Below are 56,129 nucleotides of genomic sequence, written 5' to 3' on the forward strand. Positions count from 1 at the left end.
GTCGGTCACGGGGAGGGAGGGGAAGGGCAGGGAAGGGAAGGGAGGGGGTGAGGTGGGGACCTCGTGCGCAGGCCCAGGACCGACTCGACGAGCGCGGCCTACTTCTTGTGCCACTCGGCGACCGGCAGACCGTCGGGGACCTTGAGCTCGAACGCGCCGCCGATGGCCGTGTCCAGAGCGGAAGCCGGGTCGTTGCCTGCACCGAAGGCGCTGATCGCCAGCAGTTCCTTGAGCTGTGCCCCGGTGCCGCGGAACGCCCTGGCCCCTTGCATCGCCGTTCGTGCCCCGTCCGCGTCCATCGGCTTGTTCATCCTCTCCAGCAGGTCCGGAGAGACCCAGCACTCCGGAATCTGTTCGAGGTCCCACTCGGCGTACCAGTGCGTGTTGTTGAGCCAGTTGCGCGGGGGAACCTGGCCGTCCACGGCCACCAGGTAGAAGGTGAACTTGATGTTGCCGAGGGAGCGCCAGTCCGCGACGTTCGTGTGTTCGCTCGCCCTGCCCGCGGCCGCGTTGTCGTAGGTCGACGCGATCTCCTGGAAGCCCGGCGGGGTGTTCGGGTCGCTGCCGGTGTAGTGGCGGATCGTCCACCGCTTGGCCAACAGCGGCGCGGCCATCCTCCGGCGAACGGCCTTGACCTTCTGCAGTGCCTCGGATGCGTCCTTGATGCTGCCGAGCATGTCGAAGTCGGCCTGTCCTTCGCCCGCCGGGAACTGCTGGGACGTCATGTACTTCATGAGCTCCCAGGCGTCGTCCTCCGAGTGCCCCGACTTCTTGAGGGCGGCGACGATCTGCTCGGGCGTCTTCGCCTCGCGCAGTTCCTCGTCCGCGGTCCGCTGGATGGGCGCGGCCCCGGAGCCGCGGTCCGGCCCGGCGGTCTGCGGGGCCGCCTGCCCGGCCTCTCCGTGCGCCTCCTGCCGCTCCCGGGCGATCGCGCGTGCGACGGCCGCGTTGCCCGCCGCCCGTGGCAGGTGGTGGTGCGGTCCGCCAAAGGGGTCGGTGTCCGCGAAGCCCGTCGTCCGCCCCTGCGGGGACCGCTGCTCGGCCTCTTCCTTCTCGCTGCTGTGTGCGCGCACGGGCGCTCACCCCCGGTCGTGGACTACACCTCGGACCACAGCGTGCGGCGGAACGTCGGTCCGGGGGAAGGGACAGGAGGGCAGACCGCGGGTAGCGCGAGTGCCCTCGGAGCCGTGATCCGTGTCCGCTCGGTCGGATCACGGGCCGGCTCGCTGAGCACGAACCGTACGCGTCGGCCGGGGCGGACCTCAGGCAGGTGCCGCACGGCGCGGTGCGCTGGGCCCACCGGGCGCACAGCAAGATGCCCCACCGTGCGCGGCACGGCGGGGCATCTTGCTGTGCTGTTCGTCAGACGGTGTCGAACGTCCCGCTCCGGACGCCGACGACGAACGCCGAGAACGCGGTGGCGGGGACCTCGACCACGGGCCCCTCCACGACCTTGGAGTCACGGACCGGGACGATGCCGCGCGCGGCGGCGAGGTTGGCGGCGACCTCGATGCAGTCGCCGCCGTTGGAGCTGTACGAGGACTTGAACCATCGGGGAGACTCAGGCATCACGGGTGTCCCTTCGCCGCAGGAAGCACCACCATGCACGACGGGACCGAACGGGCACCAGAGGGCCTCGACCCGGGCGACGTTACGCGTCGAAGTCGTACTCCAGGACGTACGCGGCGGCGTCGAGCACCATCTCGTTGACCTCCACCACACGCCCCTCTTCCGCGAAGGCAGTCCGACAGATGAGCATGACGGGCGTCCCGGCCGGAAGACTGAGCTTCGCCGCCTCCTCGGGCAACGGCATGCGTGAGCGGATCTCTTCCCGGAAGTGGACCGGGCCGTAACCAAGTTCGGCCAGCCGAGCGTAGATCCCGCCGGGCCCTGTGTCCGGCTGAGTGATCGCTGAGCCCTCTACCAGAGATGCCGGGAGGTACGAGGTCGAGAGCAGTACGGGTTTGCCGTCCAGCACGAACCGGCGGCTCCTCAGCCAGACCCGCTCACCTTCTTCGAGACCGAGCACGCGCGCCACGTTCTCCGAGGCGGCCCCGTCGCGGACTTCCACCTGGTCAACTGTCAGGTCCCGATCCCCGAGGTCGGCATCCCAAACGGAACGTCCAGATCCCCACTGCTCGCGCATCAATCGCGGAATCCCACGGCGCCTCAGCGGTTGGAAAGCCCGTACAAAGACTCCGACACCTTTCCGCGCTTCCGTCAGGCCTTCACTCTGGAGCACACCCAAGGCTTGCCGGGCCGTCATGCGTGCAACGCCGTACTGCGACATGAGGTCGTTCTCACCCGGGAGGCGCGCCCCAGGCTCCAATGCCCCTGACTGGATCTCTGCCTTCAAGGCTTTCGCGATCCGCTGGTACTTGGGCTCACGGCCAGTGGCGTCGGTAGCCATCTACGGGTTCCTCTCCTCTCCAGGCAGCCTAGTCGCGCAAGGTACTCGCGCGACATCCGGGAGGCCGCGCGAGTCGCTTCACTCGCCTGACCTGGGCATTGTGCGTGAAGCGTGAGTCGACTCGCGCGGCCTGCCTCACCCCGTCGGCGATGCAGAGCTGAGCCAGCTCCAACAGCCGCGTTGACATCTCTAGAGATCTAGAGTTCTCTAGAGATGTCAACGCGAGTGGTGACTTAGAAGCGCCACGCTCGGCAGCCGTGCTGCGCCGACACGAGGAGCGATCGATGTACGGCGAGAACTTATGCCCGAATAACCAGGAGCCCTCCGACCTCCCCGCCCTCGGAACCCTCCTGGTCGACACCAGCCGCGCCGACCGCGTGGGCGAGTTCCGGGGGCCCGCCGGCCCCTACTGGTCGCTGAGGCCCGTCGGGGGCGGTGCGGAGTGGGAGGCCGAGCCCCGCCACGTACGCCCCGCGCTCCTCATAGAGCAGCTCCGCGCCCGTACCGCACGGCTCAACGCCCGCAGCCGGGGTGAGGTCCTGTGAATCCGGACCGGCATCCGCATCCCGCCCACGACGGACCCGGGCCGTCCGCATGAGGCGCGTGACGGAATACGCCGCAGAGGTCACCGTCTCCAACGGGCAGCGGTGCGCCACCCTCGGCGGGGTCGTCGTACGCAACCGGCGGCTCGCCCTCCTCTGGCTCCGGCGGCAGGCGCTCCGCCTGGCCAACAGCCATGGGCTGCCCCTCACCCCCGAGCCCGTACGGCTGTCGGCCGGCGAGGACGTACGGCCGGTTCACTTCCACGGCTCAAACGCGCCCGAGGAGTTGCGCCACTGGGCCACCCACGGCCCGCACCAGGACCACGCGATACGGGCCCTGGAGGCCGGGTTCCCCGCGCTGTTCACCGTCTCCGATCCCGCCGTCGGGCTGAGCCTGACCCTCGCCGGGTGGCACAGCCACCCCGCCGACCGATAGCCCCCGACACGAACCGGAGGTGAACCCCGTGCTCCAGTGCACCGCCGTCACCCTTCTCCCTCCCGATGCCGTGCTGCGGCTCACCACCCCCGAAGCGGACAGCTCCGCAGACCCCGAGCCCTACGTCCTGTGCGAACTCGGCGAGCACCACGACCAACGAACCGAGCACGCCGCCTACCTCCGGCCCGGCCGAACGCCCGACTCACCGGCCCTCTGGTTCTACTGGACCGGCAGCGGCCCCCAGCGCACCCACCGGGCCGAGACCGCGCCCTGGTGCCCCGCCGTCCTGCGCCGGCTCGACTCCGGACTCGTACGGCGGTGCGCGCTCTTCGACCACCACACCGCAGCCCACTCCTGGGACGTGACCGACCCGCTCGGCGACCTGATCGCGGAGCAGTTCGTCTCCGGCGACTCTCCCGAAGGGTGACCCCGCAACCATGAACCAGTGCACCGCCGTCGCACTGCTGCCCCCGCCGGAGCACGTACTCGCCCTCTCCGCCCCCGAAGACCACCGCCCCGAGGCCGGGCACGTCCTGTGCGAACTCGGCGAGAACCACGACGGCGACCACTGCGCGATGCTGTGGGACGAGGGCGGACGCCCCGGAAGCGCCGTCTGGATCCGGTGGAACCGGGAGCGCGCCCGGCTCCTCCCGCTCCCCTGGTGCCCCGACCGCGACCCCCACAACACCGACGACGCCTGCGGACTCTTCGCCGGACACCCCTCCGGACACAGCTGGGAGATCACCGACCCCACCGACGAAGCCATCACCCGGCATCTGGCCCGACAGCACCCCCACCTGTTCCGATAGGCGGAGCCGGAGAACCTGAGCAGGACATCGCCAGGGTTCCGACTGACATCGTCCGGCGCAGGAAGGAATGGCGGGAGAATGGGGCCGGTGAACACCCAGGTGAGGAAACGTATTTCGGCGTATGCCATCGCCGTGCGGGATGGCCGGCTGTTGTTGGCCAGGTTGTCGGATGCCTCGCCCGTCTTCATGCCAGGGCTGTGGCACCTGCCCGGTGGGGGCATCGATCCGGGCGAACAGCCCGTCGAGGCGCTGGCCCGCGAACTCCTGGAAGAGACGGGCCTTGAACTGGTCGAGGCTCACCTGCTCGACGCGAGGACATACTCGGCCCGGAGAAACGGGGTGAGTTGGAGCCTGACCGCGTTGTTCTACGCGGTGGCTCTCGGGGAAGGGACACCCACGGTGACCGAGGTGGACGGTTCCACCGAGGCGGCGGTATGGGTGCCTCTCGCTGACGTACGGGACGACACGGTGCTTTCACCTGCCGCTGCCGACGCCACGCGCATGCTGGATCGCGCCAAGGCAGCCTTCACAGGCATACGTTGATGGCTTCGCGGCACCAGCGACCCACGCCACGGTCATAAGGGATCGAGGCCCTCGTAGGGGTGCCGGGCGTTCCAGCGCCGCTGTTCCAGGGTCCGCTCCACCGCCTCACGCAGCGGGCCTTCCCGCTTCGCGCGTTCCTCCTCCTGCCGGGCCTCCGCGCGCCGCCGCTCGACCAGATCCCGCCGGGCGCGGCGCACCGCCGCCTCCCTCCACCTGGCCATCGGCCACCACAGCAGTCCGGTGGGGCGCACGGTTCCGCCCGGATCGACTCCCAGGCCCACCCACACGTCACGTGCGTACCCCTTGACCTGACCTGATTCCTTCAACTCCCGCAGCCGGGCGAGCACCTCCTCCTCCGTGACACACTCCCCGGGGGCGTGGAACTCGGTCAACCGCGGCCGCGCACGTACGCGTACCGCCTCGACGGCGTCGGCGATCTCCTCCAGGGACGACGGACACGCCAACGACTCGACCACGGCCAGGACTTCCTGCCTGCATGTCTCCAACGCGCCACCCCCGCTTCGGTGTCCCAGCACATCACGCGCGCGCACTGTCCCACGGCCGTGAAGGAATCGTTTACGGAACCTTCCCCGTGGCCGGCATGGGCGTGCACGCGGGCGTGGCCTCCTGCACCACCACGCCCCCTGTGTCAGTGGCCACCCATACAGTCGGCACATGAACATAGATGATCTTGACTGGCAAATACGCACGAACGGCGGGGTCAATCCACGGCTGGTCAAGCTCCTGCTGGAGCGCGGCGAGTTGGACGTACTGATCAAGGCTGCGGGCGAAAGAGCCGAGTGGTTCTGTGCGGAGGCGGCGGCGCGGGAACTGTGCAAGGCCGGCGAGTTCGAACGGGCTCTGAACGTGCTGAAGCCGTTCGTCGAGGCCGGCTGGAGGCCAGCGCGTTGGGAGGCTGCCGACGTCCTGCTGCATCTGGGCCGGGTGGACGAGGCGCTGGACGTGGCCCGCCCTGACGACGTGACGCAGGCACCGGAGCATGTGTGCCGCAACTTCGCCGAGGTGCTGGTCAAGGCCGGAAAAGTGGACGAGGCGATCGAAGTTCTGGTTCCCCATCTGGATCGGGGGTGGTTGCTGTCGGCCCTGGTCGAGCTGACCGCAGGGCAGGGCCGCGACGAGCTCGTACTGGAACTGATCGCACCGAGAGCCGAGAAGGTCCGCACCGCTCGGGCGGAGGGCCGGTGGAACTGCGAGCCCAGCAACGCGCAAGAACTACAGGCACAGGTTCTGGAGAGGTCGGGCCGCGCCGAGGAGGCCGTACGGGTTCTGGGTGGTGATATCGCCGACGACCGCTACCTGACGCAGAACACCCTCGAAGCGTACGCCGAGCTCCTCCAACGACAGGGGCGCATGGAGGAGCTGCGCGTGCTGGGTACCGGGAAACACTCGCACACCGTCCTGCGGTACTACGCCAGAGCTCTCGAAGACCGCGGGCGGGCGGAGGAGGCCGAGACGGTCCTACGGCGGTTCATCGCCACCGCCGAACACCCGGGCCGCTTCCACTGGCCGCTGATCGAACTGCTGAGCCGCCGGGGCAGGCTGGACGAGGCGGTTGAGGTGGGACGCCCCACGTTCGACGCCGACGACGCCTGCCTTCTCGAGGGCGTCCTCCACCTCCTCCACGAGGCGGGGCGCAACGACGACGCCGTGACGATCCTCGACGAGCGCGACGCCGAGTTCGTCGAGGAACACCCGTCCTGGTTCCGCATGAACCGGCTGTGGCTGCTGGGCGAGGCCGGCAGGTACGAGGAGGCCCTCGCCTACGCCGCGACCGTACCGGCGGGCATGTACGGGCTGACAGCCACCACTGCGTGGATCCTGGAACAGTCCGGAAGCGTCGACGAAGCCCTCGCGCTGCTCCGGTCCGACGCCGAAGTCTCTGCGTGGGAGGTTGCGGAGGTGTTGATCAGGCAGGGACGCGCCGCCGAAGGAATCAGCGACATGCCCTCCCTGGCCGAGCTCCACGAGGCCGACCGCCGCCGCAAGGCCGCTGTCCGGGCCACCGCATAGCCACCGACCGTCATTCCCTGGGAGGGTGGCCGTGCGCGTCTTGAGCTGTGTACGTGCCCGATCGGCCGGGACGCTGATCGAACGCTCGGCCTTCTATATCACCGCCGACGGGCCGGGGCCGGCCCTCGACGACTTCCGCGAAGCCTTGAGCCACCTGGGCGAGGCCGCATGAGGTGTGGGCCCGGATCAGGGATGATCCGGGCCCACACCGTCGTACGGACATCTACCGCTCAGGCGTCAGCTCCGCGCGTCCCGCTCGGCAGGTGCGGCGGTGTCAGCCGGCTCGGCGGCGGGCGCGGGGTTCGCCGCCTGGGCCTCCGCCCGCTCGCGCATCTTGCGGACCAGTTCCTGCTTCTTGTCCTCGGCGACCTTGCGGTCGGCGACGCGCGCGGAGCCCGCGCCCTGCTGGTCGGCGCGGGACAGCTTCTTGCGCTGTCCGCCGACGCCGAGAAGGTTGTTACGGCTCTTGGCCATGGTGTTCTCCCCTACGGAAGGTGAAGTGAGTCAGGTGAAGGTGATCGGGGCCCGTCGCGCCGGGCCCCGGATCGCGGCGGGGTGTGCGCACCCGCCGCGCTCTCACTCGTAGATCTGGAAGAACGAAGACATGCGGAAACCGTACCCCGCCCCCCGAGCGCCCCGCACCACGTTTTCCGGCCGCCCGGGGGTCTCGGGCGGCCCGGGGAGGGCTCAGGCCGTCGGGTCGACCGTCGCCTGGTGCGCCTCCGCCAGGTGCTCCTCGGCCTTGAGCCAGGGCAGGAACTGCGCCGAGCGCCGCCAGGCGCAGGTGGAGCAGGACAACTGGCGGGTTACTCCCGACTTCCGTACCTGCACGACGTGTTCACGGCCGTGCTGGTCCCATCTGCTGACCTTGCTGGTGGTGATCGACGGCATGGCGTACCTCCCGGAACGGCGGCGGGGGCTCCGGTGGACCGTACGACGAAGCCCCCGGTTCCGTACCCGGAACCGGGGGCCTCACGCACGGACGCGGGTGTCAGCAGCCGAGCAGACGCGCACCCAGGTACGCCTGGATCTGGTCCAGCGAGACGCGCTCCTGCTTCATCGTGTCGCGCTCGCGCACGGTCACCGCGTTGTCGTCGAGGGTGTCGAAGTCGACGGTGACGCAGAACGGGGTGCCGATCTCGTCCTGGCGGCGGTAGCGGCGGCCGATGGCGCCGGCGTCGTCGAACTCGATGTTCCAGTTCTTGCGCAGGTCGGCCGCCAGGCCCTTGGCCTTCGGCGAGAGCTGCGCGTTGCGGGACAGCGGCAGGACGGCGACCTTGACCGGGGCCAGGCGGGGGTCGAGGCGCATCACGGTGCGCTTCTCCATGACGCCCTTGGCGTTGGGGGCCTCGTCCTCGACGTAGGCGTCGAGCAGGAACGCCAGCATCGCGCGGCCGACACCGGCCGCGGGCTCGATGACGTACGGCGTCCAGCGCTCCTGGGCCTCCTGGTCGTGGTAGCGCAGGTCGGTACCGGAAGCCTCGGAGTGCGCCTTGAGGTCGTAGTCGGTGCGGTTGGCCACACCCTCCAGCTCGCCCCACTCGCTACCGCCGAAGCGGAAGCGGTACTCGATGTCGGCGGTGCGCTTGGAGTAGTGGGAGAGCTTCTCCTTCGGGTGCTCGTACCAGCGCATGTTCTCCTCGCGCATGCCGAGGTCCGTGTACCAGTTCCAGCGCTGGTCCATCCAGTACTGCTGCCACTCCTCGTCCTCGCCCGGCTTGACGAAGAACTCCATCTCCATCTGCTCGAACTCACGGGTCCGGAAGATGAAGTTGCCCGGAGTGATCTCGTTCCGGAAGGACTTGCCCATCTGGGCGATGCCGAACGGCGGCTTCTTGCGCGAGGTCTGGAGCACCTGGCCGAAGTTGGTGAAGATGCCCTGGGCGGTCTCGGGGCGCAGGTAGGCGACCGAGCCGGAGTCCTGGGTCGGGCCGAGGTGGGTGGAGAGCAGACCCGAGAACTGCTTGGGCTCGGTGAAGGTGCCCTTGTTGCCGCAGTTGGGGCAGTTGAGGTCGGCGAGGCCGTTGACCGGCGGCTTGCCGTGCTTCTCCTCGTACGCCTCCTCCAGGTGGTCGGCGCGGTAGCGCTTGTGACAGGAGGTGCACTCGGTCAGCGGGTCCGAGAAGGTGGCGACGTGACCGGAGGCGACCCAGACCTCGGGGGCCAGGATGACCGACGAGTCGAGACCGACCACGTCCTCGCGCGCGGTGACCATGTAGCGCCACCACTGACGCTTCAGGTTCTCCTTCATCTCGACGCCCAGCGGCCCGTAGTCCCAGGCGGCCTTCTGGCCACCGTAGATCTCACTGCAGGGGTAGACGAAGCCACGGCGCTTGCTCAGGCTGACGATGGTGTCGATCTTGTCGGCGGCCACGGTGCTCTCTTCATACGACGATGACGAACGGCGAAGGGCTCAGGGTACCGGCGTGCGCACCCCCGGTATCAAATCGGTAGGGGGCGTGCGGGGTCCCGCGGAGCCGTCTCGTGATCTTCCGGGCATCTCATCAGCCTTGTTGACAATCGTTTCCACATTTGTTGAAAATGACTGTCATGAACGTACGCCGCCTCATACCCACCACCGCCGTCGCCGGAGCAGTCGTCCTCGGTCTGACCGCTCTCTCGGCCTGCTCCACCTCCGACGCGGCGGACGGGGGCAACGGCGACAAGCTGAAGGTGACCGCGTCGTTCTACCCGATGCAGTTCCTGGCCGAGAAGATCGGCGGCGAGCACGTCGCCGTCACCAGCCTCACCAAGCCGGGCGTCGAGCCGCACGACCTGGAGCTCACCCCCCGCCAGATCGGCTCCATCAGCGAGTCCGACTACGTGCTGTACCTCAAGGGCATCCAGCCCGTCGTGGACGAAGCCATCAAGCAGTCCGGTGTGAAGAACACCGTCGACGCCGCGACCCTCACCACGCTGGAGGACCACGGGTCCGAGGTCAGCGGCCACGACCACGGCCACGAAGGCGAAGAGCACGCGGACGAGCACGGCCACGAAGGCGAAGAGGGCCACGGCCACGAGGGCGAGGAAGCCCACGAGGAGCACTCCGAGGGCGACGGCCACAACCACGGCGAGGAGGGCGGCGCCGACCCGCACATCTGGCTGGACCCGGTGAAGTACGCCGAGGTCGCCAAGGGTGTCGGCAAGTCGCTGGAGAAGGCCGACCCCGACCACGCCGCCGACTACAGGAAGAACACCGACGCCCTCGTCGCCGAGCTGGGCGAGCTGAACACGGCGTACGAGACCGGGCTGAAGAACCCCGCCACCAAGACCTTCATCACCACCCACTCCGCCTTCGGCTACCTCGCCGAGCGCTACGGGCTCACCCAGCAGGGCATCGCGGGCATCGACCCCGAGGCCGAGCCGAGCCCTGCCCGGATCCAGGAGATCCACACCATCGCGGAGAAGGAGAAGGCCACCACGGTCTTCTTCGAGACGCTCGCCAGCGACAAAACCGCGAAGACCCTCGCGAAGGACACCGGGCTGAAGACCGCCGTCCTGGACCCGCTGGAGGGAATCACGGAGAAGTCCCGGGGCGCTGACTACATCGAGGTCATGAAGTCCAACCTCGCCGCGCTGCAGAAGGCCCTCGGCGCGAAGTGACCCGCACCACCCGCACCACTTGTGACGTTCGGATCGGAGGCGCTCATGCCGGAGCGTGAGAGCACCCCCCGCGAGGCCGCCCCCCGGCCCGCCCAGGAGGCCGTCATAGCCCTGCGCGGCGCCACGGCCAGCCTCGGGGCGCGCCCCGTGCTGCGCGGGGTCGACCTGACCGTGCGCCGCGGCGAGGTCGTCGCGCTGCTCGGCGCCAACGGTTCCGGCAAGTCCACCGCCGTACGGTCGGTCATCGGGCAGGTCCCGCTGACCGGCGGCAGCGTCGAGCTGTTCGGCACCGAGCTGCGCCGCTTCCGCCGGTGGGGCCGGATCGGGTACGTCCCGCAGCGCACCACGGCCGCGGGCGGTGTGCCCGCCACGATCCGCGAGGTCGTCGCCTCCGGCCGGCTGTCCCGTACGGGGCTGCGGTGGCCGGGGAAGGCGGACCGGGCGGCCGTGCAGCGCGCCATCGAGCTGGTGGGCCTGGCCGACCGTGCGAAGGACTCCGTGAGCGCCCTGTCGGGCGGCCAGCACCAGCGCGTGCTGATCGCCCGCGCCCTGGCCTCCGAGCCGGATCTTCTGATCATGGACGAGCCGATGGCGGGGGTGGACCTGGCCAGCCAGGAGATCCTGGCCTCGACCCTGCGCGAGCAGGTGGCGCTCGGCACCTCCGTGCTGCTGGTGCTGCACGAGCTGGGCCCGCTGGAGCCGCTGATCGACCGGGCCGTCGTCCTGCGCGACGGCTGCGTGACGCACGACGGGCCGCCGCCCGAGGCGCTCGGCCAGCACGCCCTGCCCGGCCACGACCACGTACACCCCCACGCGGCCGCCGAGCCCGTCCGGACGGGACTGCTGACCTGATGCTCTTCGAATTCCTCAACCCTCCTTTCATGCAGCGGGCGCTCATCGCGGCCGTGCTGGTCGGCATCACCGCGCCCGCCATCGGCATCTACCTGGTGCAGCGGCGGCAGGCCCTAATGGGCGACGGCATCGGGCACATCGCGATGACCGGCGTCGGCCTCGGCTTCCTGCTCTCCACCAGCCCCGTGTGGATGGCCACCGCCGTCGCCGTGGCCGGTGCGGTCACCATGGAGCTGATCCGCTGGTACGGACACACGCGCGGCGATCTCGCCCTGGCGATGCTCTTCTACGGGGGCATGGCGGGCGGCGTCATGCTGATCAACCTGTCCGACACCGGGTCCAACGCCAATCTGACCTCGTACCTCTTCGGCTCGCTCTCCACCGTCTCCGATTCCGACGTCATCGCCATCTCCGTGCTGGCCGCCTTCGTGGTGCTGGTCACGGTGGGGCTGCGGCGGCAGCTGTTCGCGGTCAGCCAGGACGAGGAGTTCGCCCGGGTCTGCGGACTTCCGGTGCGGGTGCTGAACCTGCTGGTCGCGGTCACGGCCGCGGTGACGGTGACCGTCGCGATGCGGGTCGTCGGGCTGCTGCTGGTCAGCGCGCTGATGGTGGTGCCGGTGGCGGCCGCCCAGCAGATCACCAAGTCGTTCAAGGTCACGTTCGTGCTCTCCGTGGTGATCGGCACGGCCGTCACCCTCACCGGCACCGTGACCTCGTACTACCAGGACGTCCCGCCCGGCGCGACGATCGTGCTGCTGGCCATCGCGGTGTTCGTCGCGCTGACCGTGCTCGCCGCTCCGCTCGCGCGAGGGCGGGCCCGGGCGAGCGGGACGAAGGGTGCCGAGTGCACCCTGGAAGTACCGCCCGCCCGGCGTGGCGCGGACGACGTGCACGTGTGACCGTCCGTCCGTGCGCATGACCGTCCGTACGTGACCGGACGACGTGCGCGTGTGAGTAGGGCGCCCGGTCGGGCTGGCACAATGGCCCGACACATGTACGGGCGACACGAGGAGGCACCTGTGGCCACGGCGCCGATCAGTGGCACGAACGCAGCGCCGGTACGCGGCCGGTCCACCCGGCAGCGGGCGGCGGTGGCGGCGGCGCTCGACGAGGTCGACGAGTTCCGCAGCGCCCAGGAGCTGCACGACGTCCTCAAGCACCGCGGCGACTCCGTGGGCCTCACGACGGTCTACCGGACCCTGCAGTCCCTCGCCGACGCCGGTGAGGTCGACGTCCTGCGCACCACCGAGGGCGAGGCCGTCTACCGCCGGTGCTCGACCGGCGACCATCACCACCACCTGGTCTGCCGGCTCTGCGGCAAGGCCGTGGAGGTCGAGGGCCCGGCCGTCGAGCAGTGGGCCGAGATGATCGCCGCCCAGCACGGCTATGTGAACGTCGCGCACACCGTCGAGATCTTCGGCACCTGCGCGGAGTGCGCCGAGAAGAAGGCGTAACGGACGTAACGGGAGAGGGGCGGGCCCGGTGCACACGCACCGGGCCCGCCCCTCTCTCCGTGCTCACTCGGCGGCTTCCGCCTCCTGCGCCCCGCCGAAGCGGCGGTCGCGCTGGGCGTACTCCAGGCAGGCCCGCCACAGGTCGCGGCGGTCGAAATCCGGCCAAAGAACGTCCTGGAAGACCATCTCGGCGTAGGCGCTCTGCCAGATCAGGTAGTTCGAGGTGCGCTGCTCGCCGCTGGGGCGCACGAAGAGGTCCACGTCCGGCATGTCCGGGTAGTAGATGTACTTCTGGAAGGTCTTCTCGTTGACCTTCGACGGGTCCAGCCTCCCGGCCGCCACGTCCTGGGCGATGCGCTGCGCGGCGTCCGCGATCTCGGCGCGGCCGCCGTAGTTCACGCAGAAGTACAGCGTCATCGCGTCGTTGTCCTTCGTCTGCTCCTGGGCGACCTGGAGCTCCTGGACGACGGACTTCCACAGCTTGGGCATGCGGCCCACCCAGCGGATGCGGATGCCGAGCTCGTCCATCTCGTCGCGGCGGCGGCGGATCACGTCCCGGTTGAAGTTCATCAGGAACTTCACCTCCTCCGGGGACCGCTTCCAGTTCTCCGTGGAGAAGGCGTAGAGCGAGAGGTTCTTCACGCCCATCTCGATGCAGCCCTTGAGCACGTCCATGACGACGCCCTCACCGACCTTGTGGCCCTCGGTGCGGGGCAGCCCCCGCTCCTTCGCCCAGCGGCCGTTGCCGTCCATCACGACGGCGACGTGCTGGGGCACCAGCTCGCCGGGGATCTTCGGCGGCGTCGCGCCCGTGGGGTGCGGCTCGGGGGTCTTGTACGTGCGCCGGTTACGGCCGCCGAGGATCCCGCGTACTGCCATGAGCTTCTCAGTCTCCCTGTGTCACTTCTCCACGCGCCGCGTCGTCCCGACGCACCGCGTCACTTCTCGACGTACCGCAGCGAGCGCAGGCCGCGCTCCAGATGCCAGTGCAGGTAGGCGGACACCAGCCCGCTCCCCTCCCTGACATGACGCGCCTCGCACGCGTCCGCCGTCGTCCAGTCGCCGCTGAGCAGCGCGCTCAGCAGTTCGATGGCCTGTGCCGAGGGTACGACGCTGCCGGGGACCCGGCAGTCACCGCATATGACGCCCCCCGCCGCGACGGAGAAGAACCGGTTGGGACCGGGCATTCCGCACTTGGCGCAGTCCTGGAAGCTGGGCGCGTACCCGTTGACGGCCAGCGAGCGCAGCAGGAACGCGTCCAGGATCAGATGGGGGGCGTGCTCGCCCCGGGCGAGGGTGCGCAGGCCGCCGACGAGCAGCAGGTACTGCTGGACGGCCGGTTCGCCCTCGTGGTCGGTGAACCGCTCGGCGGTCTCCAGCATCGCGGTGCCCGCGGTGTAGCGGGCGTAGTCGGCGACGATCCCGCCGCCGTACGGGGCGATCGTCTCGCTCTGGGTGCAGAGCGGCAGCCCGCGGCCGACCAGCTCGCTGCCGCGCGCGAAGAACTGCACGTCGACGTGGGAGAAGGGCTCCAGCCGGGCACCGAACTTGGACTTGGTGCGGCGCACCCCGCGGGCGACGGCGCGGACCCGGCCGTGGCCGCGGGTCAGGATCGTGATGATCCGGTCGGCCTCGCCCAGTTTCTGCGTACGCAGCACGATGCCGTCGTCCCGGAACAAGCTCATGGCCCCATTGTCGCCCACGGAGGACGGCCCGCGGGGGCCCTGGGGGCTTCTTCACGAACGCACGAGGGCATGACGAGCGCATGAGGGCTTGAGGGCTTGAGCGCTTGAGGGCTTGAGGGCTTGACGAGCGCGCGAGGGCTTACGGGCGGCGGTCCGGGACCCCGCGAACGCCCGCGCGGCTCTACGACGGCGTACGGGCCGCCTCGGCCAGCAGCCGGGCGGTCTCCTCGGCCGGGATGCCGAGGGCGCTGCCGACCGTCGTCAGGACCTGGCGCTCGGCGGCGCAGTAGGGACCGTCGGCCAGGGCGATCCGGGCGCCCTGGAGGAGGACGGACTCGCGGCCGGCGCCGGCCAGGTGCGGGGAGAGCGGGGCCAGCACCTCGTGCAGCTCGATGGCGAGGGTGGGGCCGCAGGCCTCGGCGGCCGGGTCGGTGCCGGAGCCGCGGCCGGTGTCGGCGGCGAGCACCTCGACGACGGTGAACAGCTGCTCCTGGGTGCAGTCGTCGAGCCCGGCGTCGCGCACCGTGGCGACGGCGGCCTCCAGGACCGTGCGGGAGGTGGTGCCCCCGGCGGCGAGGACGGCCAGGGTGACGGTGTGGACGGCCTCGCGGAGCATCGCGGAGAACCGGGTCGTGGTGGGGTGGTCCAGCGCCTCGGGGGCGTGGTGGGCCAGGCAGGCGGCGCACTCGACGACGGGCTCGGCCTCGCCCCGGCCGACCAGCGGGACGCCGAGGACAGTGAGCCGGCGGCGGCCGGTGAGCCGGCGGTAGTTGCGGTCTCCCCCGCAGCAGGGGCAGAAGAAGACGCCGTCGCCGACGGCGTCCCACACCGTGCGAACGCCGCAGAGGACCGGCCTCAGAGCGCGTTGTCCTTTGGCTGATCGCACGTCGCACACCTCCGTAACGCTCCGGCAACACTGCCGTGTGTTGGACGTGATGTTAGCCACATTCGCGAGGAGGCGTCAGCCTCTTGGACGTCACAACCCTCGGATATGGCCGAACCCCGACCTCCCGGAGCGGGCGGTCGGGGTTCGGGTCGGGCCCGTTCGGCGTCAGCGGGTCGCGCGGTTGACGGCGGAGACGACCGCCTTCAGGGAGGCGCGGGTGGTGTTGGCGTCGATGCCGATGCCCCACAGGACCTTGCCGTCGATCGCGCACTCGATGTACGAGGCGGCCTGGGCGCTGGCTCCCTCGCTCATCGTGTGCTCGGTGTAGTCCAGCAGCCGGGCGTCGATGCCGATGGTCTGCAGCGCTTCGAAGAACGCGGAGATCGGGCCGTTGCCGGAACCGGTCAGGACGGTGTCGGCTCCGTCCACGACGGCCTCGACGGTCAGGGTGTCGGTGCCGTCGGTGTCGGAGGTGGTCTGGCCGGAGCGCAGCTGGATGCGGCCCCAACGCGCTCCCGCGTTCTCCGCGTTCGGCAGGTACTCGTCCTGGAAGGTGGACCAGATCTGCGTCGGGGTGACCTCGCCGCCCTCGGCGTCGGTCTTGGCCTGAATGATCCGGGAGAACTCGATCTGCATCCGGCGCGGCAGGTCCAGCTTGTGGTCGTTCTTCAGGACGTAGGCGATACCGCCCTTGCCGGACTGCGAGTTGACCCGGATGACGGCCTCGTAGGAGCGGCCGACGTCCTTCGGGTCGATCGGCAGGTACGGCACGGCCCACTCGATGTCGTCCACTGTCCTGCCCTGGGCCGCCGCGTCCTTCTCCATCGCGTCGAAGCCCTTCTTGATGGCGTCCTGGTGGGAGCCGGAGAAGGCGGTGTAGACCAGATCGCCCGCGTAGGGGTGGCGCGGGTGGATCTCCATCTGGTTGCAGTACTCGCTGGTGCGGCGGATCTCGTCGATCTGCGAGAAGTCGATCTGCGGGTCGACGCCCTGGGAGAACAGGTTCATGCCCAGGGTGACCAGGTCGACGTTGCCGGTGCGCTCGCCCTGGCCGAACAGGCAGCCCTCGATGCGGTCGGCGCCGGCCATGATGGCCAGCTCGGCGGCGGCGACGGCGGTGCCCCGGTCGTTGTGCGGGTGGACCGACAGGCAGACGTGCTCGCGGCGGGTCAGGTTGCGGGACATCCACTCGAAGCGGTCCGCGTGGGTGGAGGGCGTGGAACGCTCCACGGTGGCGGGCAGGTTGAGGATGATCTCGCGGCCCTCCTCCGGCTGCCACACGTCGCAGACGGCCTCGCAGACCTCCAGGGCGAAGTCCAGTTCGGTGTCGGTGAAGATCTCCGGGCTGTACTGGTAGCCGAAGATCGTCTCCGGGCCCAGGATCTTCTCGGCGTACTCCATGACCAGCCGGGTGCCGTCCACCGCGATCTGCTTGACCTCCTCGCGCGAGCCGCGGAAGACGACGCGGCGGAAGGTCGGGGCGGTGGCGTTGTACAGGTGGACGGTGGCCCGGTGGGCGCCGACCAGGGACTCCACGGTGCGCTCGATCAGCTCCTCGCGGGCCTGCGTCAGGACGGAGATCGTCACGTCCTCGGGGATCGCGCCCTCTTCGATGATGGAGCGTACGAACGCGAAGTCGGTCTCGCCGGAGGACGGGAAGCCGACCTCGATCTCCTTGTAGCCCATCTTCACCAGCAGGTCGAACATCTCGCGCTTGCGGGCCGGGGACATCGGGTCGATCAGGGCCTGGTTGCCGTCGCGCAGGTCGGTGGACAGCCAGCGGGGGGCCACGGTGATGCGGTTGTCGGGCCAGGTGCGGTCGGGGATGTCGACGGCCTCGTAGCGACCGTACTTGTGGACCGGCATCCCGGAGGGCTTCTGCAGCTGCGTCGCGTTGGTGATCGGGGTGGGGCGGCCGACAGAATTACCGGCGGGATTCACGGTGGTCATGGCGTAGGGCTCCTCGGTCCAGCGGGGATCGGCCGACTGTGTCGCTGCAGCACCAGACTCCGCGGGGAGGGGGTCGGCCTACGACTACAGGCCCTCGCCGCGGCAGCTAAGAAGAAGCAGCCCGAAACGCATGATGCGACGAGCGTAACCGAGTGTGGCCCGTGGTGTCGGTCCGTATCAGTATGCGGGACCGGGCATCGATGACGGGTAAACAGTGACTCATCACTCCATTTCATCAATCACCGTCGCAACCAGTGACAGTACGGTGACGGAGTGCCACAGTCGTATGCATGCACCTTCGAACCGACCGCAAGCCCAACCCCGTCTTCTGCACCATCGTTCCGCCCCACGTCCTCGATCACCTCTCCCGGTCCGCCGACGCCCGGCTCGCGGACCCGGCCCGCCGCACCCTGGCCGCCGACGCCCTGCGCCGTGACCACCGCCGGATCACCGCGCTCGCCGCGACACCGACCCGGCACACCGCCGGCGCGGTCCCGACCAAGCCGCAGCGCGTCCTGTACGACTGCGGGACGGGCACCACGCTGCCGGGTGTCAAGGTCCGCGAGGAGGGCGACAAGCCCACCTCCGACGCCAGCGTCAACCGCGCGTACGCCGGGCTCGGCGCCACCTTCGAGCTGCTGCTCTCGGCGTACGGACGCAGCTCGATCGACGGCAAGGGCCTCCCGCTGATCGGCTCCGTGCACTACGGCCGGGAGTACAACAACGCCTTCTTCGACGGCGAGCAGATGGTCTTCGGGGACGGCGACGGCGAGATCTTCCTCGACTTCACCGTCGCGGTCGACGTGATCGCCCACGAGCTGGCCCACGGCCTGACCCAGTACACCGCCAACCTGCGCTACGAGGGCCAGTCGGGCGCGCTCAACGAGTCCGTGTCCGACGTCATCGGCTCGCTGGTCAAGCAGTACTCGCTGGGCCAGAGCGCCGAGCAGGCCGACTGGCTGATCGGCGCCGGACTGCTCGCGCCCCGGGTCAGCGGGGACGCGCTGCGCTCGATGAAGGCCCCGGGCACGGCGTACGACGACGACGTCCTCGGCAAGGACCCGCAGCCGGGCTCCATGGACGACTACATCGAGACGGAGGAGGACAACGGCGGCGTCCACCTCAACTCCGGCATCCCCAACCGTGCGTTCTACCTCCTGGCCACCGCGCTGGGCGGGAACGCGTGGGAGCGCGCCGGGCAGATCTGGTTCGACGTGCTGACCGGCGGCGAGCTGACCGCCGACGCGGATTTCGCGGAGTTCGCCCGGCTGACGGTCGCGGCGGCGGGCGCCCGCTTCGGCGAGGCGGACGAGCGGGAGGCGGTCCTCAAGGCCTGGTCGGAGGTGGGCGTCCCGACCCGGTCCTGACCCGGACCGGCGAGTGCCCGGCCGGGCATGCCCCGGACGGTCGAGTGCCCGGCCGGCGGGCGGGGTTGAGTGCCCGTCCGGCTCCCGATAGACAGGACCCCATGCGCATTCAGGTCAGCCGGACCGGCGGCTTCGCCGGCATCGCCCGCCGCCATGAGGTCGACACGGAGGGCCGGGCGGACGCCGCCGAGTGGCGGGCCCTCGCCGAGGAGGCACTCGCTGCGGCTCGGGACACCCCGTCGGCCGGGGTGCCGGACGGCTTCCGGTACGCGATCACCGTCGACGGCCGCACCGTGTACTGCGCCGACCCCGATCTGACCGGGGCGCAGCGCACGCTGGTCTCACGCGTCCTGAAGGAGGGCGCGTGAGACCGGCACCCGTGCCGTACGAACGCCAGGCCCTTCGTCACACTGCCGTGTGCCGTGCGACGCCCGGCACGCGGCCGCCCCGCGGGCGACGGCAGTGTGACGACCGGACCTAGAAGCCCAGCTTCCGCAGCTGCTTGGGGTCGCGCTGCCAGTCCTTGGCGACCTTCACATGCAGGTCCAGGAAAACCGGCGTGCCGAGCAGCGCCTCGATGTGCTTGCGGGACTTGGTGCCGACGTCCTTCAGCCGCTTGCCCTTCGGGCCGATGATGATGCCCTTCTGGCTGGGGCGCTCGATGTAGACGTTGGCGTGGATGTCCAGCAGCGGCTTGTCCGCCGGGCGGTCGGTGCGCGGCAGCATCTCCTCGACGACGACCGCGATGGAGTGCGGCAGTTCGTCGCGTACGCCTTCCAGCGCGGCCTCGCGGATCAGCTCCGCGACCATGACCATCTCCGGCTCGTCGGTGAGATCGCCCTCCGGGTAGAGCGGCGGGCTCTCGGGGAGCAGCGGGGCGATCAGGTCGGCGAGCAGGCTGACCTGCTGGTCCTTGACCGCCGAGACCGGGATGATCTCGGCCCACTCGAAGCCCAGCTCCTCCGCGAGCGCGGAGACGGCGAGGAGCTGCTCGGCCAGCGCCTTCGACTCGACCAGGTCGGTCTTGGTGATGATGGCGATCTTGGGGGTCTTCTTGATCCCCGCGAGCTCCTTGACGATGTACTTGTCGCCGGGGCCGAGCTTCTGGTCGGCGGGCAGGCAGAAGCCGATGACGTCCACCTCGGCCCAGGTGGTCCGCACGACGTCGTTGAGCCGCTCGCCCAGCAGCGTGCGCGGCTTGTGGAGGCCGGGGGTGTCGACCAGGATCAGCTGCGCGTCGTCGCGGTGGACGATGCCGCGCACGGTGTGCCGGGTGGTCTGGGGGCGGTTGGAGGTGATCGCCACCTTCTGACCGACGAGAGCGTTCGTGAGGGTGGACTTGCCCGCGTTGGGGCGGCCCACGAAGCAGGCGAAGCCGGCCCGGTGGGGGGAGGTGGTCTCCGCTTGCTGGGCAGCGGATTCTTGGTTCGGTCGAGCGCTCATGGCGACCATTCTCCCCGATCCCGGCGGCGCTCTCGTACAGCGGTACGCCGGGACGCGCCGGAACGCCGGGGGGAACGGCCGCCGGGGCGCTCGCTCAGCCCGCCGAGACGCGTACCCGCAGGGTGCCGTCCGGGCCCGCGAGGAACACCGGGGTGTCCGGTCCGCCCAGGTCGCGCACCGCGGCCCGGTCGTCGTCGGCGGGGGTCTCGGCGGCGGAGACGACGGCCGCCGCCTCCAGCGAGGTGGCGCCGCTGGCCACGGCCATGGCGACGGCGGTCTGCAGCGCGCTGAGCTTCAGCGACTCCAGCGCCACCGTGCCCGCGACATACGTACGTCCCGTCTCGTCGCGTACGGCCGCGCCCTCGGGCACCCCGTTACGGGCGCGGGCGCTGCGCGCCAGGGTGACGATCTTGCGGTCCTCGGCGTCGAGGTCGGTGGTGTCGGTCATGGCACGAGCATACGAAGCGGTCGGCGGGCCGGCCGAGCGGGTCGCCCCGCACGGGGCACGGCGCTCACCCCGGCACCGGTCGCGCCGGGGAGTGCCGCGCCCCGGCTCAGCCCGGCACCGGATACATCGAGCCCCGCCGGCCCTCGGGCGAGGCGAGCCACTGGAGCCTGGCCTCGCAGCCGGTGCCGGGCAGCGGGGTGTGCAGCACGATCACCAGGTCCGGCCGGGCGGGCACCCGCAGTTGGGTGGCCTCCAGGGACAGGCGGCCGGCGAGCGGGTGCTCGACCTCCTTGCGGTTCTGGCCGGCGGGGGCGATGTCGTGCCGCTCCCACAGCTCGGCGAAGAGCGGACTCGCCGCCCTGGCCTCCTCGACGATCACCCGGAACCCGTCGTCCTCCGGCGCCTCCGAGCAGGCCGCCCGGAACTGGGCCACCACCTGCGGGGCGAGCGCGTCCCAGCCCGCTCCGGTGCGGGAGCGGTAGACGGGGTCGGTGAAGAAGGCGATCAGGCAGTTCTGCCGGATGTCCGGGCGCATACCGAGGACCGCGGCGGCCGCGTCGTTGTACAGGACGGTGTTCCAGTACCGGTCCATGATGTGGGCCGGGTACGGCATCCAGGCGTCGATGAGCCGGGTCAGCCCCTCGCACATGTCGGCGTGCGCCGGATCGACCTCGGGCGGGGGCGCGTTCAGCCCGGCCAGGACGTACAGATGGCGGCGCTCGGCGCTGCTCAGGCGCAGGACGCGGGCGACGGAGTCCAGCACCTGCGGGGAGACGGTGATGTCGCGGCCCTGCTCCAGCCACTGGTACCAGGAGACACCCACCCCGGCGAGGACGGCGACCTCCTCGCGGCGCAGGCCCGGGGTGCGGCGGCGGGCGCCGCCCGGCAGGCCCGCCTCGTCGGGGGTGACGCGGGCCCGGCGGCTGCGGAGGAACTCCCGCAGTTCGGCGAGGCGGTGGGCTTTCGTGTCGTCCGTCGCCTGCTGGGCCGGTGTGGCCACGTACTCCCCCTGGTGTCCGTGCGTGCGTCTGCCTGGTGGTGCGGGCACCAGGATAAGTTCCCGCTCCCCACGGATGTTCCGGCCGCCGGAGGGTGGGACGCATGGCGATCGAAACCCCTCCCACCTCTACTTCCTCCGCTTCCTCCGCTCCCGCTGCTCCTGCCGCCTTGGCGGTGACGCCCGTGCCGCCCCGGCTGTCGGGCCGGGCCCGGCTGGTCCTCTTCGTGCTGTGCGCCGCCCAGTTCATGGTGGCCCTCGACTTCTCCGTACTGAACGTGGCGCTGCCGGTGCTCGGCAGGGACCTAGGGCTGAGCACCACGGGGCTCCAGTGGGCGGTGACCGCGTTCGCGCTGCCGTCGGGGGGCTTCCTGCTGCTGTTCGGGAGGATCGCCGATCTGTACGGGCGGCGTCGGCTGTTCCTCGCGGGGCTCGCCCTGTTCGGCGCCGCGTCCCTGCTGGCGACGCTGGCCTGGGACCCCGCCTCCTTCCTCGCGGGGCGGGCGCTCCAGGGGCTGGGCGCGGCGGTCATCGTGCCGACCGGGATGTCCCTGCTGACGACGACGTTCCCGGAGGGGCCGCTGCGTGACCGGGCGCTCGGGATCAGCGGGACGCTGCTGTCCCTGGGCTTCACCGTGGGGATGGTCGCGGGCGGCGTCCTGACGGACACCCTGGGCTGGCGCTCGACGATGGGCCTGCTGGCGGTGGCGTCGCTCGGGGTGCTGGCGGTGGCGCCGAGGGCGTTGGAGGAGTCGCGGACGGCGGACCGGCCGCGGCTGGACGTGCCGGGCGCGGTGAGCGTCACCGGTGGTCTGCTGGCGTTGATCTATGCCCTGACCACGGCGGCGGAGCGCGGCTTCGGCGGTGCGGACGTGGTGGTGACGCTGGTCCTGGGGATCGTGCTGCTCGGCGCGTTCGTCGTGGTGGAGTCCCGGACGGCGGCGCCGCTGGTGTCGCTGCCGATGCTGCGGCGGCGGACGGTGGCGTTCGGCAACCTGGGCGGTCTGATGACCTTCTCGATGATGAGCACGGTCGTCTTCGTCCTGACCCTGTACCTCCAGGAGGTCCTGGACCTCTCCCCCTTCGCCACCGGGCTGGTCTTCGGGGCCCAGGGGCTGCTGTCGGTGGTGGCGGGCTTGTTCGCGCCGAGGGTGATCGGCCGGATCGGCGCCCGCCGGACGCTGGCCCTCTCCCTGCTCGGCCAGGGGCTGTTCATCGGCGTGCTGCTGGGCCTGGGCACGGAGTCGGGGGTGTGGCTGGCGACGGTGGCGGTGTCGCTGGCGAGCATGTGCCATCTCGGCGCGATCATCGCGTACGGGCTGACCGTGACGTCCGGTGTCCCGGACGAGGAGCAGGGTCTGGCCACCGGTCTGGTCACGACGACCCAGCAGGTGGGCCTGACGGTCGGCATCCCGCTGCTGGGGGTGCTGGCGACCACGCAGGAGTCGCTGTTCGCAGGCGTACGGACGGTGGTGGCGGTCGCCGCGGCGATCCTGCTGGCGGCGGGCGCGCTGGTGGCGACGGGGCTGCGCCGGGGATGACTCCCGGCCATCGACCGGACGGGCCCGCTCCCCACGGGGGAGGAGCGGGCCCGTCCTCGTACGTCTGCGGTCAGTACACCTAGGGCCGGTCCAGGCGGAGTCGTTCCGCTTTGGGGAGTCCGGCGACCACCAGGTCGTAGGAGTCCTCGATCATCTCGCGCAGCAGCCGGTCCGGGACGCCGGAGACGGTGACGGTGTTCCAGTGCCGCTTGCTCATGTGCCAGCCGGGCACGATCGCGGTGTGCGTCTCACGGAGCCGGATCGCCTCGTCGGGGTCGCACTTGAGGTTGACCGTGAGCGGGCGGGCGTCCAGCGCGGTGAGGGCGAACATCTTGCCGAGCACCTTGAAGACCGAGGTCTCCGGTACGAACGGGAACTCCTCCACGCTCGCGTTGAACTCCAGGCAGAAGGCCCTCAGCCGCTCCGGCGTCATTCCGCTTCCGTCTCCTCGGGTGCCTGGTGCTCGGGCTCCACGAGCACCGTGACGATCTTGTTCCGGCGGCCGGCCGGGGACTCCGCGGTGAGCCGGATCCGGCGCTGGTCCGGCAGTTCGACGACGGCGGAGGCACCGGCGATCGGGACCCGGCCGAGCGCCTTGGCGAGCAGTCCGCCGACGGTCTCCACGTCCTCGTCGTCGTACTCGTCGAGCCCGAAGAGGTCGCCGAGGTCCCCGATGTCGAGGCGGGCGGTGACCCGGTAGCAGCCGTTCTCCAGCTCCTGGACGGGCGGCAGCTCGCGGTCGTACTCGTCGGTGATCTCGCCGACGATCTCCTCCAGGATGTCCTCGATGGTGACGATGCCCGCGGTGCCGCCGTACTCGTCGATGACGACCGCGACGTGGCTGCGGTCCTGCTGCATCTCGCGCAGCAGGTCCCCGGCGTTCTTGGTGTCGGGGACGAAGGCGGCGGGGCGCATCGCGGTGGAGACGGGGTCAGCCTCGGACTCGCGGTTGATGTGCGTCTTGCGGACGAGGTCCTTGAGATAGACGATCCCGACGACGTCGTCCTCGTTCTCGCCGGTGACCGGTATCCGGGAGAAGCCGGAGCGCAGGGCGAGGGTGAGGGCCTGGCGGATCGTCTTGTAGCGCTCGATGGAGACGAGGTCGGTGCGCGGCACCATGACCTCGCGGACCAGGGTGTCGCCCAGTTCGAAGACGGAGTGCACCATGCGGCGCTCGTCGTCCTCGATCAGCGACTCCGCCTCGGCGAGGTCGACCATCGCGCGCAGCTCGGCCTCGCTGGCGAACGGGCCCTTGCGGAACCCCTTGCCGGGGGTGAGCGCGTTGCCGACGAGGATCAGGAGCTGCGGGATCGGGCCCATGATCCTGGCCAGCGGCAGCAGGACGTACGCCGAGGCCGTGGCCGTGTTCAGCGGGTGCTGGCGGCCGATGGTGCGCGGGGAGACGCCGATGGCGACGTAGGAGACGAGGACCATCACGCCCATGGCGACGGCCAGCGCCTCCCAGGTCTCGGGGAACTCCTGGAGGCAGACGTAGGTGACGAGGACCCCGGCCGACATCTCGCAGGCGACCCGCACCAGCAGGGCGACGTTGAGATAGCGGGTCGGGTCGGCCGCGATCTGCGCGAGCTTCGCGCTCCCGCGCCGGCCGGACCGGACCGCCTCGTCCGCCCGGAAGCTGGAGGTACGGGCGATACCGGCCTCGGCACAGGCGGCCAGCCAGCCGACCATGACCAGCAGAACGGCGCCGACGATCAACGGGGTACTCACGAGACGGTGGGAGCGGGGGACGCGCCGGTGAGCCCGCGCTCGCCGCGCCAGCCGTCCACGATGGCGGCCTGGAGACCGAACATCTCGGCCTTCTCGTCCGGCTCCTCGTGGTCGTACCCCAGCAGGTGCAGCACCCCGTGGACGGTCAGGAGCTGGAGCTCCTCGTCCATGGAGTGCTGCGTCGGTGCCTCTTCGCCCTGCTTCTTCGCGACCTCCGGGCAGAGCACGATGTCACCGAGGAGCCCCTGCGGGGGCTCCTCGTCGTCCTTGGCCGGCGGACGCAGCTCGTCCATCGGGAAGGACATGACGTCGGTCGGACCGGGGAGGTCCATCCACTGGATGTGCAGCTGCTCCATGGCGTCGGTGTCCACCACGATCACCGAGAGCTCGGACAGCGGGTGGATCCGCATCCGGGCCAGTGCGTAGCGGGCGATGTCGAGGATCGCCTGCTCGTCGACCTCGGTTCCGGACTCGTTGTTGACGTCGATCGACATGGTGCGCTGCGGCTACTTCCCTTTTCGGCGGTCGCGCCGGCCGTCCGGGCGGCCTTCCGCCCGATCGTCCTGCCGACCGTTTCGGCTGTCGTACTTCTCGTACGCGTCGACGATACGGCCGACGAGCTTGTGCCGGACGACATCCTGCGAGGTGAGGCGGGAGAAGTGCACGTCCTCCACGCCCTCCAGGATCTCCTGGACCTGCCGCAGCCCGCTCTTGGTGCCGCTCGGCAGGTCGACCTGGGTGATGTCACCGGTGATGACGATCTTGGAGTCGAAGCCGAGGCGGGTGAGGAACATCTTCATCTGCTCGGCGCTGGTGTTCTGCGCCTCGTCGAGGATGATGAACGCGTCGTTGAGCGTGTTGTGCGTCAGCAGGTAGTCCTGCGTGACGTACAGCGAGTCCTCGGCCGCCACCTGGATGCAGACCGCCTCTTCGCGTCCGGCGGGCTCGATGCTGTCGATGAACCTCATCGGACGCCCGCCGCCTCCGGCCGCGTGGTATTTCTCGGCCTTGCGAGTGAGGCGGAAGGGCTCGATGCCTTCGGGGAGGCGGATGTCGACGATGTGGGCGTCGTAGCGGTGGTGAACCGGCCTGCCCTTGGCCAGGCCGGGTGCCCGGCCTGCCGCAGGTCGGCGGCGCGTGTAGGCGACTCCGCCGAGCGACTGGACCAGTGCGATCACGTCGTCGCGCAGGACGATCGAAGAGGTCGTGTACTGGACTCGGCAGGTACGGTCCGACTGCGTGACCGGACCGCCATCCGCATCCAGGAGCCCCTGGAGCACTCCGAGGCGGCCCTCGGCGGAGTTGTGCAGATAGTCGTCCGGAACGAACTTCGAGTGGGACCGGGATCCGAGGAGATCCAGCTGCCGCAGGATCGCGGTGACCGGGTTCTCCGGAGTCACCACATCGCCCGGCGCCTTGGTGCGGTTCAGCACGTAGTCCGGCCCGCCCCTGTGCCGGAGGGTCACGCCCGTGAGCACTGCCTCCAAGGCTTCGGCAAGCTCCTGATCCTCAGTGGAGAACGACGGTGTGGTGGAGCCGGTGAGGCAGCCGTCGCCGAGCAGGAGGCCCAGTGCGTACGGGTCCATGGGGACCTCGCGCTCCGGGAAGCTGACCGGCGCGGTCAGCATCGGCAGCTCGTAACGGCGCGCGTGCGCCGCCCGGAGGTTGCCGATCATCTCCTTGGTCTCCAGGACTCGCCACGGCTTGTCGCGGCGGCGGTCCGAGGCGGTCCGCACCGTCCACAGGTGCTCGCCACAGCACAGCGTCCAGGAGCCGTCCTGAGCGCTGACGCGGTAGATGTCCTTCTCGCCCTGCGGGTACACCCCAAGGACGGGAGTCGGCTCGCCGTTGGAGCCGATGACGAGGTCACCGACCTCAAGGCTGCCGATGGGCCGCCAGCCGTCGGGGGTCAGCACGTTGGTGAAGACAGGCTGAGCGCGACCCCTCATGTACGCCAGCGGCGCGACCTCGATCGTGCCCGCCGCCATCAGCCGCGGGATCGAGTCGGGGTCGAGCATGTCATGCAGCGCGTCGTAGAGCGGGCGCAGATACGGGTCGATCTTGTCGAACAGGGTGCCCGGCAGGAAGCCCAGCCGCTCCCCCGCCTCGACCGCGGGCCGGGTCAGGATGATCCTGCTGACCTGCTTGGACTGCAGGGCCTGGACCGCCTTGGCCATGGCGAGGTAGGTCTTGCCCGTACCGGCGGGACCGATGCCGAACACGATCGTGTGCTCGTCGATCGCGTCCACGTACCGCTTCTGGTTGAGCGTCTTGGGGCGGATGGTGCGGCCGCGGTTGGAGAGGATGTTCTGTGTGAGCACCTCGGCGGGCGTCTCGCCCTGGGGGTCTCCCTGTCCGTTGCCGGCCGCCCTGAGCATGGCGATCGACCGTTCCACTGCGTCCTCCGTCATCGGCGCTCCGGTGCGGAGCACGAGCATCATCTCGTCGAACAGGCGTTGGATGAGAGCGACGTCCGCGGCCTCGCCCGTGGCACTGATCTCGTTGCCCCGGACATGGATGTCGGCCGCCGGGAAGGCCTCTTCGATCACGCGCAACAGCGAGTCGCCCGATCCGAGGAGCATCACCATGGGGTGTGCGGCCGGGATCCTGATCTGGGCACGCGCCTGCGGCTGTGTGGGTGACTGAGTCATGGGCCGGCCCTATGGCCTGCGCATACCTCCCGTTGCAGGGTTCTCGCTGCTCGACAACCTCTGGATTACCAAGCCTACGACCTAGCAGTGACAACGCCGAGAGGTTTTACCGGCCGTGTGTGCGACCCGGCCCGGCGCCCCGCACACGACCCGCCGGGCGCCCCCATGTGCGGCCCGGCCGCCGCCGCTCACTGGCGGAAGCCGATCGTGGGCACCGCGCGCCGCAGCGGCCAGGCGCGGGCCGTGGCGGGCAGCAGGTCGTCCAGGAAGGCGTAGCGCTCCAGGGCGGCCGGGTCCTGGCGGTCGCAGGTGCGGATCAGCTGCCACCAGGCGGCGATCTCGGCCCAGCCGGGGGCGGAGAGCGAGCCGCCGAACTCCTGGACCGAGAGGGCGGCGGTGAGCCCGGCGAAGGCGAGCCGGTCGGCGAGCGGCCAGTCGGCCAGGGTGCCGGTCACGAAACCGGCGACGAAGACGTCCCCCGCCCCGGTCGGGTCGAGCGCCTCCACCTCGATGGCGGGCACCGCCGCGGCGGTGCCGGTGCGGCCGTCCACGGCGTACGCACCCTCCGCGCCCAGGGTGACCACGGCGAGCGGGACGCGTTCGGCGAGCGCGTGCGCGGCGGCGCGCGGGCAGTCGGTGCGGGTGTAGCGCATCGCCTCCTGCGCGTTGGGCAGGAACGCCTCGCAGTGCGCCAGGTCGGGCAGGGCGTCCAGGTCCCAGCGGCCGGTCTCGTCCCACCCGACGTCGCCGAAGACCAGTGCGCCGTCCCGGGCGGCGGTGGCCACCCAGGGCTCGCTCCGGCCCGGGGCGAGCGAGGCGACGGCGGCGCGGGCGCGCGGCGGACACTGCGGGAAGACCGGGGCGGCTCCGGTGGAGGTTCCGGTTCCGGTGGCCGCCGTCCCGGTTCCGGTTCCGGCCGGGGCGGGGGCCTCGTGGCCGTGCGAGACCATCGTGCGCTCGCCCTCGTACGCCATGGAGACGGTGACCGGGGAGTGCCAGCCGGGGACGGTGTGCGACATGGACAGGTCGATGCCCTCCCCCTGCTCCAGCGCGTCCCAGCAGTACTCCCCGTAGTGGTCGTCCCCGAAGGCGGCGGCGAGGGAGGTGCGCAGGCCCAGGCGGGCGAGGGCGGTGGCCATGTTGGCGACGCCGCCGGGGCTGGAGCCCATCCCCCGGGCCCAGGACTCGGTGCCGCGCACGGGGGCGCTGTCGAGGCCCGTGAAGATGATGTCGAGGAAGACCGGGCCCGTCAGGAAGACGTCGCAGGCGGGGTCGCGCGGGGCGCGCAGCGCCTCCAGCGGGTCGATGCCCGGAGTGTCTGTGCTCACCGTGCGCTCCCGGGGTCGTGCGGCGGATCGTGGCGGGATCCGGACCGTGTGAGGTGCGGTCAGTCTGCCCGATCGGCGGAGGGGAACGCAGTGTCCGCGCCCATGTGTTCGCAGCACGCCTGACCTGCATAAACATGCGCTATTACCCGGGGTTCGATTGCATAAACGCATAAGTGACCTAGATCACATCAGGGCGGCTTTCGGGGAGCCGGAAGCGCTTGATACAAATTGCCCCGCGAGCACCTTCGGGGACGTTGTCCGACGAGAGCCGCGATCTCCTGGCATAGCGCCATATCTCCCGCAGCACCCCCATGCCTTCTCGCAGTACCCCTTCCTGCCTCACCCCCTCTCGCCCTTGCGCAGCACCCCCTTGCCCTGCCGCAGTACCGCCTTGCCCTTTCGCCGTACCCCTTTCCCCTCCCCCCGCCTGCTCAGGCATGTCTTCAGGAACGCCCATGTCCTCGCGCCCTGGTGCCGCGTGGCCCCTGGTGGCCGTGTTCACCGCCGGTTACCTCGCCTCCTATCTGCTGCCCACCGTCGTCGGCCGGCTGAGCGCCCATCTCGGGCTGAGCCCCGCCCAGGCCGGTCTGGTCGGCAGCGCCCTGCTCCTCAGCTCGGCCGGCGCCGGCTTCGCCCTGGCGGGCCGGGTCGAGCGGTTCGGGGCCCGTACCCCCGCCCGCGCCGGACTGGTGCTGGCCGCCGTCGGCTACGGCTGTGCCGCGCTCACCGGGTCCGTACCGCTGGTGGTGCTCGGTGTGACGGTCGGCGGCTTCGGCTCGGGCACGGCGACGGCGGTCGCGGCGTCCGGGATCGCCGCCCGGCGCGACCCGCACCGGACGTCCTCGCTCGGCCTGCTCACCGTCTCCGCCACCGCAGGCGTCCTCTACCTGACGATCCCTCACCTCGGCGGCGGCCACCGGCTCCCGTTCGCCGCGATCGCCCTGGTCGCCCTGCTCGTCTGGCCCGCGACCGCCCGGCTCGACGGCGTCCGGACGGCGGAGGAGACCAGCTCCCCGGTCACCGGCCGGCTGCCGCACCGCCGCTCCGGGCTCGTCCTGGCGGGCGGCATGCTCATCTGGTCCATGGCGCAGAACGCGCTGTGGGGCGTGAGCAGCCGCATCGGCCTCGACCAGGCGGGGCTGTCCGAGGTCACCGTCGGCGCGGTGTTCGCCGCCGCGCTCGGTGCGGGGCTGCTCGGGGTGACGGGCGCCGGGCTGCTCGGCGCCCGGCTCGGCCGGGCGGTGCCGATCGGGCTCGGCACCGTGGTCATCGCCGCGAGCATCGTGCTCAGCTCCTCGGCCCGGGACCTCGGCTCGTTCGCGACCGGCGAGATCATGTGGAACACCGTCTATCCGGTGGTCCTCTCCTACCTGATCGGTCTGGCCGCCTCCCTGGACGTACGCGGCCGGTGGGCGGTGCTGGCGGGCTCGGCCTCCTCGGTGGGGGTGGCCTGCGGCCCGCTGCTGGGGAGCGTGCTCTCCGAGGAAGCCGGCTATCCGGCGATGGGGCTGATCCTGGGGGCGGCCACCCTGCTGGTCGCCGCCCCGGTGACCGCCGTGGCGCTGCACACCGGTGGCCGTCCGCTGGTGCCCGGTTCGGTACGGCGTCGCGGTGGCGCCCCGGCCGCGCTGCTCGCCGCCACGACCGGCGGCGGTCTGTCCGGCGCGGTGCCGAAGCTCGGCTCACCGGAGCAGGCCGTCACGGAACTGCGCATACGGCGCAGGCGGCTGGTGCGCAGCGCGATCCGGACGGCCGGTCCGGACGGTGGTTCCGGTCAGTCGAACGCGTACGCCTCGACCTCGGACAGGTAGCGCGCCCGGCGCTCCTCGTCGTGGTCGAGGAAGGCCGCCTCGAAGGAGTTGCGGGCCAGGGTGCGCAGTTGCTCCGGGCCCAGGGCGAGCGCGTCGCGGACGGCGTCGAAGTTGTCTCCGGCGTACCCGCCGAAGTAGGCGGGGTCGTCGGAGTTGACGGTGCAGTGCAGTCCGGCGGCGAGCATCGCGGGCAGCGGGTGGTCGGCGAGCCTGTCGACCGTCCGCAGCCTCACGTTGGAGAGCGGGCAGAGCGTGAGCGGCACCCGGTCGGCGACCAGGCGCGCCACCAGCTCCGGGTCCTCCATGCAGCGCAGCCCGTGGTCGACGCGCTCGACGCCGAGGATGTCCAGGGCCTCCCGGATGTACTCCGGCGGGCCCTCCTCCCCCGCGTGGGCCACCTTGCGCAGGCCGAGCGCGGTGGCCGCCTCGTACACCGCGCGGAACTTGGCGGGCGGGTGGCCGACCTCGGCGGAGTCCAGGCCGATGGCGCTGATCCGGTGCAGATAGGGCTTGGCGGCGTCGAGGGTGCCGAGGGCCGATTCGGCGGACAGGTCGCGCAGGAAACACAGGATGAGCTGGGTGGAGACGCCATGGGTCTCCTCGCTGCGCTCCAGGGCGCGGCCGAGCCCTTCGATGACCGTGCCGATGGGGACGCCCCGGGCGGTGTGGGCCTGCGGGTCGAAGAAGATCTCGGCGTGCCGGACCCCCTGGGCGGCGGCGCGGGCGAGGTAGGCGTCGGCGAGTTCGGTGAAGTCGTCCTCGGTGCGCAGGACGGCCATCAGCGCGTAGTAGAGGTCCAGGAAGGACTGGAGGTCGTCGAACTCGTAGGCGGCGCGCAGTTCGTCGGTGGTGGCGTACGGCAGGGCCACCCCGTTGCGTTCCGCGAGGGCGAAGGCCAGTTCGGGTTCGAGGGTGCCTTCGATGTGGAGGTGGAGTTCTGCCTTGGGGAGGTGCACGGTGTCTCGCAGACGGGGGTGGGGGTTCTCAGCGGTGGTGCTGGTGGGGTCAGTGGTGCCGGGTGGGGACCGGGACGCGGATGAGGTCCTGGGCGACGGTGAGTTCGCCGTCGAAGCCGGCGGCGCGGGCCTGGGTCTCGAAGAGCTCCGGGTCGTTGTAGCGCTGGGAGAAGTGGGTCAGTACGAGGTGGCGGACGCCCGCCTCCTTCGCGACCCGGGCGGCCTGTCCGGCGGTCAGGTGGCCGTGGTCGACGGCCAGCTTCTCGTCCTCGTCGAGGAAGGTCGACTCGATGACGAGCATGTCGCAGCCCTCGGCGAGCGCGTACACCCCGTCGCAGAGGCGGGTGTCCATGACGAACGCGAACCGCTGCCCGCGCCGGTGCTCGGAGACCTGCTCCAGGGTGACGCCGCCGAGGGAGCCCGCGCGCTGGAGGCGGCCCACGTCGGGTCCGGCGATGCCGTGCTCCTTGAGCAGGGCGGGCAGCATGCGGCGGGTGTCGGGCTCGGTGAGGCGGTAGCCGTACGACTCGACGGGGTGCGAGAGCTTCTCGCTGTCCAGGGTGTACGCGGCGGTGGTGGCGAGGATTCCGCCGCCCCCGGCGACCGGCACCCGGTCCAGCTCGACGGTCTCGCGGTAGGCGGTGGCGTACCGCAGCCGGTCGAAGAAGTGCTGCCCGCTCGCCGGGTAGTGGGCGGTCACCGGGTGCGGCACCTGGTCGAGGTTGATGCGCTGGATCACCCCGGCGAGCCCGAGGGAGTGGTCGCCGTGGAAGTGGGTGACGCAGATCCGGTGGATGTCGTGCGCGGCGACCCCGGCCCGCAGCATCTGGCGCTGGGTGCCCTCACCGGGGTCGAAGAGGATGCCCTCGCCGTCCCAGCGCAGCAGATAGCCGTTGTGGTTGCGGTGGCGGGTGGGGACCTGGCTGGCGGTGCCGAGCACCACCAGCTCGCGTACGGACATGGGGAAACGCTCCTGCGCTGTGCTCTACGGGAAGAAGGTTTATCCGGGGGGCCACTGGAGGCCGCGGCCGCCCAGGACGTGGGCGTGCGCGTGGAAGACGGTCTGGCCCGCGCCGGAGCCGGTGTTGAAGATGGTCCGGTAGCCGGTGGAGTCGATCTTCTCGTCCGCGGCGACCGCTCCGGCCTCGGTCAGCACGTCGGCGGCGATCTGCGGTTCGGCGGCGGCGAGGGAGGCGGCGTCCGGGTAGTGGACCTTGGGGATGACCAGGACGTGGGTCGGGGCCTGCGGGTTGATGTCGCGGAAGGCGACGGTGGTCGCGCTCTCGCGGACGATGGTCGCCGGGATGTCTCCCGAGACGATCTTGCAGAACAGGCAGTCGGTCTGCGGCTCTCCCGCCATGGCGCCGGGCCTCCTCATTCGCTGATGATCAGTACGGCTCATGCTAGGGCCTGTCGTCAAATTCCCGTCGTCGCCCGAAGGGCGGCCGGACGGCAGCGGCTCAGCCCCAGCGGCCGGTGCGTCCCAGCAGCAAAGCCGTCGCGGCCGTTCCCGCCGTGGACGTACGCAGCACGCTGCGGCCGAGCCGGTAGGGGCGGGCGCCCGCCTCGGCGAAGGCGGCCAGTTCCTGCGGGGAGACGCCGCCCTCGGGGCCGACGACGAGCACGATCGAGCCCTCGGCCGGGAGTCCGGCGGTGGCGAGCGGGGTGCTGTCGTGGTCGCGGTCCTCGTGGAGGACGCCCGCGAAGTCGGCTTCGGCGAGCAGGGCCGCGACCTGCTTGGTCGTCATGGCGTCGGCCACCTCGGGGAAGCGCACCCGGCGGGACTGCTTGCCCGCCTCGCGGGCCGTGCTGCGCCACTTCGTCAGGGCCTTCGCGCCCCGGTCGCCCTTCCACTGCGTGATGCAGCGGGCGGCCTGCCAGGGGACGATCGCGTCGACGCCGGTCTCGGTCATCGTCTCGACGGCCAGCTCGCCCCGGTCGCCCTTGGGGAGCGCCTGGACGACGGTGATCCGGGGCGTGGGCCGCGGCTCCTCCTGGACGCCCGCGGGGAAGGCGACCGTCAGCCGGTCCTTGCCCTCGGCGGCGCGGACCACGCCCTCGGCCCAGTGGCCGAGTCCGTCGGTGAGGACGACGTCCTCGCCGGGCTGGAGGCGCTTGACGGAGACGGCGTGCCGTCCTTCGGGGCCGTCCAGGACGAACTCCGGCCCGGTGGGCATCCGTTCGACGACGAAGACCGGTGCGGTCACCGGGGGCTCCTCATGCTCAGGGCCGCCCGGGCGGCCTCCAGTTCGGCGGCGAGCAGCTCGATCAGCTCGCCCGCGGGCAGTTCGCGGGCCATCCGGTGGCCCTGTCCGGCCCACAGGGCCATGCCCTGGGCGTCCCCGGCCTTGGCGGCGGCCCGGCGCAGCCCGCTGGTGACGTAGTGGACCTGGGGGTAGGCGGCGGGGGCGTACGGGCCGTGTTCGCGGATGAAGCGGTTGACCAGGCCGCGGGCGGGCCGCCCGGAGAAGGCGCGGGTCAGCTCGGTGCGGACGAACAGGGGGTTGGTCAGGGCCTGCTTGTGCAGCAGGTGCGCGCCGGACTCGGGGCAGACCAGGAAGGCGGTGCCGAGCTGGGCGGCGTCCGCGCCCGCCGCGAGGACGGCGGCGATCTGGGCACCGCGCATCAGGCCGCCGGTGGCGACGACCGGGATCTGCACGGTCTCGCGGACCTGGGCGAGGAGGGAGAGCAGCCCGGTGCCGGTCTGGTCGAGCTGCGGGTCGTCGCGGTGGGTGGACTGGTGGCCGCCCGCCTCGACGCCCTGGACGCAGACGGTGTCGGCACCCGCCCACTGGGCGCTCTGGGCCTCCTCGGCGGAGGTGACCGTGACGATGGTGTGCGTCCCCGCGCGGGCGAAGGCGTCCAGGGTGTCGCGGGTGGGGCAGCCGAAGGTGAAGGACACGACCGGGACCGGATCGTCCAGCAGGATCGCGACCTTCGCCTCGTAGCCGTCGTCGCCGCTGCTGTCCGGGTCGCCGAGCGGGGTCTCGTACCAGGCGGCCTCGCCGGCGAGCTGGTGGCGGTAGACCTCGACGGCACTGGGATCGGCGAGTGCGGGCTGCGGCATGAAGAGGTTGACGCCGAACGGGCCGGCGGTGAGCCGCCGGAGCTGTTTGATCTCGTTGTACATCCCGTCCGCCGTTTTGTACCCGGCGGCCAGGAATCCGAGCCCGCCGGCCTCGGCGACGGCCGCGGCGAGCTGGGGTCCGGACGCACCGCCCGCCATGGGGGCCTGCACGATCGGATACCGGCAGAGATCGGTCAACTCGGAGGACATGTGCGCATCGTGCCACGTCCCGTGCACGGGGCCGAATCAGCCAGCCGACGGCCTGACCGGTTCTCCCGCCGAACGCCGCACCGCCCGCCGGTGGAGAACCGGCGGGCGGTGCGGTGAAAGGCCAAAAGCGGTTCAGCGGCCGTTGAACGCGTCCTTCAGACGGGAGAAGAGGCCCTGCTGACCTGGCTGGAATTGACCCAGGGGCCGTTCCTCGCCGCGCAGCTTGGCCAGCTCCCGCAGCAGCCGCTCCTGCTCGGGGTCGAGCTTGGACGGGGTGATCACCTCGACGTGGACGATCAGGTCGCCCCGGCCGCCCCCGCGCAGATGCGTGATCCCGCGCCCGTGCAGGGGCACGGACTGGCCGGACTGGGTGCCGGGCCGGATGTCGATCTCCTCCAGGCCGTCCAGCGTCTCCAGCGGGCACTTGGTGCCGAGGGCCGCGGCCGTCATGGGGATGGTGACCGTGCAGTGCAGATCGTCGCCGCGCCGCTGGAAGACGGAGTGCGGCAGCTCGTGGATCTCGACGTACAGGTCGCCGGGCGGACCGCCGCCGGGGCCGACCTCGCCCTCTCCGGCGAGCTGGATCCGGGTGCCGTTGTCGACGCCCGCGGGGATCTTGACCGTGAGCGTGCGCCGCGAGCGGATGCGGCCGTCACCGGCGCACTCCGGGCACGGGGTCGGCACGACGGTGCCGAAGCCCTGGCACTGCGGGCAGGGGCGCGAGGTCATGACCTGGCCCAGGAAGGACCGGGTGACCTGCGAGACCTCGCCGCGTCCGCGACACATGTCACAGGTCTGGGCGGAGGTGCCGGGGGCCGCGCCCTCGCCGCTGCACGTGTTGCAGACGACGGCCGTGTCGACCTGGATGTCCTTGGTGGTGCCGAAGGCCGCCTCGTTGAGGTCGATCTCCAGCCGGATCATGGCGTCCTGGCCGCGCCGGGTCCGCGAACGGGGCCCGCGCTGGGCGGCGTTGCCGAAGAAGGCGTCCATGATGTCGGAGAAGTTGCCGAAGCCGCCGGCTCCGAAACCGCCCGCACCGCCGCCGCCTCCGCCGTTCGCGGAGAGCGGGTCGCCGCCGAGGTCGTAGACCTGCTTCTTCTGCGGGTCCGAGAGCACCTCGTAGGCGGCGTTGATCTCCTTGAACCGCTCCTGGGTCTTCGGGTCCGGGTTGACATCCGGGTGCAGCTCGCGGGCGAGCCGACGGAATGCCTTCTTGATCTCGTCCTGAGATGCGTCGCGGCGCACGCCGAGTACGGCGTAGTAGTCCGTGGCCACTTACGACTCCGCCAGGATCTGTCCGACGTAACGTGCCACTGCGCGTACCGCTCCCATCGTTCCGGGGTAGTCCATGCGGGTCGGTCCGACCACGCCGAGTTTGGCGACTGCCTCGTCGCCCGAACCGTAGCCGACCGCGACGACGGACGTGGAGTTGAGCCCCTCGTGGGCGTTCTCGTGCCCGATCCGTACGGTCATGCCGGAGTCCGTGGCCTCACCGAGCAGCTTCAGCAGGACGACCTGCTCCTCCAGTGCTTCCAGCACCGGCCGGATCATCACCGGGAAGTCGTGTCCGAAGCGGGTGAGGTTGGAGGTGCCGCCGATCATCAGCCGCTCCTCCGTCTCCTCGACCAGGGTTTCGAGGAGGGTGGAAAGAACCGTGGAAACCGTCCCCCGGTCCTCGCTGTCGAAGGATTCCGGCAGCTCCTGCACCAGGCGCGGGACATCCGCGAAGCGGCGTCCGACGACCCGGCTGTTGAGCCGGGCCCGCAGATCCGCGAGCGATGTCTCACCGAACGGCGCAGGGCAGTCGATCATACGCTGTTCGACCCGGCCGGTGTCCGTGATCAGGACGAGCATCAGCCGGGCGGGGGCGAGCGAGAGCAGCTCCACGTGCCGCACCGTCGAGCGGGTCAGCGAGGGGTACTGCACGACGGCGACCTGCCGGGTGAGCTGCGCGAGCAGCCGCACCGTCCGGCCGACCACGTCGTCGAGGTCGACCGCGCCGTCGAGGAAGTTCTGGATGGCCCGGCGCTCGGGTGAGGACAGCGGCTTGACGCCCGCGAGCTTGTCGACGAAGAGGCGGTACCCCTTGTCGGTGGGGATGCGCCCCGCACTCGTGTGCGGCTGGGCGATGAATCCCTCGTCCTCCAGCACCGCCATGTCGTTGCGGACGGTGGCCGGGGAGACCCCCAGCCGGTGCCGCTCGGTCAGCGCCTTGGAGCCGACGGGCTCCTCGGTGCCGACGTAGTCCTGGACGATGGCGCGCAGCACTTCGAGTCTGCGTTCGCTCAGCATCGCGCACACCTCCAGCTGTATGTCTCCGGTCTGCGACTGGCACTCGGTGCGTACGAGTGCCAGCAATCCCGTCGTCAGTGTACGGGGGTGGGGTGGGGCCTGGGCAAGGGCGACCGGCCGCCCCACCACGGGGCCGCGCAGGTCGTTGCCGATAGCGTCCTGGTATGGACGTCGCTTGGGAAGACTTCGGGTGGGAGCGGTTGGGCAACGGTGCGGGCCGGCGGCGGCTCCCGGGCTGGGACGCCACCGTCGCGCTGGTCGCCGGTGCGGCCGGGGTGCTGCTGTACGACACGGGTTCGACGCTGCGCGAGGGCGTCGAGCTGCGGCGGCAGGCGGAGGCGCTGCTCGGCCGCAGGGTGACGCATATCGCACTGAGCCACCCCCATTTCGATCATGTGCTGGGCACGGCGGCGTTCGCGGGGGTGCGGGTGTACGGCTCGGCGGGTCTGACCGCGTTGCTGCGGGACGGGGCGCAGGGGCTGTACGGCGACGCGGTGCGCCACGGCGTCTCCGAGGACGAGGCGGCCCGGTCGGCGGACACGCTGGTGGCCCCGCGCCACGAGGTGCACGGGGAGCAGGCGCTCGATCTGGGTGGCGGCCGCCGGGTGCTGCTGGCCGATCTGGGCCCCGCCCACAGCAGCCATGACCTCGCGGTGGTGGTGCCGGGATCCGGCGGTGAGCCTCCGGTGGTGCTCTGCGGCGATCTGGTCGAGGAGTCGGGCGAGCCGCAGGCCGGCCCGGACGCGGTGCCCGCGCGCTGGCCGGCCGCGCTGGACCGGCTGCTGGAGCTGGGCGGCGAGGACGCGCTGTACGTACCGGGGCACGGGGCGGTGGTGGACGCGGCGTTCGTCCGGAAGCATCGGGCGGCGCTGGCGGAACGGTTCGCGACGGCGTGAGGGTCTTCGCGACGGCCTGGGGATCTTCCCGGCGGCGTGAGGTTCTTCACGGCGGCGCGCCGATTATCGTCGGGCCATGCGCAGCTACCAGCCGGACCTGACCCCGCCGTGGAAGCGGTCCGCCCCCGTGCCCGAGGTGCCCGCCGAACCCGATCTGGTCGTGGAGGAGGTCGCCACCGGCTTCTGCGGGGCGGTGATCCGCTGCGAGAAGACCGCCCAGGGGCCGACGGTGACCCTGGAGGACCGGTTCGGCAAGCACCGGGTGTTCCCGATGGAGCCGCGCGGCTTCCTGCTGGAGGGCAAGGTCGTCACGCTGGTGCGCCCGGGCCCCGGCGGCCCCGTGCGTCCCACGCGTACGGCCTCCGGCTCGGTGGCGGTGCCCGGTGCGCGGGCCCGGGTGGCGCGGGCCGGGCGGATCTATGTGGAGGGCCGGCACGACGCGGAGCTGGTGGAGCGGGTCTGGGGCGACGACCTGCGCATCGAGGGCGTCGTCGTGGAGTACCTGGAGGGCGTCGACGACCTTCCGGCGATCGTCGGGGAGTTCGGGCCGGGGCCGGACGCCCGGCTCGGGGTGCTGGTGGACCATCTGGTGCCCGGCTCCAAGGAGTCCCGGATCGCGGAGCGGGTGACCGGTGACCATGTGCTGGTGGTGGGGCACCCGTACATCGACGTGTGGGAGGCGGTGAAGCCGTCCTCGGTGGGGATCGACGCCTGGCCGGTGGTGCCGAGGGGCCAGGACTGGAAGACGGGAGTGTGCCGGGCGCTGGGATGGCCGGAGAACACCGGGGCGGCCTGGCAGCACATTCTGTCCAAGGTCCGGAGCTACAAGGACCTGGAACCCCAACTGCTGGGCCGGGTGGAGGAATTGATCGACTTCGTCACCCTTCCGGACTGATGTTCCCGGGCTGAGACCGCCCCGCGCCGGACGATCACGTACCGATCTCTATGAATGCCTGCGTCCCACACGCACCATCGGTTATTGAGGGTTACCGAGGGTGCGAACGGGCCGGCGATTCACGGGGGAAGGGCACAGGCGATGGCGCGCGAGGTCTGGCGGGACAGTGCGGACAACGAGGCGGCCTCGGCCGTCTTCCACCTGATGCAGCAGCTGATCGACCGGTACCGGGTCAACCGCCCGGTGATGCCGCTCGTGGTGGCGCAGGCGGCGGACGCCGGGGCCGGGCCGGAGATCGACGCGCGGGTGGAGCAGCTGGTGCATCAGGTGCACCGGGCCAATGAGTTGCGCCGGGTGCCGGTGCGGCTGCTGGACGGTGCGGGGGCGACCCCGTACGAGGCGGCGCTCGACATGGTGCGCACGCTCTCCGAGAAGCCGTGGGAGACCCGGGAGAACACCCAGTACAAGAACTTCTCCTTTCCGCGCTCCCGGCTGCTCGGGGCGATCGAGCAGGCCACGGCGACGGTGGTAGAGCAGTCCGACGGGAACACCTCCGAGGTCCGCGAGGAAAGGATCCTGGAGCAGCTGAGCCGGTTGCGCTGGCGGTCGGGCCGGCCGCGCGGGGGCACCAGGTGGGACGCGATGCGGCAGTCGGTGCGGCCCGAGACGTTCGTCGGGGCGCTGTTCATCGCGCTGCTCAGCGTGTTGCTCGGGGAGATCGACTGGCTGCTGACGGCCCTGGTGGCGACGGCCGCGCTGATCGGGCTCGCCGTGGTGGGCGTGGCGAGCCGGGCCGCGCCGCCGCTGCTGTGGCTGCGCCGGGCCAGTCGCTGGTTCGCCACCACCTCCTCGCTGGCCGCCTCCAGCACGGGCTATCCGTCGGACGGCTGGTCGTGGTTCTCGCCGAGCGGTTCGTGGCGGGTGATCCGGGCGCGGGCGGCGGCGGTCGCGGAGCGGGTGGCGGACGCGGGGGCGGGCGACCAGCACGCGCGCCAGTTCCATCTGGAGCTGCGGGTGCAGGCGCTGCTGGAGGATCTGCGGCACAACTACCGCCCGCACTCGCTGGACTGGCGGCGCAGCAAGCGCACGGTCCCGCCGGTGGTGTTCCTGCCCCGGGCCACGCAGGACAACGGCGGCATCCTGCTGATCAACGCGATCAACAACGTACGGTCGCGGCGCAGTGAGGTCGATCCGCTGCTGCTGCTCGCCTCGCTGCCGGCCTCCGAGATCATGCGGCACACCCCGCCGCTGCCGCCGGAGCGCCCGGGTCCGGGGACACCGACCGGTTCGTCCGGGGCGCGGGCCCGTTACGAGCGCTGGGTGGACGATCTGAGCCTCGGCCAGTCGCCGGTGGCGGCGGCGACCCTGGCGTGGGTGCTGCTGCTGCCGCTGTCCACGGAGAAGCTGACCCATGAACACGCGCACGCCCAGCTCGTCACCCACCGGGTGCGGCGGACCTGGGCGTGGTGGGTGATGTCGCGGGCGACGATCGCCGTGGCCGTCGTGGGCTCGCTGCTGGGGGCGTTCCTGTGGGCGGGGCACTGGCGGGACACCTACTGCCACGGGCCGCTGACCGACCGGAACACGGACGCGATCTGGCAGGGGCCGGACGGCGACCGGGAGTGCGTCGGCGTGGCGACCGCGCCCGAGGTGCTCTTCGCGAAGGGCAACGACCTGGAGCTGAACGGGGCGGGCAAGGGCATCACGTTCGAGCGGATCGAGCAGGCGATCCGCGAGGAGAACGACGACATCGAGGAGGGCGACGCGTATGTGACGGTCGTGTACGCCGGTCCGCTCACCGCCACGGGCAAGGACCCGGAGGCGACCCGCAAGGGGCTGGAGGAGCTGACCGGGGTCTACCTCCAGCAGCGGGCGGTCAACAAGACGGTGCGCCGGTCGGTGAAGCTGCGGGTGCTGACGGCCAACGGCGGTGAGGACATGCTGCGGCAGCTCACCGCCGTACGGAAGATCATCGAGGTGGCCCGGCGGGATCCGACGGTGGTGGGGGTGGTCGGTCTCGGCCGCAACACCCAGGAGAGCGAGCGGGCGACGAAGCTGCTCCGGGAGGCCGGGCTGCCGCTGGTGAACACGACGAACTCCAGCAGCGACCTGCCCCGTGAGTACCCGAACTACTTCGGTCTCGCGGCGACGGACGAGGAGCAGACACACGCGCTGGGTCTGGTGGCCCGGCAGATCGCGAAGGGCCTCGACCGTCCGCACGCGATCGTGCTCTCGCGCGAGGACAGCAACGGGGACCTGGACCGGTACACGGCCGAGCAGCGGGACGCGGGCCGCAAGATGCTCCAGGACGCGGGTTTCGGACCGGGGAAGGACGTGACGTACGACCTGGCGGGCGGGGCGAGCCTGAACACTCCCCTGACGACCATCTGCCGGGCGGAGCGGGTCCCCGACGCGCTGTACTTCGCGGGGCGGGTCGAGGACGTACCGACGCTGATGCGGGGTCTGTCGGAGACCACCGGGTGCTCGGACCGGCGGATGACGGTGTTCACCGGCGACGATCTGACGAAGGGGACATTCGACGACTCCACGTCCATCGCGGCCAACGTCACCCTGTACCACTCCTCGCTGGCCCCGCTGGACCGGGGGAAGAACCTCGGCTTCTACGGGGACGCGTACCGCACGCTGCGGCGGCTGCACCCGGAGGGCGAGGTGACCGCGCTGGTCTCGGGGCGTCCGGCGTACGAGGACGATCTGTTCGCGAGCGGGCAGACGGTGATCTCCTACAGCGCCACGGCCGCCCTGTACGACGCGGCGGCGCGCGGCGACAGGCGGCGGAGCGCGGCGGAGACGTGGGCGACGCTGCACACGGTGGACCTGAACAACATGCCGACGGGGACGATCTCGTTCAACCGGGCGCGGTCCTCGGTCTCGGACAATGTGCACGGCCTGAACATCGTCAAGGTGGTCCGGCCGGGGCCGAGCGCGGAGCGGACGTTGGTGTGCGGCAAGCCGGCCGGGGTGGCCCCGCCGCTGACGGCGAGGGACTGCAAGCCGTGAGGGCGGGGCTCCGGGGCCGCCTCAGTCGACCAGGTCGCGGACGACGGCGTCGGCGAGGAGCCGCCCGCGCAGGGTGAGGACCGCGCGGCCCTCGGCGTACGGCTCCGGCTCCAGCAGCCCGTCGGCCAGGGCGCGCCGGGAGGCGGCGAGGCCGTCGGGTTTGAGCAGGTCCAGCGGGCAGCCCTCGCGCAGCCGCAGCTCCAGCAGGATGCGCTCGACCCGCCGGTCCTCCTCGGCGAGGATCTCGCGGCCCGCGCCGGGCGAGCGGCCCTCGGCGAGCGCCTGGGCGTACGCGCCGGGGTGCTTCACGTTCCACCAGCGCACGCCGCCGACGTGGCTGTGGGCGCCGGGGCCCGCGCCCCACCAGTCGGCGCCGCGCCAGTACAGCTCGTTGTGCAGGCAGCGGCCGGCTTCGGTGGTGGCCCAGTTGGAGACCTCGTACCAGTGGAACCCGGCGGCGGCGAAGGTCTCGTCCGCGATGAGGTAGCGGTCGGCGTGGGCGTCGTCGTCGGTCATGGGGATCTCGCCGCGCCGGATGCGGCGGGCGAGCTGGGTGCCCTCCTCGACGATCAGGGCGTACGCCGACACATGGTCGGGGCCCGCGCCGATCGCGGCGTCCAGGGTGGCCCGCCAGTCGTCGTCGGACTCGCCGGGGGTGCCGTAGATCAGGTCGAGGTTGACGTGGTCGAAGCCCGCAGCGCGGGCCTCGGCGACGCATGCCTCGGGGCGGCCGGGGGTGTGCGTGCGGTCGAGGATCTTCAGGACGTGCTGCTTGGCGCTCTGCATCCCGAAGGAGACCCGGTTGAAGCCGCCCTCGCGCAGGGCTTCGAGGTAGGCCGGGTCGACGGACTCGGGGTTGGCCTCGGTGGTGATCTCCGCGTCGTCCGCGAGCCCGAACTCGTCGCGGATCGCGGCGAGCATCCGGACGAGGTCGGCGGCGGGCAGCAGGGTCGGGGTCCCGCCGCCGACGAAGACCGTACGGACCGGGCGCGGGTCGTCGCCGAGGATCTTGCGGGCCTGGCGGACCTCCTCGATCAGGTGGACGGCGTAGTTGTCGCGGGAGGCCAGTGCCCCGCCGGAGCCGCGCAGCTCGGTGGCGGTGTAGGTGTTGAAGTCGCAGTAGCCGCAGCGGGTGGCGCAGTACGGAACGTGCAGGTAGAAGCCGAGCGGGCGGTCGGCTGCGCCTTCCAGGGCATGGCGGGGCAGCGCCCCGTCGTCGGGCACGGGCTCACCATCGGGCAGTACGGAAGGCATACGGACCATTGTCGCTCGCCGCGGGAGCTTCACGGACCGGGCGGACTCAGGGCCGGTCCGGGCGGACTCGGGGCCCGGTCCCGGCGGACTCGGGACCCGTCGGTCCGCCCGGTCCGCGTCGGTCCGCCCGGTCCGCGTCGGTCCGCCCGGTCCCGCGTCGGTCCGCCCGGTCCGCGTCAGTCCGCGTGCAGGACCAGCAGGGCCACGTCGTCGTCCGGGGGCTGCTCGGCGAACGCGTGGACCGCGCGCCGGATCTTCTCGGCGGTGGCCTCGGCGGGCAGCCCGGCGCACCCGGCGAGCACCCGGGCCAGCCCGTCCCCGTCGTCGAACATGAGCGGGCCCGACCGCCGCTCGGTCACCCCGTCGGTGACGCAGAGCAGGGTGTCGCCGGGCGCGAGGTCGAAGACCTGGCTCTCGTACGCCACGTCCTCCACGACACCCAGCAGCACCTGGGGCTCGGCGGCCGGGCGTACGGAGCCGTCGGGGCGCAGCAGCAGGGGCAGCGGGTGCCCGGCGCTGGCCACCGTGCAGCGGACCCCGCCGTCGGGGAGCGGCACGACCTCTCCGTACAGCAGGGAGAGGAACCGCGACTGGGTGCCGTCGTGGAGCTGCTGGCCCCCGGCGGCGGCGACCATCAGGGCGGCGGCCTCGGCGGCCTCCATGGCGTCGTCGAGGAGCAGCCGGTTCAGCCGGTCCAGGACCTCTCCGACGCCGAAGCCCTCCCGGGAGAGGAGCCGGAGCCAGGGGCGGGCGAGGCCGGTGACGACGGCGGCCTCGGGACCGGAGCCCTGGACGTCGCCGAGGACGAAGCACCAGCGGTCGCCGGGGCACGGGAAGATGTCGTAGAAGTCACCGCCGACCACGCCGTCGTCGCTCGGTTCGTAGACGAGGGAGCTGGTGACGCCGGGGATGTCCGCGACCTTGCTGGGAAGCAGGCCGCGCTGGAGGATCCGGCTGATGGTGGCCTGCCGGGTGTAGGCGCGGGCGGCGCCGACGGCGAGGCCGAGGCGGCGGACGAAGTCCTCGATCAGCGAGGCGACGGTCTCGGGCACCCGGGTGACGCCCTCGCGGCCGACGAGGACGGTCCCGAGCGCCCGGCCGCCCGCGGTGATCCGGAACGCGAGCGCGGCCCCGTCCCGGCCGCCGGGGTGCGGGGACGATGCTCCCCCGGGGCTCCCGGCCTCCCCGGGGCTCCCGGCCAACACGGGCTCCCCGTGCTTCCCGGGCTCCCCGTGTTTCCCGGGCTCCCCGTGCTTCCCGGGGCCCCCGTGCTCCCCGGGCCTCACGGCCTGATCGGCCGGGTGGCCGGGGCGTACGGGCGGCCAGGGCACGGCGACGGGCCCGGAGCCTGCCCCGGCGGGCAGGGAGAGCGGGGCCCGTTCCAGGGCGGTGCGCAGGGGCTCGGTGCCGGTCTCGTCGCTGTGCCAGACCCGGGCCAGCCGGGGTTCGGCGGCCGGTCCGCCGCCCTCGGTCTCCAGCCAGATCGCGCACCAGTCCGCGAGCCGGGGCACCAGCAGCTGACCCGCTATGGCGGCCACCAGGTCCTCGTCGAGCTGCCCGGCGAGGAGGTCGGACGCCTCGGCGAGGAAGGCGGGTGCGCCCCGGCTGTCCCAGACCGCGTCGTCGCGCTCGGTGCGCCGGGCGGCGGGGGCGAGGATCTCGGCGGCGCGCAGGCCGCGGCGGAGGGCCTCCCCGTCGGGCGGGGCCGGCGGGGCGCTCCAGTCGTCGACGGGGAGGCGGGCCCAGACGGTCTTGAGGCCGGTGCGGTAGGTGATGCCCCAGGAGTCGGCGAGGGTGGCGACGAGCTGGAGGCCGCGCCCGTATTCGGCGGGGTCCGGCAGCTCCCCCGCGACCGGCGCGTCCGGTTCCGGCCCGGGCTCCGGTTCGTCGCCGCTGACCGGGCGGGCCGGGTGGTGATCGGTGACCTCCAGGACGAGGGCGGCGGACGGCTCGTCACCGCCCCCCTCCTCCAGCCTGAGGACCAGGTCGACGGTGGTGCCCGCATGCACGACGGCGTTGGTGACCAGCTCGTTGGTGACGGTCACCGCGTCGTCGGCCAGCCGGTCGCTGAAGCCCACGGCGGCGGGCACCCCGAGCCCGGCCCACTCGGCGAGCGCGGCCCGCACGAACCGCCGGGCGGCGGAGGGGGCGAGCGGTATCCCGGGCAGGCTGGTGCGACTGGCCGGACGCGGGCCGCGCGCGCCCCCGGCACGGGTGGTGCCGGGACGCTGCACGGTGTCCCGCTGCAAGGGAACGGGCGCCACGGGGCGGCTCCTACGGTCGGACGACACCGACAGAGTGACAGACCGGCCGCACCCGTAAGCACCGAGTTACGGAAGTGAGCAGAAAATCGGGCAGATTCGAACGCGCGGGACGGGTTGCGACAGGCACGCGCCGGAAGTCCCGGCCGTGTTCAGCGGAGCCGCAGCACGCCGGGGGCCTCGTCCTCGAAGATCTCGACCAGCCGGTCGAAGACGGTCGGCCCCTCGCCGTCGCGCGCCGCGGCAAGTTCCTCGGCAACGGAGGGGCGGTTCGCCGGGTGACAGCGGCTCAGCCGAATCTCCAGGTGCCGGACGGTTTCCGCATACCCGAGCGCACGCGCGGACTCGACGTGGTCGTGCCAATCGACGGCGAAGTCATCGTCCTCCGGCGTACCGAATCCGCCGCGCAGACAGTCGGCGAAACTGTCGAGGCCCCGGCCGAAGTAGCCCCCGGGCCCGTTGACGGCCTCGCCCATGACCAGCCAGAAGTCTTCGAGCGTACGGATGCGTCGACCGTCCACCACGTAGATCGTCGTCATGGCGTCAGGCTAGGCCCTGGCCCACGGCCGGTCGGCGCGTTCCGTCCGAGCCGGGCGCCGGGCTCAGCCGCTGTCGGAGGACGGAGCCGCCATCGCACGCCGCCTGCGGTACACCACCACTCCGCCCACCGCGAGCAGGAGGGCCACCACGCCGGCCACCCCGAGGGCCGTCTGCTCGGCGAAGAGCCGCCCCAGCCCCTTGAGGACGCCGAAGCCGGCGGTCGCGTAGATCAGCGCCCAGGCGGCTCCGCCCACGAACAGGGCCGGGAGGTAGCGCGACAGGGGCATACGCATGCTGCCCGCGAGGAAGTTGGCGGCGGTCTGGAACCCGACCGTCAGGAAGGAGACGGCCACCACCGGCGCGCCCCACCGCTGGATCGCCCGCTCGGCGCGCCGGAACTTCGCCGAGGAGGTCCGCGCGGCGAACCTGCTGCGCCGGGCGCCGGCTCCGGCGAGCCACCCGACGGCGAAGGTCCCGCCGGCCCGCAACAGGACGATGACGTACAGGGCTCCGGCCGCGAGCGCGATCTTATCCACGACGCCTCACCCCGGGCGCACGCCGGGCCCGAGCCCGGTCACCGTCTCTCACCTGCGCCCCGCCTCTGCCTGTTCCGTCCGCCGGGTGCCACACCAGGCAAGGCCAGCCTAACCGGACGGGCACAGGGCGGTCACCGGCCCCTGACCGTCGCCCGGAAGGAGATACCTACCCATCGGTCGGAATTCATCGCGGGATGAGTGTACGTTCGTACGCTCTGGAGCTAGGGTCATCCGCATGACCGTCGACACCGAGACACGGCCTCTCCCCGCCGCACGCCACGCGCGGGCCGCCGTAGCCGTCCTGTTCTTCACGAACGGGGCCCTGTTCGCCAATCTGCTGCCGAGGTATCCGCAGATCAAGGAGGATCTGGCGATCGGCAACGGCGCCTACGGTCTCGCGGTCGCCGCGTTCCCGGCCGGGGCCATCACGGCCGGTCTCGCGGCGGGGCTGCTCATCCGCCGCATGGGCTCGGCGCGGGTCGCGGTTCTCGGGACCCTGCTGACGGGTGCGGGGATCCTGGCCGCCGGTCTGGCCCCGTCGGTCGCCCTGTTCGCGACCGCCCTGTTCCTGGCCGGAGCCATGGACGCGCTGACGGACGTGGCGCAGAACGCGCACGGGCTTCGGGTGCAGCGGCTCTACGGGCGGTCCATCCTCAACTCCTTCCACGCGGTCTGGTCCATCGGCGCGGTCACCGGTGGGCTGATGGCGGCGGGGGCGATGGCGCTGGGCCTGTCCCTCGGGGTCCACCTCGCGGTCTCGGCCGTCGTCCTCGTCGCCACCGCCGGGGCCGCGCTGCGCTTCTGTCTCCCGGGGCCGGACAACGAGCCGGAGGAGACCGGCCCGGAAGGGACGAGCGCGGAGAAGACCGGCCCGGAAGGACTCGCCGCAGCGGGGGCGCGCGGCACTTCGCGCGTCGGGGTGGTGCTGGCAGCCCTCGTCCTGATCGCCACGGCCGGGACGCTCGTGGAGGACGCGGGAAGCTCCTGGGCCGCCCTCTATCTGAGCGACGCCCTGGACGCCTCCGCGGCTCTCGCCGCCTGGGGGTTCATCGCTCTGGTGGGCGCCCAGTTCATCGGACGCGTCATCGGGGACCGCCTCGTCGACCGTTTCGGCCAGCGTGCCGTGGCCCGGGCCGGCGGTCTGATCACCGCAGCGGGTATGGGTCTCGCCCTGGCCGTGCCGACGCTGCCCGGCACGGTCCTGGGCTTCGCCCTGGCCGGTTTCGGGGTGGCGACCCTCGTACCCGCGGCGATGCACGAGGCCGACGCGTTGCCCGGCCTCAAGCCCGGCTCGGGCCTGACGATCGTCTCCTGGCTCATGCGCCTGGGCTTCCTGCTGTCGCCGCCGATCGTCGGCCAGGTCGCCGACGCGGCCGGTCTGCGCACCGGTCTGCTGGTGATCCCCGCCGCCGGAGTGCTGGTGGTGGTGCTCGCCGGGGTCCTGAGGGCCCGCCAGGACTGAGACGACGACGGGCGGCAGGCGTCGGCGGCGGGCTGCGGGCGGCGGCGGGCTGCGGGCGGCGGCGGGCTGCGGCAGGCGGCGGCGGGCGGCGGGCGGCGGCCCGTGGTTGCGGGCGGCGGCCCGTGGTTGCGCTCCGGGCCCGGAGCGCAGGAGAACGAGCGCGTCCACGACAAACGGGCGGGGAGCCCGGGCCCCTGAGGGTCCGCACTCCCCGCCGTCCCCGTCCGGGGCCGAGCCCCCGGACGGGTTCACGCGCGCAGCCGCTGAGCCTCGCGCGAGCCTGCGTACATCAGGCCTCTCGCGAGCCCGCGTACATCTCGTCGATGAGCCCCCGGTACTCGCGCTCGACGACCGGCCGCTTCAGCTTCAGGCTGGGGGTCAGCTCGCCGTGCTCGACGTCCAGGTCGCGCGGCAGGAGGCGGAACTTCTTGATGGTCTGCCAGCGCTGCAGGCCCTCGTTGAGGCGCGTGACGTACCCGTCGATCAGCTCGACGGTCTGCGGGGCGGCGACCACCTCCGCGTACGACTTGCCCTCCAGGCCGTTCTCAGCGGCCCAGCCGAGGATGGTGGGTTCGTCGAGGGCGATGAGCGCGGTGCAGAAGTTACGGTCCGCGCCGTGCACCAGGATGTTGGAGACGAACGGGCAGACCGCCTTGAACTGGCCCTCGACCTCCGCCGGAGCGACGTACTTGCCGCCCGATGTCTTGATCAGGTCCTTCTTGCGGTCGGTGATGCGCAGGTAGCCGTCGGCCGACAGCTCGCCGATGTCCCCGGTGTGGAACCAGCCGTCCGACTCCAGGACCTCGTCGGTCTTGTCGGAAAGCTTGTGGTAGCCCTGCATGATGCCGGGGCCGCGCAGCAGGATCTCGCCGTCGTCCGCGATGCGCACCTCGGTGCCGGGGAGCGGCTTGCCGACGGTGCCGGTGCGGTAGGCCTCGCCCGGGTTGACGAAGGAGGCGGCACTGCTCTCGGTGAGGCCGTAGCCCTCCAGGATGTGCACCCCGGCACCCGCGAAGAAGTAGCCGATGTCCGGGGCGAGGGCGGCGGAACCGGAGACGCAGGCGCGCAGCCGGCCGCCGAAGGCCTCACGGATCTTGGAGTAGACGAGCGCGTCGGCGACCTTGTGCTTGGCGCCGAGCGCGAAGGGGACGGACGCCTTGCCGGTGCGCCGGAAGTTGTCCTGGGAGACCTTGGCGTACTCGCGGGCCACCCCCGCCGCCCACTGGAAGATCTTGTACTTGGCGCCACCGCCCGCACGGGCCTTGGAGGCGACCCCGTTGTAGACCTTCTCGAAGATCCGGGGGACGGCGGCCATGTAGGTCGGCTGGACGACCGGCAGATTCTCGATGATCTTGTCGATGCGGCCGTCGATCGCGGTGACGTGTCCGACCTCGATCTGGCCCGAGGTGAGGACCTTGCCGAAGACGTGGGCGAGCGGCAGCCAGAGGTACTGCACGTCGTCGGCGGTGATCAGGCCGGTCGAGACGGTGGCCTTGGCCATGTACGACCAGTTGTCGTGCGGCAGCCGTACGCCCTTGGGCCGGCCGGTGGTGCCGGAGGTGTAGATGAGGGTGGCGAGCTGGTCGGCGGTGATGGCGGCGACCCGCTCGGTGACCGCGTCCGGGGTCTTGGCGAGCAGTTCGTTGCCCCGGGCCTCCAGCTCCGCGAGGGTGATGATCCACCCCTCGGGGTCGCCCTCGGCGGGCTCGACGCCGGCCGGGTCGATGACGACGACATGGGCGAGGTCGGGCAGCTCGGTACGGCGCTCACGAGCCTTGGCCAGCTGCTCGGCGTCCTCCGCGATGAGGATCCGGCTCTCGGAGTCGGCCAGGATGAACGCGGACTCCTCGGCGTTCGTGGAGGGGTAGATCGTCGTGGTCGCGGCGCCCGCGCACATCACCCCGAGGTCGATGAGGATCCACTCCACCCGGGTGGCCGAGGAGAGGGCGACCCGCTCCTCCGGCTGCACGCCGAGCGCGATCAGCCCGGCGGCGATCCCGTAGACCCGCTCCGAGGCCTGGGCCCAGCTCAGCGACTTCCAGTCGTCGGGACCCTCGCCCGAGGCCGACGGCACCGGATAGCGGTACGCCTCCCCGTCCGGGGTCGCCGCCACGCGGTCGATGAAGAGGGACGCCACGGAGGGCGGCCGATTATCGATCAAGGTCTGTGTGTCGCTCACGACGTCCTCCGGGCCTGCGGCATTGCTACGACCGGCTTCTTTGATACTGCGACTACTGCTGCTGTCCTGCTGCGCAACCTGCTTGTTCGACTTGTTTAACTGGCGAGTAACCAACGATGCGTGATCAGAGTAGAGCGCACGCGCGCCCCACGTAAGAGGCAACGGGCCGCCGCTTTCATAACGAAAGGGCCCTCACGCCGCACGGTACTGCGGGGTGAGGGCCCTTCGCGCCGTTCGGCGGACGGGGGCCGGGGGCCGGGTGGGAGGAGGGCTACTTCTTGCCCTTCCCCTCCCCCGCGGACTCGTCGGTCGACAGGACGGAGATGAAGGCGTCCTGCGGCACCTCCACGTTGCCGACCATCTTCATCCGCTTCTTGCCTTCCTTCTGCTTCTCCAGCAGCTTCCGCTTACGGGAGATGTCGCCGCCGTAGCACTTGGCGAGGACGTCCTTGCGGATGGCGCGGACGGTCTCACGGGCGATGACCCGGGCGCCGATGGCCGCCTGGATCGGCACTTCGAAGTTCTGCCGGGGGATGAGCTTCTGCAGTTTGGCGACGAGCCGTACGCCGTACGCGTACGCCTTGTCCTTGTGCGTGACCGCGGAGAACGCGTCCACCTTGTCGCCGTGCAGCAGGATGTCGACCTTGACGAGGTTGGCCGTCTGCTCGCCGGTGGGCTCGTAGTCGAGGGAGGCGTAACCCCGGGTCTTGGACTTCAGCTGGTCGAAGAAGTCGAAGACGATCTCCGCGAGCGGCAGGGTGTAGCGGATCTCGACCCGGTCCTCGGAGAGGTAGTCCATGCCGAGCAGGGTGCCGCGCCGGCCCTGGCACAGCTCCATGATCGCGCCGATGAACTCGCTCGGGGCCAGCACCGTGGCGCGGACGACCGGCTCGTGCACCTTGTCGATCTTGCCCTCGGGGAACTCGCTCGGGTTGGTGACGATGTGCTCGGTGCCGTCCTCCATCTCGACGCGGTAGACCACGTTGGGGGCGGTGGCGATCAGGTCGAGCCCGAACTCGCGCTCCAGCCGCTCGCGGACCACGTCCAGGTGGAGCAGGCCGAGGAAGCCGACGCGGAAGCCGAAGCCGAGCGCGGCGGAGGTCTCCGGCTCGTAGACCAGGGCGGCGTCGTTCAGCTGGAGCTTGTCCAGCGCCTCGCGCAGGTCCGGGTAGTCCGAGCCGTCCAGCGGGTAGAGCCCGGAGAACACCATCGGCTTGGGGTCCTTGTAGCCGCCCAGCGGCTCGGTCGCCCCGTTGCTCAGGGAGGTGATCGTGTCACCGACCTTGGACTGCCGGACGTCCTTCACTCCCGTGATGATGTAGCCGACCTCGCCCACGCCGATGCCGTCGGCCGGGGTCATCTCCGGGGAGGACACCCCGATCTCCAGCAGCTCGTGGGTGGCGCCGGTCGACATCATCCGGATGCGCTCGCGCTTGTTGAGCTGGCCGTCGACGACACGGACGTAGGTGACGACACCGCGGTACGAGTCGTAGACCGAGTCGAAGATCATCGCGCGGGCGGGGGCGTCCGCGACACCGACCGGGGCCGGTACGTCGCGCACGACCCGGTCGAGCAGCGCGTCCACGCCGACGCCGGTCTTGGCGGAGACCTTGAGCACGTCCTCGGGCTGGCAGCCGATGAGGTTGGCCAGCTCCTCGGAGAACTTCTCCGGCTGGGCGGCCGGGAGGTCGATCTTGTTCAGCACCGGGACGATGGTGAGGTCGTTCTCCATCGCGAGATAGAGGTTGGCCAGCGTCTGGGCCTCGATGCCCTGCGCGGCGTCGACCAGCAGGATCGTGCCCTCGCAGGCGGCGAGCGAACGGGAGACCTCGTAGGTGAAGTCCACGTGGCCCGGGGTGTCGATCATGTTGAGGACATGGGTCAGCCCCTTGTCCTCACCCTCGGTGGGCGCCCAGGGCAGCCGGACCGCCTGGGACTTGATGGTGATGCCGCGCTCGCGCTCGATGTCCATCCGGTCGAGGTACTGAGCACGCATCTGCCGCTGGTCGACCACCCCGGTCAGCTGGAGCATCCGGTCGGCAAGGGTCGACTTGCCGTGGTCGATGTGCGCGATGATGCAGAAATTGCGGATCAGCGCCGGGTCGGTACGGCTCGGCTCGGGCACGTTGGAAGGAGTCGCGGGCACGCAGGGTCCTGATTCTTGAGACGCCGAACGCCGTGTCTCGGGTCGATGTCGGGTCGGTCGGATCGTCGGTCGGATCGATACGTAGGCTCCATCGTCCCACGCCTGCGGGGCAGCGACCGGTTTGGGCCGGTCGGAGAGTGACTGCTACCGTGGACAGCTGTGCCTCGTGTGCTCTCACGAGCGGCGGGGCTCACAAAGAAGATCCAACGAACCTGAAAAGGCTCTTTCGTGGCGAACATCAAGTCCCAGATCAAGCGGAACAAGACCAACGAGAAGGCGCGCCTGCGCAACAAGGCCGTCAAGTCGTCGCTCAAGACCGCGATCCGCAAGGCCCGCGAGGCCGCCGCTGCCGGTGACGTCGAGAAGGCCACCACGGCCGCTCGCGACGCCTCCCGTCAGCTCGACAAGGCTGTCTCGAAGGGTGTCATCCACAAGAACGCCGCCGCCAACAAGAAGTCGGCGCTGGCGTCCAAGGTTGCCGCCCTGTCGGCCTGAGCTTCTTCCCGAAGCTCACTGATGTGATCGCCGGGACGGACCAGCGGGCCCTCTCTCCCGCCCCTGACCGGCACCCCGCGCCGCACACCGAACCTGCGTTCGCCACGCGGGTGCGGCGCACCAAAGCGTGACCGGCAGCCCCGGTCGCTGATCTCCCCAGGTCAGCGGCCGGGGCTGCCGTGCGTACGAGGACTGCCACCCCGTTCGGCCCGTTCGGCTCGCCCGGGGGCGCCTCCGGCCGTCGGGGGCCGTTCGGCGGCCGTCGCCCGGCCGTTCGGCGGCACCCCGGCCCGTCCGGGGACCACCATCCAGCCCGTCCGGCGGCACCCCGGCCTGTCCGGGGGCACCTCCGGCCCGTCCGGGGCCACCATCCAGCCCGTCCCGCGACCCCCCGGCCCGTCCGGCGCTTGGGGGCGGACCCGGTGATCCCATGGGGCCTCGCACCCCGCGGCCGCCCCACCAACGGACCGCCCGCCCCGCCCCGCCCCGAGAGGGGCTACCGTCCGGCCCGCGCGGCCCGGGCGACCACGACGACGGCCTTCTCCAGGGCATACTCCGGGTCGTCCCCCCCGCCCTTCACTCCCGCGTCCGCCGCCGCCACGGCCCGCAGGGCCACCGCGACCCCGTCCGGCGTCCATCCCCGCATCTGCTGCCGCACCCGGTCGATCTTCCACGGCGGCATCCCCAGCTCCCGGGCGAGATCGGCGGGCCGCCCGCCCCGCGCGGAGGACAGCTTCCCGATCGCCCGCACCCCCTGCGCCAGCGCACTGGTGATCAGGACGGGCGGAACCCCGGTCGACAACGACCACCGCAGCGCCTCCAGCGCCTCCGCCGCCCGCCCCTCGACCGCCCGGTCGGCGACGGTGAACGAGGACGCCTCGGCCCGCCCGGTGTAATAGCGCCCGACGACCGCCTCGTCGATCGTGCCCTCGACATCCGCGATCAGCTGGGACACCGCACTGGCCAGCTCCCGCAGATCGCTGCCGATGGAGTCGACCAGCGCCTGGCACGCCTCCGGCGTCGCGGACCGCCCGTGGGTACGGAACTCCGCCCGCACGAAGGAGAGCCGCTCGGCCGGCTTGGTCGTCTTCGGGCAGGCGACCTCCCGCGCCCCGGCCTTGCGCGCCGCGTCCAGCAGCCCCTTGCCCTTGGCCCCGCCCGCGTGCAGCAGGACGAGCGTGATCTCCTCGACCGTGGCACCGAGATACGCCTTGACGTCCTTGACCGTGTCGGCCGAGAGGTCCTGCGCGTTGCGCACGATCACGACCTTGCGCTCGGCGAAGAGCGAAGGGCTGGTGAGCTCGGCGAGCGTGCCGGGCTGCAACTGGTCGGGCGTCAAATCGCGTACGTCGGTGTCGGCGTCGGCAGCACGCGCGGCCGCCACCACCTGCTGCACCGCACGGTCCAGGAGGAGGTCCTCCTGGCCAACGGCGAGGGTGACGGGGGCGAGCGGATCGTCGGTGGAATTCTTCCTGGTGGCCATCGCGATCCAGCATCCCACGCCCCGCTGACAGCCGAGGACGGCCCAGGGCCCAGGGCACGGGCCACCGCTCCCGTACCGGAGAATGTCCGGGTGAGCGATGTGAGACATGTGCTGGTGCTGCCCGACCGCGACGCCGCCGAGGAGGTGGCCGAGGAGCTGGCGGACCGCTTCGGGGTCGCCGAGGAGCCCCAGCTCGTACGGGACGCGCTGGCCGGTGAGGACGACGCCGAGGACGCCCAGTGGCTGGTGGTCGTGGAGGACGCGGCGGGGCAGCTGGACCCGGCGGCGCTCGACGAGTTCGCCGCCGGGTACGACGGCTGGCTGGAGAAGCCGTAACGGTCCGGGGACCCCGCCGGGGCCCGCTCAGCCCCGGGGAACGATCTGGATGTCCAGGTCGATGCTGATGCTGGGACCCACCACCGCGATCCCGCGAGCGAGCATGGTCTGCCAGGTGAGGGTGAAGTCCTCGCGGTGCAGTTCGGTGGTGGCCCGGCAGGCGGCGCGCGTCTCGCCCTCCAGGCCGTTGCCGAGACCGAGGTACTGGGTGTCCAGGGTCACGGTACGGCTGACGCCGTGCAGGGTCAGCGCACCGGTGACACCCCAGCGGTTTCCGCCCCGGTGGACGAAGCGCTCGCTGTAGAACTCCAGCGTCGGGTAGCGGCCGACGTCGAGGAAGTCGCCGGAGCGCAGGTGGTCGTCGCGCATCTGCACATTGGTGTCGATCGACGCCGCATCGATGATCACGTGCATGGCCGAGTCCTCCATGCGGTCGGCGATCCGGACGGCCCCGGCGAAGGTGTTGAACCTGCCGTGGATACGGGCCAGCCCGATGTGCCGGGCGGTGAAGCCGATCTGCGAGTGGTTCGGCTCGATGTCCCAGTCGCCGGGGTCGGGCAGCTGCGGGGGCTGCGTCACCTGGAGCGTCACATCACCCAGGGTGGCGTGCGCCCCCTCGGTCACCGTCGCCGCCCCGTGGAACGGGGTGAACCCCTCGGCCTTGACCGCCAGCCGGTAGTCCCCGGCCGGGACCGTGGCGAGAAGGCTCCCGAAGGGGTCCGTCTCCCCGGCGGTCACCTTGCGGCCGACGCTGTCGGTCACGACGAACTCGGCCTGCCGCACCGGTTCGTTGACCGGGTCCAGCACCCGGCAGCTGAGGACGCCCGCGGTACGCGGTACCTGGACCCCGGCGAGGGCCCCACCGCGCCCACCCGCCTGGCCTCTGTTTCCGAGCCAACGGCCGAACATCTTCTACCTACCCCCAGGGGAGCTTCGCACTTCGGGGCCCTGACAGCTGGACGTCATTGTCGGATCAGCGGCCCGCCGACGAGCATGCATTCGATCACTGATGCGGCGTTCGAGGCAAACCGGGCAGGTCGGAGGATCTTGTGCAGTTATGCGCATATCTGCTACGCGGTGCAATGCTTCTCCGGGTCATCGGCAGGGCCTGACCTGTCAGGCGCGTCCACGCCCACCCCCGCTGAGGCGACACCCGCGCGATGGAGACGGAGGGGCCCCGGCGCCTCCCTGCGCCGGGAGCACCACCCCGCTGCCTCAGGCTCCGCCACCGACCGCCATCGACCGGCCGAAGTGCGTCCACGGGGCCTTGGACAGCCCGACGTCCTCCGCCGAGAAAGCGGTCGCGTACGAGGTGCCGACGCCGTCGGCGGTACCGCCCAGGACCCACACGGCTCCGTTGCTCGTGTCCTCCATCGGAGCCCCGACGGCCAGGTCGGCGCGGGCGTCGCCGTTGGTGTCGGCCAGGTGTACGGCCGCACCGAATCGGTCGTACGGCTCGTTCGCGCCCGGCACGCCCGCGGTGCCCTGGTGCACGGCCTGGGAACCGGCACCGGTGAGTCCGTCGGCCGAACCGCGCAGGACGATGACCCCACCGGCGTTGGGAACCGAGCCGATGGTCTCGAACTCG

56 protein-coding genes (1 of these 56 only partly in view) are annotated in these 56,129 nt (G+C 71.4%); 21 read left to right on the top strand and 35 right to left on the bottom strand.

Features of this window, described 5'->3' with window-relative positions; all coding sequences use genetic code 11:
• Positions 1-98: 98 nt before the first annotated feature.
• The 3 genes from IE145_RS24035 to IE145_RS24045 form a co-directional block, all read right to left on the bottom strand.
• Positions 99-1,073, bottom strand: a complete 975-nt coding sequence (locus IE145_RS24035; protein WP_189527521.1) for a hypothetical protein — start codon at positions 1,071-1,073, stop codon at positions 99-101.
• Between the two features lie 289 nt (positions 1,074-1,362).
• Positions 1,363-1,572 (bottom strand): DUF397 domain-containing protein, encoded by a 210-nt coding sequence (locus IE145_RS24040; protein WP_189527522.1) that lies wholly within the window; start codon positions 1,570-1,572, stop codon positions 1,363-1,365.
• A gap of 79 nt (positions 1,573-1,651) precedes the next feature.
• Positions 1,652-2,410, bottom strand: a complete 759-nt coding sequence (locus tag IE145_RS24045; protein WP_189527523.1) for a GntR family transcriptional regulator — start codon at positions 2,408-2,410, stop codon at positions 1,652-1,654.
• Between the two features lie 284 nt (positions 2,411-2,694).
• Here IE145_RS24045 and IE145_RS24050 point away from each other — a divergent pair, with 284 nt between their 5' ends.
• The 5 genes from IE145_RS24050 (at position 2,695) to IE145_RS24070 (ending at position 4,740) form a co-directional block, all read left to right on the top strand.
• On the top strand, positions 2,695-2,955 hold the full coding sequence (locus IE145_RS24050; protein ID WP_189527574.1) for a hypothetical protein: 261 nt from the start codon (positions 2,695-2,697) through the stop codon (positions 2,953-2,955).
• 49 nt (positions 2,956-3,004) lie between these two features.
• Positions 3,005-3,388, top strand: coding sequence for a hypothetical protein (locus tag IE145_RS24055; RefSeq protein WP_189527524.1), 384 nt, complete (start codon positions 3,005-3,007; stop codon positions 3,386-3,388).
• A 28-nt stretch (positions 3,389-3,416) separates the two neighbouring features.
• Positions 3,417-3,815 carry a hypothetical protein gene (locus tag IE145_RS24060; protein WP_189527525.1) on the top strand — a complete coding sequence of 133 codons (399 nt, stop codon included), beginning with the start codon at positions 3,417-3,419 and terminating at the stop codon, positions 3,813-3,815.
• A gap of 10 nt (positions 3,816-3,825) precedes the next feature.
• On the top strand, positions 3,826-4,197 hold the full coding sequence (locus tag IE145_RS24065; RefSeq protein ID WP_189527526.1) for a hypothetical protein: 372 nt from the start codon (positions 3,826-3,828) through the stop codon (positions 4,195-4,197).
• An 87-nt stretch (positions 4,198-4,284) separates the two neighbouring features.
• Positions 4,285-4,740: an NUDIX domain-containing protein gene (locus IE145_RS24070; protein WP_148902305.1), complete on the top strand. Its 456-nt coding sequence runs from the start codon at positions 4,285-4,287 to the stop codon at positions 4,738-4,740.
• 32 nt (positions 4,741-4,772) lie between these two features.
• On the opposite strand, the gene IE145_RS24075 is transcribed toward IE145_RS24070, so the two are convergent.
• Complete coding sequence (locus IE145_RS24075) at positions 4,773-5,246, bottom strand: hypothetical protein (protein WP_229825782.1); 474 nt, start codon at positions 5,244-5,246, stop codon at positions 4,773-4,775.
• Positions 5,247-5,415: 169 nt separating this feature from the next.
• On the opposite strand from IE145_RS24075, the gene IE145_RS24080 reads away from it, so the two are divergent.
• Both IE145_RS24080 and IE145_RS24085 read left to right on the top strand, forming a co-directional pair.
• Positions 5,416-6,771 carry a tetratricopeptide repeat protein gene (locus IE145_RS24080; RefSeq protein ID WP_189527528.1) on the top strand — a complete coding sequence of 452 codons (1,356 nt, stop codon included), beginning with the start codon at positions 5,416-5,418 and terminating at the stop codon, positions 6,769-6,771.
• Positions 6,772-6,796: 25 nt separating this feature from the next.
• The gene (locus IE145_RS24085) at positions 6,797-6,943 is read left to right on the top strand and encodes a hypothetical protein (protein WP_189527529.1); all 147 of its coding nucleotides are present in this window, start codon (positions 6,797-6,799) and stop codon (positions 6,941-6,943) included.
• A 65-nt stretch (positions 6,944-7,008) separates the two neighbouring features.
• On the opposite strand, the gene IE145_RS24090 is transcribed toward IE145_RS24085, so the two are convergent.
• The 3 genes from IE145_RS24090 to IE145_RS24100 all read right to left on the bottom strand — a co-directional run bounded on the left by IE145_RS24090 (position 7,009) and on the right by IE145_RS24100 (position 9,145).
• Positions 7,009-7,245: a DUF6243 family protein gene (locus IE145_RS24090; RefSeq protein ID WP_189527530.1), complete on the bottom strand. Its 237-nt coding sequence runs from the start codon at positions 7,243-7,245 to the stop codon at positions 7,009-7,011.
• Positions 7,246-7,458: 213 nt separating this feature from the next.
• Entirely contained in the window at positions 7,459-7,662 is a 204-nt protein-coding gene (locus IE145_RS24095) for a hypothetical protein (protein WP_189527531.1), read from the bottom strand.
• A 100-nt stretch (positions 7,663-7,762) separates the two neighbouring features.
• Positions 7,763-9,145, bottom strand: coding sequence for a glycine--tRNA ligase (locus IE145_RS24100; protein ID WP_032762022.1), 1,383 nt, complete (start codon positions 9,143-9,145; stop codon positions 7,763-7,765).
• Between the two features lie 176 nt (positions 9,146-9,321).
• Between IE145_RS24100 and IE145_RS24105 the strand changes: the two genes are divergently transcribed.
• From IE145_RS24105 to IE145_RS24120, 4 genes are all read left to right on the top strand, one after another.
• Positions 9,322-10,374, top strand: a complete 1,053-nt coding sequence (locus IE145_RS24105; protein WP_189527532.1) for a metal ABC transporter substrate-binding protein — start codon at positions 9,322-9,324, stop codon at positions 10,372-10,374.
• 45 nt (positions 10,375-10,419) lie between these two features.
• Positions 10,420-11,226 carry a metal ABC transporter ATP-binding protein gene (locus tag IE145_RS24110; RefSeq protein WP_189527533.1) on the top strand — a complete coding sequence of 269 codons (807 nt, stop codon included), beginning with the start codon at positions 10,420-10,422 and terminating at the stop codon, positions 11,224-11,226.
• A complete protein-coding gene (locus IE145_RS24115) occupies positions 11,226-12,125 on the top strand; it encodes a metal ABC transporter permease (RefSeq protein WP_189527534.1) in 900 nt (299 codons plus the stop codon). The genes IE145_RS24110 and IE145_RS24115 overlap by 1 nt, the downstream gene beginning before the upstream one ends.
• A gap of 120 nt (positions 12,126-12,245) precedes the next feature.
• Positions 12,246-12,680 (top strand): Fur family transcriptional regulator, encoded by a 435-nt coding sequence (locus tag IE145_RS24120; RefSeq protein ID WP_006124317.1) that lies wholly within the window; start codon positions 12,246-12,248, stop codon positions 12,678-12,680.
• 63 nt (positions 12,681-12,743) lie between these two features.
• On the opposite strand, the gene IE145_RS24125 is transcribed toward IE145_RS24120, so the two are convergent.
• The 4 genes from IE145_RS24125 to leuA form a co-directional block, all read right to left on the bottom strand.
• Positions 12,744-13,559 (bottom strand): isoprenyl transferase, encoded by an 816-nt coding sequence (locus IE145_RS24125; protein WP_189527535.1) that lies wholly within the window; start codon positions 13,557-13,559, stop codon positions 12,744-12,746.
• A 59-nt stretch (positions 13,560-13,618) separates the two neighbouring features.
• Positions 13,619-14,365 (bottom strand): DNA repair protein RecO, encoded by a 747-nt coding sequence (recO, locus tag IE145_RS24130; protein WP_189527536.1) that lies wholly within the window; start codon positions 14,363-14,365, stop codon positions 13,619-13,621.
• Positions 14,366-14,546: 181 nt separating this feature from the next.
• The gene (locus tag IE145_RS24135; protein ID WP_189527537.1) at positions 14,547-15,251 is read right to left on the bottom strand and encodes a TerB family tellurite resistance protein; all 705 of its coding nucleotides are present in this window, start codon (positions 15,249-15,251) and stop codon (positions 14,547-14,549) included.
• Between the two features lie 165 nt (positions 15,252-15,416).
• Positions 15,417-17,201 carry a 2-isopropylmalate synthase gene (gene leuA, locus IE145_RS24140; protein ID WP_189527538.1) on the bottom strand — a complete coding sequence of 595 codons (1,785 nt, stop codon included), beginning with the start codon at positions 17,199-17,201 and terminating at the stop codon, positions 15,417-15,419.
• A 290-nt stretch (positions 17,202-17,491) separates the two neighbouring features.
• Here leuA and IE145_RS24145 point away from each other — a divergent pair, with 290 nt between their 5' ends.
• Complete coding sequence (locus IE145_RS24145) at positions 17,492-18,568, top strand: M4 family metallopeptidase (protein WP_189527539.1); 1,077 nt, start codon at positions 17,492-17,494, stop codon at positions 18,566-18,568.
• A 101-nt stretch (positions 18,569-18,669) separates the two neighbouring features.
• Complete coding sequence (locus IE145_RS24150; RefSeq protein ID WP_189527540.1) at positions 18,670-18,936, top strand: protealysin inhibitor emfourin; 267 nt, start codon at positions 18,670-18,672, stop codon at positions 18,934-18,936.
• A 109-nt stretch (positions 18,937-19,045) separates the two neighbouring features.
• Here the strand turns inward: IE145_RS24150 and era are convergent, their stop codons facing one another.
• From era to IE145_RS24165, 3 genes are all read right to left on the bottom strand, one after another.
• Entirely contained in the window at positions 19,046-20,020 is a 975-nt protein-coding gene (gene era, locus IE145_RS24155; RefSeq protein ID WP_189527541.1) for a GTPase Era, read from the bottom strand.
• 85 nt (positions 20,021-20,105) lie between these two features.
• Entirely contained in the window at positions 20,106-20,459 is a 354-nt protein-coding gene (locus IE145_RS24160; protein WP_189527542.1) for a cytidine deaminase-like protein, read from the bottom strand.
• A 106-nt stretch (positions 20,460-20,565) separates the two neighbouring features.
• Complete coding sequence (locus IE145_RS24165) at positions 20,566-21,459, bottom strand: helix-turn-helix transcriptional regulator (protein WP_189527543.1); 894 nt, start codon at positions 21,457-21,459, stop codon at positions 20,566-20,568.
• A 101-nt stretch (positions 21,460-21,560) separates the two neighbouring features.
• On the opposite strand from IE145_RS24165, the gene IE145_RS24170 reads away from it, so the two are divergent.
• Positions 21,561-22,997 carry an MFS transporter gene (locus tag IE145_RS24170; protein WP_189527544.1) on the top strand — a complete coding sequence of 479 codons (1,437 nt, stop codon included), beginning with the start codon at positions 21,561-21,563 and terminating at the stop codon, positions 22,995-22,997.
• A gap of 79 nt (positions 22,998-23,076) precedes the next feature.
• On the opposite strand, the gene IE145_RS24175 is transcribed toward IE145_RS24170, so the two are convergent.
• The 5 genes from IE145_RS24175 to IE145_RS24195 form a co-directional block, all read right to left on the bottom strand.
• Complete coding sequence (locus tag IE145_RS24175) at positions 23,077-23,430, bottom strand: MmcQ/YjbR family DNA-binding protein (RefSeq protein WP_189527545.1); 354 nt, start codon at positions 23,428-23,430, stop codon at positions 23,077-23,079.
• Positions 23,427-24,725, bottom strand: a complete 1,299-nt coding sequence (locus tag IE145_RS24180) for a hemolysin family protein (protein WP_189527546.1) — start codon at positions 24,723-24,725, stop codon at positions 23,427-23,429. Before IE145_RS24180 ends, IE145_RS24175 begins: the two co-directional genes overlap by 4 nt.
• Positions 24,722-25,219, bottom strand: coding sequence for an rRNA maturation RNase YbeY (gene ybeY, locus IE145_RS24185; protein ID WP_006124330.1), 498 nt, complete (start codon positions 25,217-25,219; stop codon positions 24,722-24,724). The genes IE145_RS24180 and ybeY overlap by 4 nt, the downstream gene beginning before the upstream one ends.
• 12 nt (positions 25,220-25,231) lie before the next feature.
• Entirely contained in the window at positions 25,232-27,376 is a 2,145-nt protein-coding gene (locus IE145_RS24190; RefSeq protein ID WP_189527547.1) for a PhoH family protein, read from the bottom strand.
• A 188-nt stretch (positions 27,377-27,564) separates the two neighbouring features.
• Positions 27,565-28,704, bottom strand: coding sequence for a carbohydrate kinase family protein (locus IE145_RS24195; protein WP_189527548.1), 1,140 nt, complete (start codon positions 28,702-28,704; stop codon positions 27,565-27,567).
• 455 nt (positions 28,705-29,159) lie between these two features.
• Between IE145_RS24195 and IE145_RS24200 the strand changes: the two genes are divergently transcribed.
• Positions 29,160-30,515, top strand: a complete 1,356-nt coding sequence (locus IE145_RS24200) for an MFS transporter (RefSeq protein WP_189527549.1) — start codon at positions 29,160-29,162, stop codon at positions 30,513-30,515.
• Here IE145_RS24200 and IE145_RS24205 read toward each other — a convergent pair.
• The 7 genes from IE145_RS24205 to hrcA form a co-directional block, all read right to left on the bottom strand.
• The gene (locus IE145_RS24205; protein WP_189527550.1) at positions 30,479-31,471 is read right to left on the bottom strand and encodes an adenosine deaminase; all 993 of its coding nucleotides are present in this window, start codon (positions 31,469-31,471) and stop codon (positions 30,479-30,481) included. The genes IE145_RS24200 and IE145_RS24205 overlap by 37 nt on opposite strands.
• Before the next feature lie 49 nt (positions 31,472-31,520).
• A complete protein-coding gene (locus IE145_RS24210) occupies positions 31,521-32,432 on the bottom strand; it encodes a ribonuclease Z (RefSeq protein WP_189527551.1) in 912 nt (303 codons plus the stop codon).
• Positions 32,433-32,471: 39 nt separating this feature from the next.
• Positions 32,472-32,831, bottom strand: a complete 360-nt coding sequence (locus tag IE145_RS24215) for a histidine triad nucleotide-binding protein (protein ID WP_189527552.1) — start codon at positions 32,829-32,831, stop codon at positions 32,472-32,474.
• Positions 32,832-32,931: 100 nt separating this feature from the next.
• Complete coding sequence (locus IE145_RS24220) at positions 32,932-33,678, bottom strand: 16S rRNA (uracil(1498)-N(3))-methyltransferase (protein WP_189527553.1); 747 nt, start codon at positions 33,676-33,678, stop codon at positions 32,932-32,934.
• On the bottom strand, positions 33,675-34,748 hold the full coding sequence (locus IE145_RS24225) for a nitronate monooxygenase (RefSeq protein WP_189527554.1): 1,074 nt from the start codon (positions 34,746-34,748) through the stop codon (positions 33,675-33,677). The genes IE145_RS24220 and IE145_RS24225 overlap by 4 nt, the downstream gene beginning before the upstream one ends.
• A 132-nt stretch (positions 34,749-34,880) precedes the next feature.
• Positions 34,881-36,023, bottom strand: a complete 1,143-nt coding sequence (dnaJ, locus tag IE145_RS24230; RefSeq protein WP_006124339.1) for a molecular chaperone DnaJ — start codon at positions 36,021-36,023, stop codon at positions 34,881-34,883.
• Positions 36,024-37,040 (bottom strand): heat-inducible transcriptional repressor HrcA, encoded by a 1,017-nt coding sequence (gene hrcA, locus IE145_RS24235; RefSeq protein ID WP_010064157.1) that lies wholly within the window; start codon positions 37,038-37,040, stop codon positions 36,024-36,026. It abuts the gene before it with no gap.
• A 164-nt stretch (positions 37,041-37,204) separates the two neighbouring features.
• Between hrcA and IE145_RS24240 the strand changes: the two genes are divergently transcribed.
• From IE145_RS24240 to IE145_RS24250, 3 genes are all read left to right on the top strand, one after another.
• Complete coding sequence (locus IE145_RS24240; RefSeq protein ID WP_189527555.1) at positions 37,205-37,936, top strand: MBL fold metallo-hydrolase; 732 nt, start codon at positions 37,205-37,207, stop codon at positions 37,934-37,936.
• Positions 37,937-38,012: 76 nt separating this feature from the next.
• Positions 38,013-38,831 carry a DUF3097 domain-containing protein gene (locus IE145_RS24245; RefSeq protein ID WP_189527556.1) on the top strand — a complete coding sequence of 273 codons (819 nt, stop codon included), beginning with the start codon at positions 38,013-38,015 and terminating at the stop codon, positions 38,829-38,831.
• 141 nt (positions 38,832-38,972) lie between these two features.
• Complete coding sequence (locus tag IE145_RS24250; protein WP_189527557.1) at positions 38,973-41,849, top strand: ABC transporter substrate-binding protein; 2,877 nt, start codon at positions 38,973-38,975, stop codon at positions 41,847-41,849.
• 21 nt (positions 41,850-41,870) lie between these two features.
• On the opposite strand, the gene hemW is transcribed toward IE145_RS24250, so the two are convergent.
• From hemW to IE145_RS24270, 4 genes are all read right to left on the bottom strand, one after another.
• Positions 41,871-43,103, bottom strand: a complete 1,233-nt coding sequence (gene hemW / locus IE145_RS24255) for a radical SAM family heme chaperone HemW (protein WP_373296628.1) — start codon at positions 43,101-43,103, stop codon at positions 41,871-41,873.
• 176 nt (positions 43,104-43,279) lie between these two features.
• On the bottom strand, positions 43,280-45,367 hold the full coding sequence (locus IE145_RS24260) for a SpoIIE family protein phosphatase (protein WP_189527559.1): 2,088 nt from the start codon (positions 45,365-45,367) through the stop codon (positions 43,280-43,282).
• A gap of 149 nt (positions 45,368-45,516) precedes the next feature.
• Positions 45,517-45,903, bottom strand: a complete 387-nt coding sequence (locus IE145_RS24265) for a barstar family protein (protein WP_189527560.1) — start codon at positions 45,901-45,903, stop codon at positions 45,517-45,519.
• Between the two features lie 63 nt (positions 45,904-45,966).
• On the bottom strand, positions 45,967-46,440 hold the full coding sequence (locus IE145_RS24270) for a DedA family protein (protein ID WP_189527561.1): 474 nt from the start codon (positions 46,438-46,440) through the stop codon (positions 45,967-45,969).
• A 235-nt stretch (positions 46,441-46,675) separates the two neighbouring features.
• On the opposite strand from IE145_RS24270, the gene IE145_RS24275 reads away from it, so the two are divergent.
• The gene (locus IE145_RS24275; RefSeq protein ID WP_189527562.1) at positions 46,676-47,902 is read left to right on the top strand and encodes an MFS transporter; all 1,227 of its coding nucleotides are present in this window, start codon (positions 46,676-46,678) and stop codon (positions 47,900-47,902) included.
• 289 nt (positions 47,903-48,191) lie between these two features.
• On the opposite strand, the gene IE145_RS24280 is transcribed toward IE145_RS24275, so the two are convergent.
• Positions 48,192-50,081: an AMP-dependent synthetase/ligase gene (locus IE145_RS24280; RefSeq protein ID WP_189527563.1), complete on the bottom strand. Its 1,890-nt coding sequence runs from the start codon at positions 50,079-50,081 to the stop codon at positions 48,192-48,194.
• Positions 50,082-50,352: 271 nt separating this feature from the next.
• A complete protein-coding gene (gene lepA / locus IE145_RS24285) occupies positions 50,353-52,227 on the bottom strand; it encodes a translation elongation factor 4 (RefSeq protein ID WP_065485616.1) in 1,875 nt (624 codons plus the stop codon).
• Between the two features lie 228 nt (positions 52,228-52,455).
• On the opposite strand from lepA, the gene rpsT reads away from it, so the two are divergent.
• On the top strand, positions 52,456-52,722 hold the full coding sequence (rpsT, locus tag IE145_RS24290; protein WP_006124350.1) for a 30S ribosomal protein S20: 267 nt from the start codon (positions 52,456-52,458) through the stop codon (positions 52,720-52,722).
• 496 nt (positions 52,723-53,218) lie between these two features.
• On the opposite strand, the gene holA is transcribed toward rpsT, so the two are convergent.
• Positions 53,219-54,205: a DNA polymerase III subunit delta gene (gene holA, locus IE145_RS24295; protein ID WP_189527564.1), complete on the bottom strand. Its 987-nt coding sequence runs from the start codon at positions 54,203-54,205 to the stop codon at positions 53,219-53,221.
• Between the two features lie 90 nt (positions 54,206-54,295).
• Between holA and IE145_RS24300 the strand changes: the two genes are divergently transcribed.
• Positions 54,296-54,541: a hypothetical protein gene (locus IE145_RS24300; RefSeq protein ID WP_189527565.1), complete on the top strand. Its 246-nt coding sequence runs from the start codon at positions 54,296-54,298 to the stop codon at positions 54,539-54,541.
• Positions 54,542-54,568: 27 nt separating this feature from the next.
• On the opposite strand, the gene IE145_RS24305 is transcribed toward IE145_RS24300, so the two are convergent.
• Together IE145_RS24305 and IE145_RS24310 are read right to left on the bottom strand one after the other, a co-directional pair.
• On the bottom strand, positions 54,569-55,450 hold the full coding sequence (locus IE145_RS24305) for a YceI family protein (protein ID WP_189527566.1): 882 nt from the start codon (positions 55,448-55,450) through the stop codon (positions 54,569-54,571).
• Between the two features lie 306 nt (positions 55,451-55,756).
• Positions 55,757-56,129: the 3' end of an FG-GAP-like repeat-containing protein gene (locus IE145_RS24310; RefSeq protein WP_229825783.1), read on the bottom strand. The gene runs 926 nt beyond the window's last position; 373 of the gene's 1,299 nt are visible here — the last part of the coding sequence; its start codon lies beyond the right edge, outside the window; its stop codon occupies positions 55,757-55,759.

The organism is Streptomyces sindenensis, from assembly GCF_014649035.1.
GTDB classification, from domain to species: Bacteria; Actinomycetota; Actinomycetes; order Streptomycetales; family Streptomycetaceae; genus Streptomyces; species Streptomyces sindenensis.

Excerpts from the sequence above, each read along its gene's own strand:
- IE145_RS24250 (WP_189527557.1), top strand. The coding sequence starts at position 38,973 with ATGGCGCGCGAGGTCTGGCGGGACAGTGCGGACAACGAGGCGGCCTCG.
- IE145_RS24150 (WP_189527540.1), top strand. The coding sequence starts at position 18,670 with ATGCGCATTCAGGTCAGCCGGACCGGCGGCTTCGCCGGCATCGCCCGC.
- era (WP_189527541.1), bottom strand. The coding sequence starts at position 20,020 with ATGGTCGCCATGAGCGCTCGACCGAACCAAGAATCCGCTGCCCAGCAA.
- IE145_RS24225 (WP_189527554.1), bottom strand. The coding sequence starts at position 34,748 with ATGTCCTCCGAGTTGACCGATCTCTGCCGGTATCCGATCGTGCAGGCC.
- leuA (WP_189527538.1), bottom strand. The coding sequence starts at position 17,201 with ATGACCACCGTGAATCCCGCCGGTAATTCTGTCGGCCGCCCCACCCCG.
- IE145_RS24190 (WP_189527547.1), bottom strand. The coding sequence starts at position 27,376 with ATGACTCAGTCACCCACACAGCCGCAGGCGCGTGCCCAGATCAGGATC.
- IE145_RS24145 (WP_189527539.1), top strand. The coding sequence starts at position 17,492 with ATGCACCTTCGAACCGACCGCAAGCCCAACCCCGTCTTCTGCACCATC.
- IE145_RS24200 (WP_189527549.1), top strand. The coding sequence starts at position 29,160 with ATGTCCTCGCGCCCTGGTGCCGCGTGGCCCCTGGTGGCCGTGTTCACC.
- IE145_RS24215 (WP_189527552.1), bottom strand. The coding sequence starts at position 32,831 with ATGGCGGGAGAGCCGCAGACCGACTGCCTGTTCTGCAAGATCGTCTCG.
- IE145_RS24090 (WP_189527530.1), bottom strand. The coding sequence starts at position 7,245 with ATGGCCAAGAGCCGTAACAACCTTCTCGGCGTCGGCGGACAGCGCAAG.
- IE145_RS24105 (WP_189527532.1), top strand. The coding sequence starts at position 9,322 with ATGAACGTACGCCGCCTCATACCCACCACCGCCGTCGCCGGAGCAGTC.
- IE145_RS24050 (WP_189527574.1), top strand. The coding sequence starts at position 2,695 with ATGTACGGCGAGAACTTATGCCCGAATAACCAGGAGCCCTCCGACCTC.
- IE145_RS24115 (WP_189527534.1), top strand. The coding sequence starts at position 11,226 with ATGCTCTTCGAATTCCTCAACCCTCCTTTCATGCAGCGGGCGCTCATC.
- hrcA (WP_010064157.1), bottom strand. The coding sequence starts at position 37,040 with ATGCTGAGCGAACGCAGACTCGAAGTGCTGCGCGCCATCGTCCAGGAC.
- IE145_RS24110 (WP_189527533.1), top strand. The coding sequence starts at position 10,420 with ATGCCGGAGCGTGAGAGCACCCCCCGCGAGGCCGCCCCCCGGCCCGCC.
- IE145_RS24275 (WP_189527562.1), top strand. The coding sequence starts at position 46,676 with ATGACCGTCGACACCGAGACACGGCCTCTCCCCGCCGCACGCCACGCG.
- IE145_RS24170 (WP_189527544.1), top strand. The coding sequence starts at position 21,561 with ATGGCGATCGAAACCCCTCCCACCTCTACTTCCTCCGCTTCCTCCGCT.
- IE145_RS24245 (WP_189527556.1), top strand. The coding sequence starts at position 38,013 with ATGCGCAGCTACCAGCCGGACCTGACCCCGCCGTGGAAGCGGTCCGCC.
- IE145_RS24080 (WP_189527528.1), top strand. The coding sequence starts at position 5,416 with ATGAACATAGATGATCTTGACTGGCAAATACGCACGAACGGCGGGGTC.
- IE145_RS24095 (WP_189527531.1), bottom strand. The coding sequence starts at position 7,662 with ATGCCGTCGATCACCACCAGCAAGGTCAGCAGATGGGACCAGCACGGC.
- IE145_RS24055 (WP_189527524.1), top strand. The coding sequence starts at position 3,005 with ATGAGGCGCGTGACGGAATACGCCGCAGAGGTCACCGTCTCCAACGGG.
- holA (WP_189527564.1), bottom strand. The coding sequence starts at position 54,205 with ATGGCCACCAGGAAGAATTCCACCGACGATCCGCTCGCCCCCGTCACC.
- ybeY (WP_006124330.1), bottom strand. The coding sequence starts at position 25,219 with ATGTCGATCGACGTCAACAACGAGTCCGGAACCGAGGTCGACGAGCAG.
- IE145_RS24240 (WP_189527555.1), top strand. The coding sequence starts at position 37,205 with ATGGACGTCGCTTGGGAAGACTTCGGGTGGGAGCGGTTGGGCAACGGT.
- IE145_RS24065 (WP_189527526.1), top strand. The coding sequence starts at position 3,826 with ATGAACCAGTGCACCGCCGTCGCACTGCTGCCCCCGCCGGAGCACGTA.
- hemW (WP_373296628.1), bottom strand. The coding sequence starts at position 43,103 with ATGCCTTCCGTACTGCCCGATGGTGAGCCCGTGCCCGACGACGGGGCG.
- IE145_RS24045 (WP_189527523.1), bottom strand. The coding sequence starts at position 2,410 with ATGGCTACCGACGCCACTGGCCGTGAGCCCAAGTACCAGCGGATCGCG.
- IE145_RS24175 (WP_189527545.1), bottom strand. The coding sequence starts at position 23,430 with ATGACGCCGGAGCGGCTGAGGGCCTTCTGCCTGGAGTTCAACGCGAGC.
- recO (WP_189527536.1), bottom strand. The coding sequence starts at position 14,365 with ATGAGCTTGTTCCGGGACGACGGCATCGTGCTGCGTACGCAGAAACTG.
- IE145_RS24305 (WP_189527566.1), bottom strand. The coding sequence starts at position 55,450 with ATGTTCGGCCGTTGGCTCGGAAACAGAGGCCAGGCGGGTGGGCGCGGT.
- IE145_RS24265 (WP_189527560.1), bottom strand. The coding sequence starts at position 45,903 with ATGACGACGATCTACGTGGTGGACGGTCGACGCATCCGTACGCTCGAA.
- IE145_RS24160 (WP_189527542.1), bottom strand. The coding sequence starts at position 20,459 with ATGACCGACACCACCGACCTCGACGCCGAGGACCGCAAGATCGTCACC.
- IE145_RS24210 (WP_189527551.1), bottom strand. The coding sequence starts at position 32,432 with ATGTCCGTACGCGAGCTGGTGGTGCTCGGCACCGCCAGCCAGGTCCCC.
- IE145_RS24125 (WP_189527535.1), bottom strand. The coding sequence starts at position 13,559 with ATGGCAGTACGCGGGATCCTCGGCGGCCGTAACCGGCGCACGTACAAG.